The following is a 57671-nucleotide window of genomic DNA, read 5'->3' on the forward strand; positions in this document are numbered from 1 at the left end:
AAAGCGCTCAATAGTGTTTTCTCGACAACAGCTTCCCGATGTTTTCCTGCATAAACCACTAAACTATGGACAGCATACCTTGCTTGGGTATCGTCCCCTGTTCCCAAGGGAACAATACGTTCATGGAACTTTTGAATCCCTTCGGTGCCCAGTTCCAATATTTCTTGCATTAGCTTGTCCGAATGCGCTAAATCCTTGGTTGGGAACTGCGCCAATATATCCACTACTTTGGTTTCCAAAGTCCGGTTGATCTGGCCTATGGAAATTTGTAGGGCAAAGAGTAAAAAGAGCGTCGTTATATGGTATTGTATTCTTTTCATTTTTTTGTGGTTTTTGACCAATGTGTACTTTCCTACTTCGATTTGATTTCGAAACGCAACATACACTCCATTGGTCTGTACTTTTTTTGTTCTATTTGGAAATTAAAGTGAATGATCAATCGGCCCAAGAGGTTCGCATGGGTTGATCCAATAACCTATTGGCCTCCGGGTCGTTTACAAATTCTTGTTTGACCGGATCAAAATCCAGGCTCCTACCTAGCCGTAAAGCCACTACCCCCATATTGACAATAGTTGCCGAACGATGTCCGTTCTCCTCATTCAATGCAAATTTTTGACGGGTTTTAACGGACTCCGAAAACGATGTGATTTGCTCTTCGGGATCGGGAAGGGTATTGATAAGCCCTTCGATATTAGGAATGGTGGATTTGAACCCGTTGAATATCTTGCCATCGGGCCCTTCTATATAGGCTGCATTCTTATCGCGGTTTTCACCATCCAATATAATTTGACATCCATCGGCATAGGTATACGTTATCCTTCTCCAAGTTCCGATGGCATCGTAATGCTGTTGCGGGGCATCCACCTCAACCTTGACAGGACTGGTATGGTCCTTTCCCAAAAAGTATTGAACGGGATCAATATAGTGCTGGCCCATATCGCCCAATCCACCGCCATCGTAATCCCAATAGCCCCTAAAGGTAGAATGGACTCGATGCGAATTGTACGGTTTTTCGGGAGCTGGTCCCAACCACATATTATAGTCCAACTGCTCTGGAACGGATTGTGGTGCCAAATTCTCCTTCCCAACCCAATAAAATTTCCAATTAAAGCCGGTCACCCCGCTTATGGTCACTTTTAATGGCCATCCGAGTGCACCGCTATCGACTACTTTTTTAAGCTTTTTAACGGGTGTACCCATTCCATAGAAGTTATCTTTGAATCGAAACCAAGTGTTGAGCCTGAACATTTTCCCATGGATCTTCATTGCCTCAACAACACGTTTCCCCTCGCCAATGGTCCTTGTCATTGGTTTTTCACACCAAACATCCTTACCTGCTTCTGCGGCCATAATGGACATAAGCCCATGCCAATGTGGAGGAGTGGCAATGTGAACAATATCAATGTCCGGTCTGTCCAATACTTCCCTAAAATCCCGATATCCCTTTACATCGGCACCAACTTTCTTAAGTGTATCCGCCAAGTGTTTTCCATCAGCATCACAAATGGCCAACAATTTGGTTCCTTCATAGGTTAGGTGGCCCTGGCCCATCCCACCAACACCTATTACCGCTTTGGTAAGTTGGTCACTGGGCGGAATAAAGTTTGGCCCTCCCAATACATGTCTTGGTATAATGCTTATCCCGGTAGCTGCTATCAAGGACTTTTTGACAAACCCCCTTCTGCTTTTCATTTCTTTTTTCATCTGGTATGCTTTGATTTGATTATTTACAACAAGCTCATTGAATAATGATGCCGCAAATAAAAAAGCACAGGCTTAAAAAAAGGGGTACCAAATGGGGTAATGGATTAAAAAAATGTGGTTTTTTTAGGATTTTATATCCAAAAGGCATGAATAAGCTATCATTGGGAGGCTATTATTTCTTCGAAAGAAACTTCGTAGGCTTCTCCGTAGAGTTTTTCATATTGCTTTTTAAAATTATGACAAGCTTGATGAGCCAAACTAAGCTTTCCTTGTTCAATGAGTACATTGAGTTTCATCTTCAAAGCATGTTCATTAAGGTCATCATATAGGTAAATGACCTCGGCTAAATCAAGCATTACGTCCGTATGAGTCTTAATCATCGGATTTTTGCTGATCTGGATAAATTGTTCCACAATCCGGTTGCTGAACTTTTCAATAAATGGATCCAGCCAAGGAGCACTTGTATTGGCAAACAACCTCCCTTTCTTAACAATGGGAATCAATTTTCGAAGTTCGGTTACAGCGCAATCTTCGCTCGCCAAGAATTCCAGATATTGCAGTGCCATGGAATAGTCCGAGTAACAGTTCTCACCTATATGCAAAAACCAATGTTTGTCCTTGAAGTTGACCTCAAGGTTTGGACATGTGCCCAACAACTGCCTCAAATTTTGAATTGTTGTGCCACGTGTGTTTTTTGCGTTTGCTACACTTTTACCTGGCCATAACAATTCGGTAAGACGTTTGGTATCTATGCCCTTTTTATCTCCTTGGCTATGTAAAAAGATAATCATGAACAGCTTTTTTTGAAGTGGGGACAGTTTTTTTGCAATGTCCAAACCCTGTACATCTATTATCTGTAAAGGACCGAAGCACAGTATTTGAGCGGAATGTCCATCATTTTCCTTTGGAATTTTTGGCAAGACAGTGCTTTGCGTTGTTTTTACCTCGTTCGTTTCCGATTTTCTTCTCCAATATTTGGACACACCATAACCGCCACCAAACAAGACTAGAAATATCACAACATACTTCAGGAAGGAAGTGTCCTTGTTCGAGGTTTTTGTTTGATTATAATGCGTCTTGATTTCCGAATCATTCAACTCGCGCTCCCATATTTTTATCTCCTGGATGTAGCCTTCAAAAAATTCTTCCCACAGATTACTCGCTATAAGTATGTTATAATCTGATGTTTCATATTCAGAAATCAGTTCTACGCTATCCGTCCGCTCGCCATTGATATAGAAAAAAAGCTTGTTTTCCATTTTGGAGTGCACCAAGGCCACATGGGACCATTCATTTAATGCTATCGGTGAAGAAGTGGATACATAATCCTTGATACCAGCCATTGTGAAGGTTAAGAAACCATCGTGAATCTTGAACACAAAATTATCCCCCTTCCCAAGGATGCTATTGTTCTGACCCAATTGGGTGGGTTTAACCCAAGCACTAATGGTAAAATTCCCCTTTAAAGCTGATTTACTGGATATTCCCACGTCAACATAGGCTCCATCTTCAAAATAACTAACCTTTCCAAATAGCGAATCCTTCCGTGCACCAACATCATTTGAAATTAGTCCCTTCGAATTTTCCGCCATTTTATCGGTAACCCCATCCTTAAATTCAAAATGATGGGAAAGTCCATATTCAGCATCCAAAGGGAAACCAACAAATTCTTTTTGGTTATTAAGGTTTTCCGGGCTTGTATAGATAATATCAGGTGAAAAATGAAATCCAGGTTTGTAGGGAACCAATATGGGTAGAGCCAAGGTATCTTGTACTGGATAGCTAAAATGTCCTCCTACCTGAGTATCTCCAAAATCCTTAAAGATGACCCCATCCAACAATCCTTTTTCCGTTTGTACAACCCCGAATATTTTTGGATTGGTGTTTAATTCGTGAACCAAATTTTCAAGATATTCAAAAGAGGTTTCGGCTTTGATGAAATTGGGCATTTTCCCTAGACTTTGCCAAATATCAAGAAGTTTTGAAAACGTAAGGTTGTTTCCGTGGCCTGCATATATGCTTAAAAGTTCCTTGTCGCTTGATTTTTTTTCCTGATCAATGTTCCCAATTGAATCGAGCTCCACCTTATCCATATCCAAATCAGCCACCCAGATCAGTGAAAGATCCTTTGGAACCTGTGTGAATGCCCCCACTTGTCCAATAATTACCAATTGGTTTCGATAATTGGAATATTGGTTAAAAAAAACTGAGTTCTTTTCCCTATTTCCTGAAGGAACTACGGCCCATGGAACATTATCGGACAATGTCTGGAACATCAACGAATCCAAGCTTGTCTCCTTAAGATCAATTAAGATATGGGAGGTTGTGCGAAGCTGGTGCTTTTCACGTTCAGAAAGTGATGTATATTTTTGGGAGAACGCGGAATCAACCCCAATAAAAAGCATCCAAAACCAATAAATGCACCAAATGGGGATATGTTTCGATTGACTTGGAAAATTGTACGCTATAAAGCTCTTGGCCATAACAGCACAATATATAATTATAGTTGATTCTTAGTTTTTCAATACTTGAACAATATTAATCATAAAAAACCATTTACACTACCACTGGTAATTCCGTTTGACTTTGATTTCAATTCATCAACGTCCAACCTTAATCCATGGTTTCGACCTCCTGTAATCCTTGATTTCTCCAGTATTCTTCAATTTCCTCAAGGGTTTTCCCTTTGGTCTCGGGTATCATTTTATGGAAGAAAACCGTTGCCATCAAACAAAACCCTGCAAAAACAAAGAACCCTGCATTCATTCCAATGACCGAAACAAACCAAGGGAACAAAAACGCAGTTCCAAAATTAGCTCCCCAATTGGCAAAAGTTACTACGGACATGGCACGCCCCCTGATTCGGGTTGGGTAAAGTTCACCCAACAAAACCCATATGACAGCATTGATGGAAAATGCCAAGCTTGCCATATAGACACATAACATTACCACAATCCAAATACTAGGAATCGACGGTATCGAAAAGAGCACCCCTATTACAATCAAAGATATACAGACGGAGAGCATGCCCCATATCAACAATGGCCTACGTCCCCAACTATCTATTTTCCAAAGGGCCAAGGCCGTAAAAACGAGGTTGATAAGTCCAATGGCCACTTGAAACTTCAAAGCTCCGTCGAAGTTCAGGCCTGCATCCCTAAGTATGTCGGGGCCATAATAAACAATAATGTTCACGCCGGTAAACTGACCAAATATCGAAAGTCCCAATCCTGCGATCAAGGCTTTTTTGAAACCGGGCTTGGCCAGTTCTTTCAATGAGCCACCTTTTTTGGACAAGGCTGCCAGAATGTTTTTCAATTCGGTATTTGCCTTTGGTTTTCCATTTATCCTCTCCAAAATTCTCAAGGCTACATTGGTATTTCCTTCCTTGACCAACCATCTCGGACTTTCAGGAATTGTCCATAATAATAGGAAAAACAAGAGAGCGGGCACCATTTCAGTTCCGAACATGGCCCTCCAGACTTCCGATACCATGATCCTGTAGAAGATTCCAGAACCTCCAAAACCATCTGGATTGGCCTGGGCATAGTTCAACACTCCCCAATTGGAGAAGTAGGCCAATAATATGCCGATTACTATTGACATTTGGTACAAGGCCACTAAACGCCCACGTATATTAGCTGGAGAAAACTCGGAAATGTACAATGGTGCCAAGACCGAAGCAATCCCAATTCCGAAACCGCCAACGAGCCTTGCAGCTATCAACAAACTGAATGAAGATGGTAAAGCAGACCCCAGTGCAGAAAGAAAGAAAAGTACCGCGGAAACAATTAGTATGGACTTACGCCCATACCTGTCTCCAAGTGAACCAGCGATCATGGAGCCGATAATCGCTCCAATCAACGCAGAGCTTCCAAACCACCCCACTTCCATTTTATCCAACTCAAACTGGGCCTCGACCATACTTATGGTCCCTGAAATTACAGCAGTGTCAAAGCCAAACAACACGCCTCCCAGGGAGGCCACTACGCAGACCTGTGCAACTAAAAATGGACTGCCTGTTGGCGCTTCCTTTACTTTACTATTGAAATCAGTCATTTTCCGCAGTTGACTTAATAGTATTTTCCAATAATTCGTGACACCTGAAGAGTATCCTGGGGATATGGAAAAAGCCTTTCCATCCGTTGGCTTTTGTTGACCAAACTGGACTTCCATCGCGATTTAAATAGCCATACCACTCGCCATGCTCCCTATCTGGGAAATGGGCAAAGGTATATTGATGTACTTTTTGGTACCATGCTTTGATGTCTTCCCTGCCCGTATGAAGCCATGCCAGCAACAAAGCATACAATGCCTCTCCATGAGGCCACCATAGCTTCAAGTCCGCTTCCAGTTCATGGGTTGGGGTCCAATCGATATTGGTCAGGTAACGAATACCCCCATACTCTTTGTCCCACCCATGTTCCAATGATGCCAAAATAATCGCTACAGCTTCATTGATCCAGTTTTTTTCATTCCGTTCGATGCCAATTTCCATAATCATCCATGCACTCTCAATGGCATGCCCCGGATGGAAGAGTCGACCTTCTGGAATATCCAACATTTTAGAACCGTCCATTCCCACATTTTCCAATAAATACCCTTCATCCGACTTCCAATGTCTATTCAATATGGATTCGATGGATAAAGTAATGTCTTCATCAAATCGCTTTAAAGGCCAAATATCCTTGAATACCTTAGCCACGGTAATCCGACACATATCATGGGAATGCAAATGGAATTCCCTGTTGAGCGGATAGCCCAACATGGGTGTATCCGATGGTTGTCCCAATCTCGACAACAAGAAATCGTACATCTTGAATGCACGGTCCTTTAAACCTTCATTTTTGCTCAAAGCTGCATATTCGGCCAATGCAATTGCCCCAAAAACCTCGGTATACAAACTCAGTATAGAAGAAATAGGTTGTCCGACACTGTTCAATCTGAAATGCATTTTCCCATTTTCGCCAAATGCATTGGATAGCATAAAATCCATTCCATGTTTAGCAATATCCTTCCATTCTTCCCTTTTTTCAAACCTATTGTACAAATGACTGAACATCCATATCTGTCTACCGGTCATCCACATATCCTTGTCTTCGGAATAGGGTAAACCATCTTGTGCCAGACGGGTATAATACCCTCCATTCTTTCTATCAACGGAATGGGTTTCCCACCACGGTACAAGGTCATCAAAGAGTGCCGCACGATAGACCTCTTTCAATTGATGCAAGCTTTCTGATATGTCGTTTTTGCTTTCCAAGCCCATTCTTCTTTTGTTTGGTTGCTTTATCTATTGATGTTCGATTGGCAGCATTTCTTTCTTTAATGCATCGTAATGGTTGTTGATTTCAGAATTCTTGGTCAAGTCCCAAATAGATGTATCCAGCTCACGCAGGGACAGTATGGTCGTAATCCAACCTTGTGTCCATCCACTTTCTATGGCCCATGCACCCCAGCCGGCATCAGCATTGGACCCCCAATGTTCAAACCTTTCAAAATCGAAGGCCCTCATCCATCCTCCATGAAGCTCCGGATGTTCTGGTGATTTGACCTGTATACGACAGAGAAATTCCGATAATTGGTCAACCGATTCCTTGATACGTGGGTCCTTGAGTGTATACCAAGCCTCGTGCAGGCCTACCAGTGCAAAATTGGTGGTATAGAGCAAATCGCTGACGGGGTCTCCGTTCTTTGCAATTAAAGAGGCTTCGTGCAGACCATATTCGGCATTACTTTTAGAAGGTGGAAAAACTCCTTTTTCAATGCTTCCCAACTCTTCTCTTATGGCTCCGCTCTCATCCTGAAGCTCCAGTAATCCATCCAAGGCCGTATAGAGCATTTTTCTATTTTCATCCGTATTCTCAACACGTACCAACCACGCAAGCGGCAACAGGATCCTGGCCTTTTCCTGCGCCAGTCCGTTCATCCATTTCCATTCATGGGGATAGCCTTCCATAGTGGTCTTTATCGCCTTTTTGGTTCTTTCCAAAAAAATGGGGTCTCCTGTTTTGTCATAGGCCCAAAGAAAGCAAGCCCAGAGATAGGCTTCCATATGCGGAGATAGATTGACCACTTTGCCATTATAATAGTGTTGCCAATCATTTTGCTGCAATTGGGGCAAATCAATCCTGTCCCCTCTGAAACCATTTACACCTGTGGTCCGGTGTAATGCGAGTAGCATACGCATCAATGTATCATCCTGATTGGTATTTTCGGTAATCGCCGCGGTGATGATGGCTCCCAGAAACAAACGGGCATTGTCGTCCCCATAATTGGCCTTGTACCATGCATAACTGGAAATACCCCAAGGCACAAGTCCATAAGCTCCATGGCTCGGATTATCGTATTCCCCTTTCAGCGCAGATGATTCTTTCAGATAAAATTCCAAAAGGTTATTGGCTATTTCGTAGTTGTCATCCTTACCAAGCACCTTTCCCGATGCGGCAAATGCCCCGGCAACCTCCCCCGTACAATCGCCCCTGAGGACAACCCCGATGGGTTGATTTCCTTTTTCATCAATTCTGGAGAAAATACATTCGAATACGCCATTGGTGCCATCTCCATTGGGAATGGTATCATTCCAATTGATGAATTTGGTCTTTATTTCCTTGTTAGGGGCATTCCCAAGAATATCGTTATAATCTGTGGGCACGAGCATTTTGGCATTTTGAAACCATTCAACCCCTTTCTCAACACTTTTTTTCTGATAATCCGGAGGTAATTGCCCATTGCGAGCATAGGTGGTCTGTATCTTGGGCTTCCACTCCAATTTTTCAATTACAGTCTCATCTGCGAGTAAAAACTGAAGAATACCCTTCCATAGTCCCTGCCATTCAACTTGTGGGGCGTATCTTCCTTTAATGAAATTGCTCAGCCCTGTTGTCGATACCAATCCATCATAATCGTTCAATCTGAACAATAAAGGATTATTCTCTTTGGGAATTCCATAAATAGCACTATCCAGACCAGCAACCCTAGCCGCAACGATATGGGCATTGGAAACTTGGGTAGGAATGTAGGTCAGTCCATTAACGGACAAAATATCAAGGCTATCGGGAAGATTCCCAAAAAAAGAAGAGTTAACGACAGCACGTTCATACTCTGATACTTTATTTTTTGGTTGGGTCTCCACCCCTGGAAGTTTATCCATGAATTCGACATAAAATCGACTTTCCTTTTCTTTCAATAGATTGAAAATATGATTTGGAACCTCTAGACGTTCATTTGGATACGTATCGGTTAAAATAAGTGATGGTTCTCCCTTGCCAATTCCACGTATAAATTGATCTAGGCTATCGTAACGAACCACTTCCAAATGTTCCAACTTTTGGATTACTTGGAACAGATCATTGGTCTCATCAGAGTACACGTGTATTTTCTGAGGGGCCGAATACCATACCATTAGCATATAAACAATGACCAAAGGCCCTAGGAACATTAGTATTTTTTGAAATGATTTCATTTTAGGAGATTGTGTTTTGATGACATGGAGTGTAAACGGTGAAGACGGATATGACCACAAAATGCTCCATCATTTAGTATGCGGCCTTCCGCAAAAATTGGAAGGCCGCAACTAAACTGCATATAAAAATGCTATGGTTAGTATCCTGGGTTTTGTTTTAGGTTTGGGTTTAATGTGAGCTGGTCTACAGGTAAAGGTGCCAAGTAGTTTTTTGAAGGGTCAAATCCTACTTCCCCTTCGCCAAAGGTTTGTAGCAGAGGAGATATATAGCCATCAACATTTTCTACCCTAGGGGATACTTCATCCACATCATAGGCGGGCTCGAAGGGTCGGTCCCTCCATTGCTCCAATTTAGATCCAAGTCTGGGCGCTCGAATCAAATCCGTGGCCGCCCAACGATACAGATCATCTGTTCTAAATCCTTCGAAGGCCAGTTCCACTCTTCTTTCCCTTCTGATTTCATTCATCAAAGGTGATAGTTCGGGAAAATTCCAATTGGGATCGGTAAAACCAACTACTGCATTAAGATGGGGAACACCTGCTCTGTCCCTTAATAAATTGATGGTCCGATCCAACACTGCCTGGGTACAAGTTCCCAGTTCTTCATGTGCCTCGGCAGCTATCAACAATGCCTCTGCATATCTGAACAAAGGAACGGCATTGGAGGTATTGTTCCCAGAAGCATCTTCAGTCGCTATAAATGGACTGAGCCACTTGTAAATTTGATACCCCGTGGTATTGGGCCATGGATTCAAGGTTAGAAAGGGCAGTTCATACCTGTCCACTACCCCATTGGATATCTTGATAGGCATCCCTGGGGTCGATACGGTCATTTTCAAGCGAGGGTCTCTATTGGTCGTCACATCTTCCAATGTTTCATCTCCCATATACTCTGGGCTTACACTAATTGGTAATCCATCATCGCACAGGTAAGCATCCACCAAAGATTTTGAAATTCCTTGTCCATTGGGCCCTCCGGAGGTTCTAATTTGCTGACCCCAATAGATCAAATCCAAATCGGCACTGTACTCTCTTGCCAACAGCACTTCTGATATTCCTGAAATTTCTGAGCTTGGTGTTGAAAACAATCTCCAGTAACTGAAGCCATTGGGGATTTCGGGATGTGAAAAATCATTGTAAAGCGTATATCCACCTTCCATGACTTCTTCAGCGGCATCCCTTGCTTGGACAAAAAACCTGTTCACATCCCTACCATCACCTTCAAAGGGAGTTCCTGCATGGTACTTCTCCCAAGTACCTTCGTAAAGAGCCACCCTGGCTTTAAAAAGAAGAGCAACATCCCTGTGGATACGTCCTTCTTGGGTTTGTGTTTTTGTAGGCAGCTTTTCAATGGAACGATTTAATACGGAAAGTATGGAATCGGCAACCACCGATCTGGACAAACGTCCTTCGAACAGTTCTGGAGAGTCCACATCCAATGTAGTTGACAACCAAGGCAAATCGCCAAACCTTTTCATTAAATCAAAATAAAAGAAGGCCTTAAAAAATAGTATTTCCCCCATATACTTGTCTTGAGCGGATTGCGGCGCTTCGGAGACAGAAATATTGTCCAAGAAAAAATTGACATTGCGGATGTTCCCCCAATTCCAACCTCCACCTGAAGCGGGAATAGTCTGGGTTCCAAATGCCAATGGATATGATGTAAATGAAGCTGGAACATTATTATCAGATGCAGCATCGGATTCCCACGCCCATGCTGCCATGGTTCCCGGCAAAGATGTGTAAAACTGGTTGGCGTACATTTCCATCTCATTGGCCGAGAATGTAATACCTTGATCGGTAATAGTGTCCTTTGGAATAGTGGTCAATTCATCTTCGCATGATAGCATCGCAACAAGTAGTACGGCCATCATTGTGACTAGTGTATATTTTTTCATGATCTTATCCAATTTTAAAATTCAATGTTTACACCCATGGTAATTGTTCTAAACAATGGGTATGATTTACCCGGACCATAATATCCGTGAAGTCTTTCCGGGTCAAAGTTCTCATCAATGGGCGAAAAGGTCAGTAGGTTTTCTCCACTAACATAAACTCTAAGCCTACTAAAGCCTAAGGGATCCAAAACAGTACTCGGTATGGAGTAGCCCAACTGAAGGTTTTTCAACCGCATATAGGAAGCATCTTGCAAAAACCTTGTTTGCTGTTGTTGATTTTTCCTGATTTCGCCCGTTGCATACGGTCTCGCAAAATAGGCATCCGTATTTTCGGGTGTCCAATAGTCCAGTGTTGTTTCGAACACTTGTTGTGTCCAACTTCCCGTAAGACCATAAAACGGAATGTCGCCCAACGAAACTTCTCTTTTGGCAATCCCCTGCCAAAACATATTGAAATCGAATCCTTTCCAATCGAATCTGGTAGTGAATCCAAAGGCATAACGCGGTGTTGTATTTCCTATCCTTCTTAAGTCTCCTGGGTCTTCGATGGTATTTTCCCCTTGGGAGATTACACCATCTCCGTTCAAATCGGTATATTCAATATCTCCGAGGTTCCAGTTTCCGCCATAGATGTAAGTCGTCTGGTCAGCCATATTGTTCAATTGTTCATCACTTTGGATAATTCCCGCGGTGGTGTACCCCCATATTTCACCAATTTCCTTGCCTGGGTAATAGCCCCAAATATTGTTGGTTGTACTGTTGTATTTGGTAATCTTGGAAAAGTTATCCGATAAATTGAATTGTAGTGAGTAATGGAACTCTTCGTTAATGACATCGTTCCAACCCAAGGTCAATTCAAATCCTTTGGTCACCATATCTGCATTGTTGGTTACCGGGACACCCACTCCTAAAATGGAGGGCAAAGCTTCTGCTGGACCAACCATATCCAAAGTCTTTCTTTCAAACCAATCAAAACTCAGACTCAAACGATTCTTCAACATCGTTACATCCAAACCAAAATCCAAGGTGTTAGCTGTTGCCCAGGTTAAATTATTACTGACCAACCCTGGCGCAGAAATATAATTGGGCCGCTCACCATCAATTATATACCCCAGATTGGTACGAATGGGGACTTGTGCATAAAAGAGGTAATTTGAAATTTGCTGATTCCCGAGTTCTCCATAGGAGGCCCTTAGCTTAAGGGAGTTGATTTCCTCAACCTTGAAAAAGTTTTCCTTGGCAATGTTCCAACCTGCGGATACCGATGGAAAAAATCCCCATTGATTTCCCACAGGAAATTTTGACGTTCCATCATACCTAGCATTCGCCTCAAACAAATATTTGCCTTTGTAATTGTAGTTTACCCGGCCGAAAAAACCAATATTGACCCACTCATCAATTGAATCGGATGTTTGCCTAATACCTGTTCCCGTATTCAAGGACGGTATGGCGTCGGTCACCAAATTGGGAACATAACCCGATATTGCATTGCGGGTATAATCTTCTCTCTGGCCTCCGAGTAGCACGTTAAAATAGTGTCCGCCAATGGTTTTATCATAAGAAGAGAACAACTCTAAACTTTCATAATCCCTCGATGCATTTGTTTTGCTCACAGAATTGACGGACTGAATATCGTATGGATTCCCATTCGTATCATGCGCCTGTAAAACAGCCTGATGGGCGTTGACTTCTGTCATTAATTTGGAGTACGAGTACCGTGCAGTGGTTTTCCAATCTTTTATGGGCTCAAATACCATGGTTCCCATCAATTTTAATTCATCCTCCCTAATCTTACGTCTTGATCCTTCAAAATATTGGATTTCCGAGGTCCACAAAGGATATCCATTAGGATCGTACAGTGGCCAGTGTGGCTGTCTCGTATAGGTAATATGAAAAAGGTCACCTGTCTGTGCCGAATAATCATAAGGTTCGTTGGTAAAACCTCTATTGTACAGGGTTTGAAAGCTAAACTTGAGTTTCTCGTTCAAATCCGTATTAATATTGGCCAAAAGATTGTACCGTTTGTAGTTATCCTGTCCTATCTCATAAATCCCATCTTGGTCCAGGTAGCCCAAAGAGATACGATAATCTGTATTGTCTCCTCCTCCACTTACCGCAAAGTCGTGTTTCTGGCTTACCATGGAATCACTGTAGTACGCATCAAAATAATCCACATTTGCGTTACCCAGTCCATAACTCCAACGCGAAGGATCTCCGGGCTCGGGAACCGTGGTCGGAATACTCCCTGGATCGGAAAGGTATTGTCGTATTCTATCCATCTGGTCTGGACCAAAAATCGGGTTCATTCCCGAGTTGGCCGCAGCTGCATTCACTGTTTCTGCATAAAGCAGGGAATTTACTGTTTTTGGAAAAACAGTTTGTGCGTTGTTCGACACCGAACTGTTAATACTTACCGTGGTTTGCTTTCTGGAACCTTTTTTTGTGGTTACCAAAATGACCCCAAAAGTTGCTCGGGCCCCATAGATTGCAGCTGATGCTGCATCTTTCAACACCGAAATGCTCTCTATATCAACAGGATTGAGAAGGTTCAAATCCCCCTGCACACCATCTATAAGGACCAGCGGTGCCGCTCCTCCATTGATATCGCCAAGTCCCCTAATTTGAAAAGTGGAGCCCTGACCGATTCTTCCCGGTGAACCGGGATTCGTGGTTACACTAAGGTTGGCAACAGTTCCCTGCAAAGCTTGGCCCGCATTTTGAACTGCCCTGTTTTCAAGTACTACGCTAGAGGTCTCACCAACGGCGCCCGTCAAGTTTTCCTTCTTCTGTACACCATATCCAACAACAACAACCTCATCCAGCTTACTGGTATTTTCCTCCATGGTCACATCAATGACATCGTTGGTAACTTCAACACGCTGAGTGATCATCCCCATATAGGAAAACACAAGTACGTCCCCTTCATCCGCTTCTATCGAATAATTACCGTCAAAGTCAGTCTGCGTACCATTGGTTGTTCCATCCACCAAAACATTGACCCCTGGCAGTGGGTTTCCGTCAATGTCCTTGACAGACCCTGACACCATTTGCTGGTAATTGGTTCCCGTATTTTTTTCTGTTTTGGATTCATTCGTCTTTGCCAATGCACGCTTCAGTATGATCTGTTTTTTGAAAACCTCATAGGTTATGGGGGTTTTCGAAAACAGTTCTTCCAAGATTTTGGAAATGCGTTTGTTTTTTACACTGATCGAGACTTTCTTGGCATATTCAATTTCGTTATCGTTGTACAAAAACTTGAACTGTGTATTGGACTCGATTTCTCTCAACACTTTTTCTACACTGACATTCTCTAAATGCAAAGTGATTTTGGTATTCTGGGCATAAGAACTTGCCTGAACCTGAAAAAGGGAAATGATAAAAAGGTAGACTGTCAATTTCATTTTAAGGTCTAACTTCAAGTATAAGGGGGGCATGCCCCTTAACATCGAAAGGATTTTCATATCTTTGTTCTGTATTAAGATGATTTAACATTTGGTTTAAATCACTCTTTTATCCAATCGGGGAATGTGTCAGCATTTTCCGATTTTTTTCTTCTAGAGTGATGGTTATTTATATTCAAAAGTTCATTTCATTGGCAGATTTTTTTGGTTAATAAATATTGATTTTGTCGTTTTCAATATCATAGTCAAAGCCGTAATTTCTTTTGAACGACTCCAGTATATCTTCCATTGATTCAATTTTGATATCAAAGGTCGCCGTGAAGGTTTCTTCTCCAAGCTCTACGTTGTTGTTTGTGATTGACACATTGTAGCATCGCGCCAATTTCTTGATGATGTCCTCAAATTTCATGTGACTGAACACCATCCTTCCCTTAGTCCATGCGGTATAGATATCCGTATCCACTTCTGTGACAGCGATATTTTCCTCCTCTTTGTTCCATGCCCCCATGAACCCGGGCTCCAACATGGTATACCTTTCCTTGTCTTTTTTCTGAGAACCTTTGTTTTTATATAGCCCAACGGAGCCCTCAAGCAAAACCGTATTTATAAATGCATCCTCAGGGTAGGAAGAAATCACAAATTGGGTCCCCAGTACTTGGACGCCTAGGCTGCCCGAATTCACTATAAATGGTTGTTCCTTATTTTTTTGGACATCAAAAAAAGCCTCACCCTCCATAAAAACCTCCCTGTTCTTGTCTTTGATAAACCGCACAGGGTATTTCAAGGAAGTCCCTGCATTTAAATGCACCCGGGTTCCATCGGACAAGACAAGTTGAAACGTTTTACCATAAGGCACAGTTAGTTTATGATACCCCATTGGCTTCTTATCACTATCGGAACTGCTGGATCTTTCTTCTGCTTGGGTATAATCAAGTTGATCGAATTTTTGCATCCCCACGACGTTTCCTTTGCTGTTCTTAAACAGTCGATTATCGGATTTTGACAGTTTTTCAACAGCACCATTTTCAAGTTCCAGAGTAATCGATTCTTGTTCGGGCAATGCACCAGTCCCCTCCTCCGTAAAATTTCCACTTGAAAAAAAGTAGGTACAGACAGCAATACCGATAAAAATAGCGGCAACTTTGACCATTATTTTTAAATATCTAAGCTTTGAATCCGCAACTGTATTTGCTCTTAACCTTTCCCATTCCCTTGCGTGCGTTTCATCCACCTCCTTTTTCAAACGACTTCTCTCAAGCCAATGACTGGGTTCTGCCAATTTTTGCATGATATAATCCCGCTCGTCTTGATTCAGCTCCTCTGAGGTATCCACCTCATCAATCCTTTCTCGAAGTAGGATTGTTCTAGCCAGTTTTTTAGCCAGTTCGATTAGTTTGCCGAAATCCCTTAACATATGGTAGTAATTGTTGCTTTCTTTAGTTTAAAGACGATGTTACATGCAAATGGGGTTAAACATTTTTCTTTTTTATGGCAAAAAGATGTGGGCCACTAAGGCAATGTGTTCCCGAAGTTGGAAACGGAGCTTACGATAGGCTATTTTTTTCTGGGCCTTTACAGTGTTCAAGGTTATCTCCAATTCATTGGCGATTTCACCATTTTTATAGCCCAATAAACTTAGTTTTATGATTTTCTTACATCTCAATGGCAAGGTATCCACAGCATGGTCCACCAATCGTGCCGTTTCTTGCAATACGAGCTCAGTTGAAAAAAAAGAATCGGTTTCCATACTTTGAATGGCCTCGACAGATAAGTCGCATTTCGATTTATACCTTTTGCTTTTCAGCACATCCAACGCTCTATTCTTTACTGCTGTATACAAATAGGATTTAACAGTATTCTGGCTTTTAAAAACCGTTTTTTGGTTCCAAACTTTTATGAAAATCTCCTGTACGACATCCCTTGCCATCTCGATATCGTTCAAATAACGATTGCAAAACAAACAAAGTGAAACGTGGTGGGTATCAAAAAGAACCTTGTATTCTTTGGTAGTTAGGCGGTATGTTTTATTGGCTTTCAGTTTTAAGGGGTTATTTATACTGTACACTATTAAACTCCGCCGTTTATGCCACAAAAAATAGGGCAATCCAAGACTGCCCTATTTCAAACTAACTAAACGACTTAACAATTATGTAAATATTTACGATGCTAGGTAACTTTAGTATACCATTATGTTTGTTTCCTCTCATAACACTACTAAGACGACCATAAGTTGAAATAGGGTTAAAAATTTTTAAATAATTTATGTTCCAGCACGTCACCACGTGTTTATCCATTTCAGAATCCATTTTGGAAAATAGTCCTGTACATGCAATTAAACCCATTATGGGCTGAACTCCCTGCCCAGACACATCATCATTTAAGGCACATTGAAAACCATCTTTTTTCTTGGACAAAAGCAAATGCTCGATATGGTTTGGACCCAACGAGCATAAAATGTACAAACAAGGCTCAATAAAAGAGAATGGAGGTCGGGGGCTGAACATATAGTAAAATCAATGTTTTCAAACACAAGATAACTTACCATACCTTCAATAAAAATACGTACACCAGTACGATTTTTACGTAGGGGTACGTATTTCTGGCTTATGATTATAGTGACAATATTAAATCCTTATACTTGGAAATCCAGGAAGCCCATTGGTCTCCGCCACCCAATTCCAATTTTTGGATGATATTGCTTCTATGCTTCTGAACGGTCCGCAAAGATATCAACAATTCCTCGGCAATTTCCTTGGACGTCTTTGACTGCGCCACCATTCGAAGAATAGTGCGTTCTGAAGAAGACAGTAGTTTTAGTTTTTTTAGCTGTGGATTAATGGTTGTTTCCACCATTTGTTCAAAGGTCTTGCTAAAGTACGTTTCCCCTGCGCTCACCTTTAGGATACACCTTTCCATTTCCAAAAAAGGTTCTTCTTTAAGCAAATAACCACTGATTCCCAGTTGTTTGGCCCTATAAACAAGCCCTTCCTCCTTATGGGAAGTAAGTAGGATAAAACGGGTAGTACAGCCTGCATCCGTTGCCTTTGTTATCACTTCTATTCCAGAAAGCATGGGCATTTGAATATCCAAAATAGCAATATCGGGTCTTAGGTCCAATAGTTGTTCCAAGGCCTCTAAGCCATTGGTTGACTGAGCAATCACATTATATCCTTTGGATTCAAGCTCATCAACCAATCCTTTCAACAACAAAGGATGGTCATCGGCCACCAATATGGTATGTGCATTATGCATTTGTAATGGGGATATGGGCATTAATAGATGTTCCTCTATTCTTTGTGGTCCGGATTTGAACATTACCACACATCATCTGGATTCTTTTTTCCATGGTTTTGAGACCTAGGCCTTGACCCTTATGTTCTTCATTATAGTCAAAACCTATTCCATTGTCCGTAATCAGTAATTTGACACAATCTGTCTTCTTAATAATCTCAATCAATACTTCGGTCGCTTGTGAATGTTTTACCAAATTGGTCATGGCCTCTTGTACAAATCTGTAAAAATTAACATTTTGCTGTTTTTCAAAGCAATCGTCTATCGCATCCATTTCCAAGGTAAAAATAATATTGTACTTCTCATCAAAAGTATAGATTAGCTGCTGTATGGCTCCGGTTATTCCCAAGTTTGCCAATGCAGGGGGAAGAAGCCCTTTTGCTACCATTCTGACTTCTTCCAAGGTATCTTGGGACAGTTTCAACAGTTCTTTTTGTCTGGTATCCCTTGCTTTTTTTGACATCAAGGTCAGTTGTTGCCCAACGCCGTCGTGCAATTCTCTTGCGATATATTCCTTCTCCCTTTCCTGTTGCCATAACAAATCTTGTGAATATTTTTCGGTAAGTTCTTGCTCCTTTTTGGCAAACCGCCGATTTCTGTACAACCATAAAAAACCAGATCCCCCAACAAGCATCACACCACCAAAGATCATCCAATAGGTCTTTTCCTTATTTTGTGCATCGAGAATTTTAATATCCTGCTTTTGACGTGCAATCTCCATATCCTTCTTTTCCGCTTCAAGTTCGGCTTGAATAAAAGCGAATCTCCTCCTAGCGGTTACATTGTTGACAGAGTCTTTCATCCTTACATAATTTTTAAAGTGCCGCAGGGATTGTGGCAAATTGTTCATTTTCTCATAGATATTGGACAACAACAACTCAGAGCGCATAATATTTTGGGCTTCCAAAGTTCCCTTTACACCTTCATGGGCTTTTTGGGCGTACCTTTCTGCTTGAGTAAGTTGGTTGTTGGCCAATGCATTCCAACTCATGGCCAAATGATAGTATGTTTCTAAAAAAGGATTGTTAATATGAGGACCTATCTTGGAAACAAGCTCCCGTTTATATAAGTCCGAAGTATCCCGTATCCCGTTCCTGGCATAAGTGGAAACGGCATAGGAAAGGGTCAATATATTCACTATGCCCTGTATATCTGATTTATGGCTCCGCTCTTTAAGTGCCAATCGTATTTGATGAAGCTCTTCGGCCATGTCATTTTTACGGTTGGCCTCATTACAGGCAGCCAAACGTGCCATGGTAACCACTTGATACTCTTTTATGGCCGTTCCTCTTTCAAATACCTCTTGACGGGCTTTCTCTGCCCTATCATATAATCCATTTTTACCGTAGAGCTGTGCCAAACCATTCTGCGCCCACAAATACATCAATGTATCCTTTTGATGGGCAAATATTTTCTTGGCCTTTTCAAAATAGCCCACACTCTGGGAAATCTTGTTCACCTTGTCACTATTTTCACCAGCTTTTAAATAAGCGTAACCGAATTCATATAAGGAGGAATCCTTTTGCTTTTCCATGAACTGGATTCCCTCATCCAATATGTCCAAGGATCTTTTATAATATTGCATAAATGTTGCCGCCTCGGCATAAGTAATGTAAAACAATGATATTTGCTTTTCATCACTGCTATGTTGGACATAAGGCTGATAGTTCTCCAATATCCCGAATGCCTTGGTATGGTTAATGGATTCGTAAATATAATAGCCCCCTAATGCATTTGTGAACAACAAGGCTTCATTCCATTGTTCTTGTACCAATGATGAATCTCGATACTGAAGAAAAATATTGGCAATCCCATCGTTGTTCAACCGTCCATCATCAAGTAATTCCCGTAAATGATTCACTTTTGTTTCAAATGTTGCCATTGAATCCAAAATGACCGACACATTATCACGGTCTTCCCTTGTTTGGGAACTACATATTTCGGAAACCAAACAAAAAACTATGATCAGTATGGGTATGGGGAATTTATACACAAGCATAAAAATACCACTAATACATAAACTTTTATGAGCGTAAACTCAAATATCTTTTGCTGCTTATCCTGATGGTTTTGACGCACTCATCCAGTATACCCATCGGATGCATCATGGGCTTAATTTATATTTGAAATAAAATCATATCTCAAAAAAAATTCATGCGTACCACCAGTATAAGGGCGGATTCCCGATACCGGGACTTCGTAAGCATACCCCAACATCAACTTTTTCCCTATCATAAAGCTTCCCAAGCCACCAACGGCATCATAACTATTAAAACGATAGTTGGCCCCTATCATAAATCGGTCATGAAAACTGACATTGGCCCCGGCATCGATGGAAACCGGTGCAGCATCCGTCAAAATCACCATGGACCTTGGCTTCAATGTGATGGAATTGGCAAGTGGAAAATCGTATCCTGCCGTAACATATAAATTGGGTCTGTCCGAAACCCTGAAGGATGTGTCGGTGTCCACTATATAATCCACATTGAACATTTGAGGTACGGATACTGCCACATACCAGCGTTTTCCATATAAAAAACTTCCCACCCCCACGTTTGGCGACCAACTGTCCGAATAATAATTAAAATAGGGATCCGATTGCACATCAGGTCTGTTCAATAGTTCCGGACTCAAGGAATAATGGGTAAAGCCTGCCTTGATTCCAAAAGCTAGGCGAGTAGTCCTACCTACTTGCAGCGTATAAGAGAAATCGCCATAGAGGTAATCAAACTTTTCTTCGCCCAAAGCATCGCTCACAAGCGAAAGCCCCAGCCCTACCTTTTCATTGCGCAAAGGGGTATGTGCCGAAAACATTTGTGTGGATGGTGCTCCCTCGAAACCACTCCATTGTGAACGGTGCATCAAAATGGCCGAAAAGCCTTTTGTACTTCCTGCAAATGCAGGGTTGATACTAACGGGGTTGTACAAGTATTGTGTGAACTGTGGTGCCTGTTGGGCTATGGCATGGTGATGGCACACAACCACAACGACCATCAATAATATAAACTTCTTCATCTTAATCTTTTATTTTGTACCTATATAGATACTACCCCTAATGGGTTCCTTCTTGGAGTCCAACACCTGTATCACGTAGAAATAGGTTCCTGAAAACAATTTTCCTTGGGTATTGCCCTGTGTGGCACCCCAATCGTTTTGATAATCATCCGACTGATATACTTGCTGCCCCCAACGATCAAAAACCATCAGTGAGATGTTATTTCCATGAGTATCGGGACCATCGACAATAAAATAATCGTTGTGTCCATCTTCGTTCGGTGTAAGTACCTTGGAAACCTCTATCCTAGCTTCTCTGTCCGGATTACAACCTTCTTCCACGCTTACTTCAACAACCACCTGATTGGCACACATTCCTACCTGTTCGGTATAGGTAAAGGTGTACGTACCCATCGACAAGGTTGATGGATTGATTACCGAGCCATCTAAATTGATATTTTCGTTTTGGGATTCCCAGGTTCCACTCCCTGCTTCACCTTCAATTTTTTGGTAGAGGTCCAAATGGGTTTTGGTAATGCATACCGAAATATTTTCATCGGTACTTATCTGTGTTGGAAGTACTGTGATATGTTGCTCAACACGCTTTTCGTTTCCATTGGAATCGGAGGCTATCCAGTAACGTTCAATTTGATACCCTTCTCCTAAAATGGTCTCATTTTGACCATATTCAATTTGAACCTCTATATCACAATTATCCTCAAAAACCAGATTTGGGATTTCTGGCACTTGATTGCAATACACCGTAAGATCCGTATCCAATGCTGAAATCAACTCAGGAGCCATGGTATCCTCAACGATCACGTGCTGTGTTTGTGTACTGGTGTTCCCAGCTTCGTCTTCGTAGGTCCATGTGACCACCGTGGTTCCTTGCTGTGTGATGGGCAAAACAGCGTCGTGCGAAACTGTTACCGCACTACTGCAATTGTCCGTGGCCGTTGGGGCCGTTAGACTGCTTATCTTACATTCATCGGCAATATCCGCTAAACTCGCCTGGTCGGGAACTGGTGCCTCCGTATCTGCAATGATTACATGCTGTGTTTGCGTACTGGTGTTCCCGGCTACATCTTCGTAGGTCCATGTGACCACCGTGGTGCCCTGCTGTGTGATGGGCAAAACAGCATCGTGCGAAACTGTTACCGAACCGTTGCAATTATCCGTGGCCGTTGGGGCCGTTAGACTGCTGACCTCACATTCATCAATAACATCGTTTAAACTCGCCTGATCGGGAACCGGTGCCTCCGTATCTGCAATGATCACATACTGTGTTTGCGTACTGGTGTTCCCGGCTGCATCTTCGTAGGTCCACGTTACCACCGTGGTACCTTTGGCCGTAATCGGCAAAGTTGCATCATGGGTTGCTGTTAGCAAACCGTTGCAATTATCCGTTGCCGTTGGGGCCGTTAGACTGATTACCTCACATTCAGATGTGATATCCGATAAGCTCACTTGATTGGGAACTGGTGCATGGGTATCCTCTATAATCACGTTCTGTATTTGGGTACTGGTATTTCCAGCTGCATCTTCGTAGGTCCATGTGACCACCGTAGTACCTTGGGATGTTATCGGCAAAATAGCATCGTGGGTTGCCGTTACCAAACCGCTGCAATTATCCGTGGCCGTTGGGGGTGTGAGATTGCTTAGCTCGCATTCTGCATTTACATCTGGCAGACTTGTCAAATCAGGAACTGGAGCCAAGGTATCCTCCACGGTAACAGTTGCCGTACATTGGACACTTACCCCATTATTGGCCGTTACGGTTAGTATTACTTCATTCGTTCCTAGGTTTGAACAATCAAATTCTGTAACATCGAGGGTAAGCGTTATTCCATTATCCTCATCATAAGAGCCGTTATCTATTTCTTCAGCGCCTATAATCACCCTACCGTTTGCATCTAGCGCTACTATAATATCCTGGCAAATGGCCACGGGTGCCCTGTCTTGTAACTCATAGGCGCCCATATCAACAGTACCACCATTGGCATAGTCGTAAATGCGCTTATTTCCAGCCAAATCGACTGCCGCTTCGGGTGCCCCTAACGATACCACAAAATTATTGTTCCCAGCATTTATGGCAGGACTGGTCGCTTTTACCCTAAAATCATATTGGGCTGCATCCACAAACTCAGGGGCTGAAATCAAATTACGGGCCTGCGTCACACTGCCTGAAACAACTCCATTAAAAGTCAATGAATTATACATCCGTCCGAATCCACCAACCAGGTTGATTTGGCCATTGGTACCAGTATTATTGGAAAGAATGGAGTTCGCAACCAACAATGCCCCATCGCTTAAATGGACACCTCCTCCCATGTTCGCCGTATTATTGGCCAGCGTAGAATTCATAATTTCAACTTCACCGGATTCACATGAAACAGCACCTCCAGCAGTGGAGGCAACATTATCATACAGCAAGCAACTTATCAATTTGGTATCACCGGTAAAACTGATTACCGCGCCTCCCACACCATTGATGCCATCACTAAAGGCAATATTATCGTGCAGTATGCTATTCTTTAAAAGAAAGCTGGCATTTTGGTTTATATAAAGCCCTCCCCCGGTTCGGCCAATGGCCACTTGACTATTGTCCGTAGGATCATCCGCATAGGAATACGCAATGATAAGTCCATCCAAAGTCACATTAGGAGTTGTCACTGTCACAATGGTATGGCTGTCCCCGGCATCTGCCACCGCATTTCCATTGAGATCCCCACTTAGGATGGTCGGCGCCGCTTTCCAATTCCGTTCGGCCGGTGAAGTTTCATTTCCGGTAAAGCCTCCCAAAAGGGTCACCCCTTCGGGAATGACAAAAGAATCATATTCGGATGTTCCCGGTTTGTAGGTGCCCTGGGCCACCCATATTTCCGTTAACCCACAATTCGCAGACAGGGCAAGTGCATCCTGTAAATCGGTATATGCATCGTTCCACGAGGTTCCATTGTTTGATCCCGTCGCGTTCTCATCCACATAAATGATACCCGAACTGCGATCATAGGGGTCTTCCACGGTGACTGTAGCTGTGGCCGAAGCCGAGTTGTAGCCGTCATTTACCGTTAAAGTAACCGTATGCGTTCCCGCATCGGCACAGGTAAAATTGGTTTTGCTCAATGTTCTGGTAAAGGTGGTGTAACAGCCATTGGCATCTATACTGTTATCGTCTATATCCTCTGGCCTTAGGATGGCGCCCCCATTACCATCCAGATAAATGGTAGCCGGTTTCGTTTTCACTACCGGAGGCGTATTTTTGCTTATTTGGTACACCTTATTATAGGTAGCCTTATTCCCATATTGGTCGGTCACCTCAATGGGCACCAAAACATTGGTGCCTATATCGGCACAGGTTGCGGTACGCGTACTGGCCACAGCGGTATAGCTACCACAATTTTCAGAAACATCGAAGGGACCTTCCGGTTTTAACTCTATAGAGGTATTATGCCCCAATTCAATAAAATTGGTCTCCAAAAGCATATAGGGCGGGGTAGTATCCACTACGGTCACATTGGCCGTACAGATAGCCCCATTGCCCCTTGCATCAAGAACCGTTAAGGTAACTGGAACAGTACCAACGTCATCACAGCTAAAAGTTGTTTGTGATAGGGACATGGATGCGACATAAGCATTATCATAAGATCCTGCATCAATATCGGCAGCCGTTATGGTAACGGTACCATCGGCCAATAAGGGATTTTCCGGATCAAGGGACACTGTAATATCGTTACATACTGCCACAGGGGGCTGTTCATCATAAATGACCCTGTATTGTATATAACCAGTAACAGGAGCATTAGTCGTTCCTCCTTCTGTCTCCACTAGATCTTGTACCATACTAAGGTTGCCATACGATTGTCCGCCACCGCCGCCACGTTCCAAATCACCGCCACCACCACCAAAGTAACCGCCACCGCCACCGCCTGCTGCTCCTTTTCCTAAAACCTGATTTGAGCACTCCGTTTCTATGTTAAGATGTGGATAAAATATCGACCCTGCACCTCCACCGGCCCAGCCCGCACCACCTCGATTGACATCCCTAATTGTTATTTTTACACATCTAGGATCAAATAACCCTCCCGAACAATCTCCAGTATATAAATCAGTAGGTGGATGATATCCTCCTGCACCTCCTTGACTTGGCGGATTTCCCATAATTTCTCTTTCGAAAGGGAGACCAGGCTCAAAAGCATTATCGCGACTACCTCCACCTCCTGAAAACACATAATAAGTACCCTCTTCTATACTATTAACACGACCAACTATTCCTCTACCTCCTGCTCCATAATTAAATGTTAGAACTCTTGAACCGGCCTGCCCACAAGAATTTTTCCCATCTCTGGAAGTCCCGCCTCCATACCCATGGGAAACCATAGCTTCAATGGCCGCTCCCCCACCGCCGCCGGCAGCAACTGCAATGGGATTTGTAACTTGGTTGTAAGGGGTTATGGCAGTAGCCCCGCCACCGCCACCGCTGGCGGCAACATCATGAGCATCGGATTCCCCACGAGATCCAATAAAAAAATGGAGTCGGTCTCCTGCATTTTCACTGGTGATGGGCAAGGTAAACCTAACCGTGCCACCTTCCCCGCCCTGTCCTATTTTCTGCGCCACCAAACCTTGCCAGGTGGCACGTCCCCCATCGCCTCCTTTAAGAATGAACTCCACGGCTACCACCCCGTCTTCCAATGTTGGCAAATAACCATCCATGGTGGCCCGGGTACGTGAATGACCTCCCCCTTCGTAGGGCAATGGAGTCCATTCGCTATTGGTCAAGTCTCCTACTTGTGTATGGGGTCGATTTACGGTTTGTCCAAACAGACTCGTTGAACATAAAACAAATAAGATTAGTGAAACTGATCGTGATTGAAGTGATGATTTGGGCATGTGAAAAAGTCTTTATGCTTTCGCGCCGCAAGTTATACCCGTATAAAATCAATTAAAATACGCACCCATGTACAAAATTTACGTAGGGGTACGTAGGCCACAAGGTGTTCCGTAAAAAATATTTATGAATAATTGATAGTCAAAATATGATTTTACAGAAATGGTATTCTTCTTAAGGTAAGGCTATCAATTATGCTATAATGGATGAGCCAGATGGTTGAGGCCACCAAAAACAGAAAATTTGAGCCATCCAATACTTCACTGTAGTGATTTGAAATTCAGATTTTTGTGTCGTATTGGTGGGGGCTCATTTTTATCCGGCCAAGGTGGTATACTATGTCCGGCGTTTCCAGGATAGTGTTTCCCTATAAAATTTGTATCTTAAAAAGGAAACTCACGACAATATCTACCATTAGCAGGGTTTAAAACCTATTTCGTATAACATAAAACAATCCAATGAAACCATTGAACGTCACCCAAAAGTTGATACAATCCCATTTAGTGCAAGGAGAAATGAAACCTGGAACTGAAATTGGTATCACCATTGACCAGGCACTTCTTCAAGATGCTACCGGAACCTTGGTACAACTGGAGTTGGAAGCCATGGGGCTCGATAGGGCAAAGACCGAAGTGGCCGTACAATATGTGGATCACAACCTCTTGCAAACCGATTTTAAAAATGCCGATGACCATCTTTTTTTGTACTCCGCCGCCCAAAAATTCGGACTGTGGTTCAGCAGACCGGGCAACGGGGTAAGCCATCCGGTACACATGGAACGTTTTGGCATTCCGGGAAAGACCTTGGTGGGTTCGGACAGCCATAGTTGCGCTGCGGGATCTTTGGGTATGTTGGCCATAGGCACGGGAGGACTGGATGTGGCTACCGCTATTGTAGGCCAGCCTTATTATGTGAAGATGCCCAAGATCATGGGCGTTAAGCTGACAGGAAAACTGCCCGATTGGGTGAGTGCCAAAGACGTTGTCCTCGAAATGCTTCGCCGGTACGATGTAAAGGGTGGAGTGGGAAAGATTATTGAATACCATGGTGAGGGATTACAATATTTAAGCGCCATGGACCGTCACGTAATTGCCAACATGAGTGCGGAAATGGGGGCAACCACCACGGTTTTTCCGAGTGATGGGGAAACGAGACGGTTTTTAAAATCGCAAGACCGAGAAAAGGACTGGACGGAAATTTTGGCGGACAAAGATTGCACCTACGACCTAGAGGACGAAATTGTTTTGGACACCCTTGTTCCCTTGATTGCATTGCCCACAAGTCCCGGGAATGTAGTTCCCGTGTCAGAAGTTGAGGGGAGAAAGATAAGTCAGGTGGTAATCGGTTCTTCGGCCAATCCCGGATTGCGTGATTTTTGGATGGCAGGCGCGATTGTAAAGGACAAAACCATACATCCCGAAGTATCGTTCGACATTAACCCGACCTCTCGGCAAATCATCCAAAATATGATCGAAAACAGAGCCTTTGCTAATTTGATAAAGGCCGGGGGCCGCTTTCACCAGTCGGGGTGCATGGGCTGCATTGGGATGGGACAGGCTCCTGCAAGCGATTCCATAAGCTTGCGCACCATGCCCCGTAATTTTCCAGACCGCTCGGGGACCAAGGACGATCAGGTGTACCTGTGCAGTCCTGAAACGGGCGCAGCTTCCGCCTTAACGGGCAAAATTACGGATCCTAGAACCCTTGAAAAGACACATGGTATGGCCTACCCGACATACGAGCCCCCAGAATTGGAAATAATCAATAAAGATATGTTGGTGCCACCCACCAAGCACAAAACAGAGATAAAGCTCAAAAAAGGGCCCAATATCAAATCGCTTCCCCATATGGAGGAGCTAAAATCGGAATATGAAGTTCCGATACTTTTAAAAATGGGTGACAACATTTCCACGGATGAGATCATGAAGGCCGGTGCCGAGGTACTTCCCTTTCGAAGCAATATTCCCGAAATCAGTAAATTTTCCTATACGGTCATCGATGACACTTTTTATGAAAGGGCCTTAAAAGCCAAGGAAAAATACGGGGGACACATTGTTGTGGCCGGTGAGAACTATGCCCAGGGAAGCAGCAGGGAACATGCGGCAATCGCCCCTAAATATTTGGGTCAAGTAGCGGTCATTGCAAAAGATTATGCCCGAATTGCTTGGCAGAACCTTGTAAATTTTGGTATTCTGGCCTTAGAGTTCGAGAATCCGGATGATTATGATATTTTGGAACAGGGGGCAATGGTAAGTTTCAAAAATTTAAGAAGGGATGTTGCCGAGCGTAATCCCATACGGGTAGTGGTAAAGAACAGGAATGACATACGAGAGGTCATATTGCGGCATAGTCTCAGTGATCGGCAGATAGAATTATTGATGAAGGGTGGTACCATTAACGATTTCAAGGAAAAGCTGGTCTCTTAGCATAGGTTTATTGGTCAGTACTACAAAAAATGGAAAGCCATTCTGATATTTAACAGAATGGCTTTCGCTTTATTGAGAACCGATAATTAAGCAGGTTGCCAATAGTAATCAATGGAGGTTTTAGTTCCAGCCACCTCCCAAGGAGCGGTACATATTTACTTGGGCCAGCATCTGGTCTTTTTTGGTCTCCACCAGCTCCATTTTGGATTCCAAGGCCTCACGCTGCGCCAAAAGCACTTCGATATATTCCACCCTTGCGGATTGGAACAAACGTGTGGACAGGTCTATGGATTCCGTTAGAGCCTGTATTTGGCCCTCTTTCAATTCATAGCTCTTTTTGAGGTTGTCGATGTTGGACAACTGGTTGGCCACCTCGATATAGGCATTCAAAATAGACTTCTCATATTCGTACACCGCCTGCAACTGTCGGGCCGTAGCATTCTTGTACTGAGCTTTGATTGCATTTCTGTTAATCAAAGGAGCTACCATATCCCCAATCGCCGAATACAATACGGATTCTGGTGTTGTGGTGAGGTATTTTGTATCAAAAGCCTCCAGACCTAATCCCGCTTTAATTGTAAACTGTGGGTAAAAATTGGCCCTCGCCGCTTTGGTATCCAATTTGGCTGCTGCCAGTTCAAACTCGGCGCTACGCACATCGGGGCGGTTCTGTAACAATTGCGAAGGTATCCCTGCATAAATGGAATCGATAGGTCTATCTATGAAATTATCGGACTCCCTTTGTATATGCTGTGGTGATCGACCAATCAAAAAATTCAATCGGTTCTCCGCTTCCACGATTTCCTGCTGAATTTCATATTTATGACTTTGATTTTTCAAAACTTCCGCCTGAAAACGCTTTACCGCCAATTCCGTGGCCCGTGCAGCTTGCTTTTGTAACTTAACCATGCGCAACGCATTCTGCTGAATCTCCAAGTTTTGGTCTATGATGGCCATTTGATTGTCCAACGCCATTAATTCGTAGTACGAATCGGCTATCTCCGCCACCAAATTGGTCACCATAAAATTTTTCCCCTCCACACTGGAAAGGTATTCGTAGACCGCTGCTTTTTTCTCGTTACGGAGCTTCTTCCATACATCCAGCTCCCAAGTGGCGAAGGCTCCGACCATATAATTGGTCAGGGGTTCGGGGAACTCTTCGTCTTCCTTCACCTCGAGGTTTTTTTCCACAGCTCCATTACGGGTATATTCACCAACTTTTTCCACTTCGGCACCTGCCTGAAGGTTTACAAAGGGTAAGTACTCCCCTTTTTTGGCTTGAATTCTGTTTTTGGCCATATCCACTTGCTGCAACATAATGTTCAGCTCTTGGTTTTTTGCCAAAGCGGAATCAATCAACGCAATAAGATTGGGATCCTTGAAAAAAGTTCTCCATTCCACCAATCCTGTATTTACGGTATCGGTGGATTGATTCTGATAATTCTCGGGAACCGCTACATTCTCGTCCCTAACCTCACGAGTGGGCACACAAGAATAAAGGGCCATCATTGCTATCATTACAACTAAAAGTGATTTTCTATGCTTCATTTTGGTCACCGTTTTTCTTATTCTTTCCATTTCTTGTGGTCATTTTTTTCAAAAGTTTATTCACTTCTTTCAAACGAGTTCGCAATTTGCTCTCGTTGTCATTATTCTTGAAGAGCTCTTCAGAAATCGGCTCATCGTGTTCATCCCTAATAAGACTCTTACCATCTGCCATTTTAGCAAATACATAGTATAACCCAGGTATCAACAACACCCCGAAAATGGTACCGATAAGCATACCTCCCAAGGCTGAACCACCAATGGTTCGATTACCTATGGCTCCTGCACCTGTGGCCACTACCAAGGGAATTAAACCAGCAATAAAGGCAAAAGATGTCATCAAAATTGGCCTAAAACGTTGCTTGGAACCTTCAATAGCAGCTTCGAGTATCGTAGCACCCTGTCGGTGTTTCTGGACGGCAAATTCCACAATCAATACTGCATTCTTACCTAAGAGCCCTACCAACATGATCATACCAATTTGGGCATACACATCGTTGGACAATCCCATTAACTTCAACAGGAAGAATGAACCAAATACCCCGACCGGAAGTGATAGAATCACGGCCAATGGAAGTAAGAAACTCTCGTATTGGGCAGCCAATACCAAATACACGAATATGAGCACTACGATGAAAATGTAGATGGATTCATTTCCACGTTGGGCTTCATCATAAGAGAGACCTTCCCATGCAATGTCATATCCCCTTGGCAATTTTTGTTCGGCCACCTCTTTTATGGCGTCAATGGCATCCCCACTGGTATATCCTTTGGCGGGCAACCCACGAATGGCGGCAGAATTGTACAAATTGTAGCGGGTTACCTCATTTGGCCCGAGGCGTTTCTCCATGGTCATAAAAGATGAGTAGGGTACCATCTCCCCTTCTTCGTTTTTTACAAAGAGCTTTTCCAAATCGGAGGGCATGCCACGATATTCCGGAGCCGCTTGGGTATACACTTTAAAGAATCGGCCAAAACGGATAAACCCTTGTTCGTAGGTACTACCGATAAGAATGTTCAAATTTTCCATGGCTTTTCCTATGGAAACACCTTTCTGCATGGCCGCTTTATTATTGATCTTCAACTCATACTGTGGATAATTGGCGGCATAAAAGGTAAATAAGCCTGCCAATTCCTTACGTTCGCGCAAGGCATCCATAAAATCGTTGTTGATCCTTTCGAACTCATGATAATCCGTGCTATTGGTCTTGTCCAACAAACGCATGGCGAAACCACCTGACGAACCGAAACCTGGAACCGCCGGTGGCTCAAAGTATTCGATTACAGCTCCAAGGTCTTTGGTCTCTTCTTCCAGCTCCTCCATAATCTCATGAACGGAATGTTCCCGTTCTGACCATGGTTTTAAGTTAATAAGACAAGTTCCCGCATTGGAGCCTCGGCCTTCCGTCATAATCTCATACCCTGCCAAGGAGGAAACGGATTCAACACCTTCGGTCTCCTCACAAATGGCTTGGAGTTTTCTGGCTACCTCATTGGTTCTCTCCAAAGTAGCACCCGGAGGGGTCTGGATGATGGCATATATCATCCCTTGGTCTTCATTGGGGATAAATCCGGCTGGTAATACTTGGTTGGTAAAGAAAATACCTGCACAAAAAGCTAACAACAGTCCAAATGTGACAACCCTTCTGTTCACTATTTTGTTCAACACCCCAACGTAACGCCCAGTAAGTTTCTCAAACCTACCATTGAACCAATCTATAAATCGGTTTACAGGTGATTTCCGTTTTGTTTTACCATGGGTGTTTTTCAACATCATGGCACATAGAACCGGCGTTAAGGTAAGAGCCACTATGGCGGATATTACAATAGAGCCTGCCATGGTGATGGAAAACTGTCTATAGAAAACCCCTACAGGGCCTGTCATGAACGAAATAGGGATAAACACTGAGGTCATTACCAAGGTAATGGCGATAATGGCCCCACCGATTTCACCCAGTACTTCGTAGGATGCTTTGTAAGGCGTAAGGTTTTCTTCTTCCATCTTAACGTGGACGGCCTCTACGACCACAATAGCGTTATCTACCACAATACCAATGGCCAATACCAAGGCAAACAGGGTTATCAGGTTAATGGACAGCCCAAAGAGTTGCATTACGAAAAATGCCCCAATGAGCGATACCGGTACCGCAATAATTGGAATCAGGGTAGATCGCCAATCACCCAAGAACAGGAACACCACAATGGCCACCAAGATAAAGGCATCCCGAAGAGTATGCAGTACTTGATCTATAGAGGCATCCAAGAAATTGGATACGTCATAACTGATTTTGTAATCAATTCCAGGAGGCATTTCGGTCTCCAGTTCCGTCAATTTCTCTTTTACCGACTTGATGACATCGCTACCGTTACTCCCAAAAGTTTGTTTTAACACAATGGACGCGGACGGTTTTCCATCGAGATTGGAATAGATATCAAAGAACTCACTCCCAAGTTCCACATCGGCGACATCGCCAAGTTTTAAAATTTCTCCGTCTTCGTTGGCTTTAATAATGATATCCTTGTATTGTTGGGGTTCATTATACCTGTTCTGATAGACCAGAACATATTCCAACGATTGTGCTTTTTTACCGGAACTTCTTCCTAAACGTCCAGGCCTGGCCAAAATACTTTGTTCATCCATGGCCTCCAGTACTTCTTCTGCAGAGATGTTGTAGGCCCGCATTCGGTCTGGTTTAAGCCAAACCCGCATGGCAAACTTACGGCTACCCAAAATCTTGGCACTTGCAATACCATTTATCCGTTGAATTTCAGGGATCATTTTAGTGTATGCGTAGTTGTACAGGAATTTTTCATCGTTGTTCTTGGCTTCGCTGTACAGGTTCACATACATTAACATACTGGGCTGTACTGGCGTAATAACAACTCCTTCGCGCTGCACCAGCTCGGGCAGCAAAGGCATTACTTGGTCGACCCGCGTCTTTACTCGCACTACGGCTTGGTTAGGGTCGGTGCCCGGTTCAAAAATCACACGTAAGGTTCCTTCCCCAGCACTAGTGGCATCGGAAGCAATATACCGCATGCCCTGCACCCCGTTAATGGAGGTTTCCAAAGGAATCAAGGTAGAGTTTACCAATACATCGGCACTTGAACCCGGATAAGCAATAAATATATTTACCGTGGTGGGTGCGATTTGTGGGAACTGCGAAATGGGCAGTTGTTTTATGGCCAACAATCCCGTAAACACAATTATGACCGAAATCACAATGGCCAATACAGGTCTGTGTATAAATTTTTTAAACATTGTTCAAGATTATGGGATTGCTACTCAGAATACAACTCAAGATGGGACAGTACGGATTCGGGCTTTTCGAACTCGTAATGGATTTTCTCTCCGTTACGTACCATTCGGATGCCCTCCAAGAGTACTTTATCGTTTAACGACAGTCCTTTTTCAACCACAAATAGATGCGGTAGTTCTGCTCCAATCACAATTTCGCGTTGCTGTACGGTATCGTTCTCATCGAGTACAAACACAAATTTTTTGTCCAGCACCTCAAAAGTTGCCTTTTGTGGAATAAGCATGGCGTTGTCCAATGGAACTTTCATCAGGATGCTTCCAGTCTCACCATGTCTTAAAATTCCATCAGGGTTGGGAAAGGTGGCCCTAAAGGCAATATTCCCCGTTTCGTGGTTGAATTCCCCCTCGATAGTCTCCACAACACCCGGCTGATTGAATTTTTTGTTGTTGGCCATCAAAAGTTCCACGGCTTGCTTTTCATCCTTTTTGGTGCTGATAATATAATCGAGATACTCTGCTTCGGGCACATTGAAATACACCCACATTTTGGAGTTGTCGGAAAGTTTGGTCAGCAGTTCCCCTTCGTCCAAAAGACTGCCTTCCCTTACTTCCAAGAGGTCCATTATTCCATCGAATGGAGCACGGATGTCGGTAAATCCCAAATGGGTCTCTGCCAAACTGACTTCCGCTTTGGCTCTATCGTACTCTGCTTTCGCCATGGCCAATTCGTTAGCAGATACTACATTGCCATCTGCCAACAATTTGGTGTTCTTGTACTCAATTTCAGCGACCTCGGCTTCTGCTTTTGCTTTTTGCAGGTCGGCTTGGTATACATTGGGCATAATGTGGAACATTTGCTGTCCTTTTTTCACGTGTTGGCCTTCATCCACATAAATATGTTGTAGGTATCCTTTTTCCAAAGCTCTAAGTTCTATATGTCTTATCGAATGAATTTGACATACATAATCTTTAGTGATTGATGTGTCCATTTGGATGGGACTTGACACGAGGTATTTGGTTTCTTCCTTGTTTTCGTGTTTTTTGGATTCGCAGCTTGTGTAGCACATTACTGCAAACAAGCCGATGAAGATGGAAAATCTCCTCATAGTTTTATTGGTTTAAAAAATTGGTTTAGAAATGGTCAAGGGAAGTCCGAATCCACATAAAGGGACCTACCCTTGGTTAATGATTGTTACCCAAAGGGTTGTAAAGGTTTGCGCAACAAGCGGCTGCTTCGAACGCAAAAGGAAAATTCTAAATTCGGAATACCTGAAACCTAACGTGCTTCTTTATGGATGAAGCGGACTTGAGTATAGAAAACCCACAGTTTGTGTTAGATTCCAAAAACAATTGCCCCCAAGAGGCGGCAAAAAAATTGACAGTTAAAAAACTGCCATATTCTACAGAAAAATTATGTGATGTTGTTTCTTCCTCGCGCTCTTCTTGTTCTTCAATGTCGATTTCTACACAATGTCTTTTTTCAAGACCTGATTGCAATGCATTGAATAAAGCAGAGGAATGTTGGTTTTCTACATTTTGAAGATAGCAAGCATTATCCGTAACCGAAGTATCTTGCAAATTTGCTTGCAAGTTGATGAATCCTCCAAGTAACAGAATGCAGAAAGGAAACAAATATTTTGCAAATGCCTTTTTCATTTGGGGAACAAAACTAGGTCACATTATCATCACACACAAATAGAGGTTGTTAATATTATTTGAAATAAAAGTGCGATAAATAATTTTTATAAAAAACCGCAGTGCATTTTGAAAATATTGTGCTTAAAAACCGTCATTTCGAGTGTTTTTTTAAACCGAAGGTTAAAAAATTGTATCGAGAAAAGAATTTTTTTCATCAAAAGAAACAATGGGTTAAAAATAGTATTCTGATTTTCAGAAAAAATAAAATCACTCTCAAATAAGTGTATATATCACGTTTCTGGATAAATTTGAAAGTCTGATTATAACAAAATCACAACAAATACTTGAAAAACAAGACGCGGAGATTGAATTGATTTTTATACCTTTTCGGTTTTTAACTGAATCAAACCATAAAAATGTTGCGCACAAAACTGTTGGGCAAAATCGCCCTAGTTGGATTACTGACTATCGTTTCCTGTAAAAAAAAATCACCAAAACCTACTGAAACCCCTGTTACAATTGAGTTAGATTCCGCCTATCTCAATAAAAAAATCACTGAAGCCAAAAATATGGGTTCAGTTCAACTGGCGGATGGGCTTCAGCTAAGCCTTTGGGCGCCCGATACCCTTGCCCCCGACCCTATCGCCATGGATATCGATGCACAGGGCCGCATCTTTTTTACCCGTACCAATCGTCAAAAAAATTCAGAATTTGATATTCGGGGATATCGCCATTGGATGACCGCCTCCAACAGTTTTGAAACCGTAGCAGATAGAAAGGCTTTTTTACACGAAACCTTTGCTCCAGAAAAAAGTGAGGAAAACTCATGGTTGCCAGACCTCAATAACGATGGCAGTCATGATTGGAGGGACTTAGCGGTCGAAGAGGAAGAAGTGTGGCGATTGGAAGATGCGGACAATAATGGTATCGCTGAAAAGGCAACCCGAGTAGTCCATGATTTTCATTCTGAGGAAACCGATGTTGCCAACGCTTTGGCCGTTGATGGCGAAAACCTTTTTGTTGGGGTAGCTCCAGATATGTGGCGCATGGAAGATACCAACGGTGACGAAGTGTTTGATACCAAAACTTCATTGGCCACTGGTTTTGGCATCCATATCGGTTTTGGCGGACACGGTATGTCCGGTGCGATCATGGGACCCGATGGAAAACTTTATTGGGGAATCGGTGACATTGGAGCCAATGTTACCGATAAAGAGGGCAATCGCCATCCATACCCCAATCAAGGGGTTATTGTTCGAAGCAATCCAGATGGTTCCGATTTTGAGGTTTTTGCCCATGGTCTTCGCAATACCCATGAATTTGTTTTTGACAAGTATGGCAATATCATTTCTTCTGATAATGATGGAGATCACCAAGGTGAAAGTGAGCGATTGGTGCATGTCGTCGAAGGTTCTGATGCGGGATGGCGCTCCAACTGGCAATATGGCAAATACACCGACCCAAAAAACAATGGGTATAAAGTCTGGATGGATGAAAAGCTCTTTTTGCCCAGATGGGAAGGGCAAGCTGCTCACATCATCCCTCCTATCATGAACTATCACAACGGCCCTACAGGAATGCTCTTTAATCCTGGTACGGCTTTGGGTTCGGATTGGGTGGACAAATTCTTTTTGGTCGAATTTGTGGGCGACCCTGCCCTATCACATATTTGGTCGTTCGATTTAAAACCGAAGGGGGCTTCGTTCGAGCTCAATTCAGAAGTGGATATGCTGAGCGGCATTTTACCAACCGCCATCAAGTTTGGGCCAGATGGTGCTCTTTACCTTGCCGATTGGATCAATGGTTGGAATACAAAAAATTCAGGCCGAGTATGGAAGCTGGACGTAACCGATTCGGAAAACGATTTGGCCGAACAACGTGTAGAAACCCAAAAATGGATGACTACAGACTTTTCTGAATTGAACAATGACGAATTGGTCGAATTATTGCGCTATCCCGATATGCGAATTCGGCAAAAAGCGCAATTTGAATTGGCAAAAAGCACCTTTTGGGGATATAGAAAGTTAAAACAAGTTGCTCAAGAAGATGACCATCAATTAGCGCGAATACATGCCATTTGGGGTATTGGTCAAATAGCTTCGGATGATACCGACAAAGCTGATATACTGGTTGAATTTTTGAATGATGATGACCCAGAAATTATCGCTCAAAGTTTAAAAGTATTGGGAGATGTACGTCATGCAGAAGGAAGAGAGAAAATGATAATGTTGTTGAAGTCCAAAGAACCTAGGGTCCAATTCTTTGCCGCTCAGGCATTGGGCCGAATCAAAGCTGAAAATGCTGTACAACCCCTATTGGATATGTTGGCAGAAAATGCTGATGAAGATGTTTATCTGCGTCATGCCGGTGTATTGGCGTTATCAAGAATTGGGAAGTATGAGCCTTTGGTCAATTTAGCCAATAGCGATAACCGTTCCTTGAAAATTGCAGCGGTTTTGGCTTTGCGAAGAATGAAAAGACCGGAAGTGGCTGCTTTTTTGAAAGACTCCGATGAATTTATTGTTACCGAAGCAGCTCGTGCCATCAATGATGATAAGGGTATTGAAAAAGCGCTTGCAGATTTGGCCGCACTTTTGGAAAACCCAAAATACAGTTCCGAACCGCTAATGCGCCGTGTAATCAACGTCGCGCTTCGAGTGGGTGGCGAAAATCAACTGGATAATTTGATTGCATATGCCAAAAACGAAAATGCCCCTTCGGAATTACGCGGTGAGGCCTTGGCCGCACTGAGTACATGGTCCTCTCCATCGGTAATGGACCGTGTGGACGGGTATCATTTGGGAGCAAAAGAAAGACCTTTGAGGCCCATTCAAAATAAAGTAACGGGAAGTATGTCAGATTTTTTGTCTGATGAAAACCCAGAGGTATTGGTCGGAGCACTAAAACTATTGTCCGCCTTGCAACTAAAAGGACATGAAGACCGATTGGTTCAGCTCCTACGCACCCACACTTCGCCTGAAGCTAGGGCTGAAGCTTTAACCGCATTGGGCAATACAGGGTATGAACAATTGGCACGAGTAATGCGTATGGGCATGAGTGATGAAAACACACAGGTGAGACGAACCGCCGTGACTTTGATAGGTGAGCTTTCGTTGACAAAAGAAGAATTGCCAAGCATCGTAAACCCCATATTCAGCAAAGGTGGTGTTGGCGAACAACAAGCACTGTTAGAAGTCTTGGCAGAGATGCCCATAGAAAAAAGCGAAGTGGTACTTTCCGACTTGTTGAATCAGGCTGCTCGTGGGGGTATTGATGAAGCCGTTATGCTCGATTTGATAGAAGCCGCCTCCGACAACAACTCCGAGATGCTTAAAAATGAACTTGCCTCATTAAAAAGTCAAGGCTATGGCACCGATGCCTACGTAGAAACCTTATATGGTGGCAATTGGTGGGCTGGTCGAAATGTTTTTATAAGTAACCCAACTGCCCAATGTGTACGCTGTCATGCAGTGAAAGGCTCAGGCGGCCAAGTAGGCCCTCCCATGGACGATATTGGCAACAGATTGACCCGTGAGCAAATCTTGGAAGCTTTGATCGAGCCTTCCAAGCGAATTGCTCCAGGTTACGGAAGCGTAGTGTTGACCTTGACCAACGGACAAGAGGTTACAGGACTATTGGTAGAAGAGAACGAGGAGGGATTGGTTCTCCGCACTTCTGATGCCGAACCTTTAGAAGTGGCCCACTCTCGAATTCAAAAGAGAAGAAATTTGCCGTCAGGCATGCCTGCCATGGGCAAGATGATCAGCAAACGTGAACTACGCGATTTAATAGAATATTTAAGCAATTTGAAAGCAGGGGATTAATATACCCGAAAAACAATAAAAAGGTCTACTACGACGAAAATCGACATAGTAGACCTCGTTTGTTTAGGCCAGTAAAATCTACAGCCATGTATTGCTGTTCATTTTTTAAAAAACACTGCCCAATGCATTACTCATTTTTGCCCAGCTAGAAGCGTTTTTGCGCAGTTTTGGTTTAGCTTGTTCAATATGGATAAATCTCCCTGTTGTACTGCTAGCTGAAGTGCTACATGGGTCAGGGGAACTATTGATAAACCTTCCTTGCGTATTGGTAAAGCCCCTTAATCGGGTCCAATCCGTATCAATATGGGCAATTTTAAAAGTCAATGTATTATCCTCATCCAAAAGAGCGTCTTTGATCAAGGAGGCATAATCTGTGTCTGGGGTTTCCGTAGTTCCATTGCTCATTATAACATCGGGGTCTCCATCATCCTTACCAAAACCATGCAATTGTACAAATATGGTATTTGGCAAAGTTGTAGCTAAAACCTCTGTTGTTTTTTGAAAGGCGGAATTGGTATTGTGCGCCATGTCAGAAATACGGTATGCCCCATTTGACCCACAGGAGGAAGTTGTTCCGGAACATTCCGACCTATCGGTGCTATTGCATCTATGCGTACCGCTTAAAAGTAGTGCTTTGGCCACATTATTTCTAAAGGAATACACTGCCTCAAAACCCGTATTGGTATCATACTTAATGTGGGGAGCCATCAATACCAAATCTTCTTTTTGGGGTGTTTTGCTGAAAACATAGATGCCCCAATAATTGGATTGCGAACTGTATTCGGCCAACACATAGAACACTTGGTTTGGTGATAAATTGGTATCTGTAAACTCTGTAATTTGATAGTTGAAATCAACAGCTTTGGAAACGGCATCTGAAATATTGTTGCTCAACAAATCGTCAATAACCTGGTTCCACAGTTCCAAATCATCATTGGTAGGTATTATATAATTGTTTTCACCGCTACCAGGCACATTGTTTATCAAATTTCGCAAATACGCATCAATATTCCCTGAAGCATATTGTAGTTCGGCCTCAATTGCACTAACCGTTGTTACTTTTAAAACTTCACTCAACGTAGATTCGTTACCAGCGGCATCGGTTGCCCGTACTTGGTATTCATAAACCTTACCAGGCTCCAAATCACTCAACACATAAGATGTTTGACCGGAACTTGCCAAATAACTGCCATTTTGGTAAAGGGAATAATTTTGAATTCCCACATTATCGGAAGCAGCACCCCAATTCAATTCCACTGAGGTTTGTGTTATATTATCGGCCGTTAAGCCTGTAGGAGACGATGGAGCTTGTATATCCGTTTCTGCTGAGGTATCGTCGCTATTACTCTCACTTGAAGAGCATGCTACAAACAACATCAAAACCATGATGATAATTTCCTTTCCGAAGGAAAGAGCTGTTATAAAATTTATAGTTTTCATTTTTGTTTCTTTTTGGAAGTACCCATTGATTTTTTACCAATGAATTTTTGATTTCCTTGGCTACTTCTTCAATATCCTTCCGTTTAGTTTTTCTGTAAATTCACCTTCTTCTATGGATAATTTTCCATTTATGATGCTATAAATCAACCCTTCTGAAAATTGAAACGCATCCAAATAGTTTGCTTTATCCATAAAAGCATTTGGATCAAATATTATAATATCGGCGTAGTTTCCTTCTTGAAGAATCCCTCGTTTTGAAAGTTTAAGGATTTTGGCTGTTTTTGAACTACTCTGGTTAATAAAAAAGGCTAAATCCAGGACATTCTTTTCTTTAACAAACTCGCGATATTTATAAGGAAAGGTCCCATACTTTCTGGGATGTCCCGATCCACCGTCCGAACCTGTTACCACCCACGGTTGAACCATAAAGTTTTCAATATCGTACGGGTTCATGTTGAACGAGGCTATTTTAATGTAACCCTGTTTTAAAATATCGAAAACAGCTTCTTCAGGCTTCTTTTTCAAATCTTGAGCTATTTCTAACAGATTTTTCCCCTGTAGCAAAGTGTCCGGTGCTTGTATGATCAGTAATTTCTCCGGTCCTCCCCTTCTTGCTATATTGGTTTGTGTCTGTTCCAGAATCTGTTCTCTCAGCTCAGCATCTTGAAAACGTATGAACAAGGAGTCTTTTCCCCCACTTTCTGCCCATCTTGGAACCACGGCGGCCTTTAAACTTGTGGCGGATGCATCATACGGGTATTGATTGGCTGTAACATGAATTCCTTTGCTCTGTGCTTCTTCAACAATTTTGATTATGGAATCGCTTTGTTTCCAAACATCTACCCCCAAACATTTGATATGGGAAATGTGTACGGGAATATTTGCTCTTTCCCCTATTTTGATGGTTTCCTGCACTGCTGGTATCAACCCAATAGAATAGGTACTTTCATCTCTCATGTGAGTATCATAAACACCATTGTTCTTGGCTACAACCTCTGCCAATGCCACAACTTCGTCTGTTGTTGCATAGCTTCCTGGTGCATAAAACAATCCAGTGGACATACCAAATGCTCCCGCATCCAATTCTTGCTGCATAAGTTGCTGCATTTTAACGAGTTCTTCTTTAGAAGCTTCGCGATCACTCTCTCCCATTATTTGTTTTCTGATGGTTCCGTGGCCTACCAGGGCGACTACATTGGTGCCCACACCAATTTCTTGGCACTTATCTCGGTATTCTGCCAAAGGATAGGGGCTACTTCCGTCGTTACCCACGGTTACTGTGGTTACACCTTGAAAAAGAAAAGGTTTGTTATGTGACTGTTCCGAATCGTCCAAGTCGTTAGTCGCATGCGTGTGTGGATCAATAAAGCCGGGAGACACGTTAAGCCCTTTCGCATCAATAGTTTTGGTGGCAATCACCTCTTTATCGTTTTTATCACCAATCCAAACAATCTTATCGTCCTTTACAGCAATGGAAACCTGTTGGGGCATTGTCTCGACTCCGTCGAAAACATTACCGTTTACAATCAAAATATCCGCTTCTATTTTGTTCTTGCCGTTACATGCCACCATAAGGGCAACAAGTGCAAACAATCCTATTATTTTTCTTTCCATAACTGATACTTTAAATCTTTATTGAATGTCAACCCCAAAAAAATGGGGCTGACATTTTCAATTCACTTGAGAACAAATATCCTCAATAATTCAATCAAAAAGCTGTACTAATCTTCAGACTCGTATATAATCACATTGTCAATATCAAAAGATTCCGGGGTTGCCCCAGATTGTATTTGAATGACCAACTGATACGAACTGACCCCTTTTAGATAACCGCTATTGATTTCATACCACTGACCTGCTACAGCTTCAACATCATCACTAAAGATGCTAGCCAATTCAAGAACTTCTGTACCCGAATCTGTGACAATATTGGCATAGGCATGTAAGCCATCCAATTCTTCCCAGCTGGAATCTCCAAAAAACACCTGAAAAGAAACCCCGGAGTTCTCTTGTCCTTCTGGAACCTCAACGGTATCAAAAGTGATACGTATTGCACCATCTGCATCTTCTAAATGGAATCCTTGCGTTCCATCTGGGTAGGCTTCATAGTCTTCAAACAAAGAGAAAACTCCGATACGCTCGGCCGAAAAGCCCAAACTACTGCTACTTATATCGGTAATGGCAATATATTCCGAATCAAAACCGATTTCATCATCCACGCCATTGCCTACGGCTGTGTAATCCACATAGGGTGGCATATCCCCATTGATCAAATCCAAGGTTTCATCATTGTTTCCATTTCGGTTGTAAGTATCATCTTCTGCACCAATTGATACTTCCTCAAAAGAGGTTCCCCTAATCTTTTTTCCTGGTGGCTGAAAAAAGGATATGGAAAATTCCATTGCTTGATTCGGAAAGTATAGTTTGGACCTGTCGGTAGTGTCTCCTCCTTCGTTCTCATTGTTGGCATTTAAGTCTGGAGATGCTCCACTATAAGTTCCGTTAGGGCTTGTTACTGTTCCCACAAAGGACATTGTTGACCCCAACTCTATATCTTCCTCGGTAAGGCCCAAAGCTTCAATAACTTGGCTAATGGGCAGTTCCAAATTATAAGGAAATTCCGTAACGGTAACAATATTCTCCACTGTAACGTCCCCATAGGTAACCGAGAGGGAATAACTTATTGCGTTCCCATTGGAATCTACCAGTTGGGCGGTTATTACATCGGAATCCAAACTGAGTACGCTATAGCTGAGCTCCGGAGTTTCGTTGAACGATACAAACCCTCCTCGATCGGTAATGTCCTCAAACGTATTGTTATCATTGGAACAGCCTATCAACAATAGCAGTCCCAATAAAAATTTTATGCTTTTACTACTTTTCATAATAGATTTTTTTTGCTGATTATTTAATGAAACCATCAGGATTGGTATCCCAGAATACTTTATCGTAATTGTTCTTCTGCGTAAGGGACAAGTTCCTTTCCACTTCCAACCTAGAATACGGGAAGCTCCGCGGAAATACAGGGTCATCATCATCTATGGGTACTTGAATATTTGATGGATACCCGGTTCTCCTATAAAAATTATAGGATTCCACAGAATTTCCGAAAGCCGCCAAATAGTACTCGGTCATAATGATATCCAGCCTTTCTTCGTCTGTGGCTGCATTGGAGTAGTTGAGCATCACCTCATCTACATAAGCATCCACATCTGCACTTGTGGCAGCATAACTGGAACTTACGCCACCAAAGTTCAATACTTTTTCCATAGAGGCTCTGATTCCTGTTTCCAACAATTCCGCTGGATTTCCATTTGTACCCAGTGTAATGGTTGCTTCGGCCTTCAAAAAACTTACATAAGATGAGGTAAGCAATGGCAAAATACCTGCTCCTCCCAGATTATTGGTTGTGCTTGGAGCGTCTTCAAATTGGTTTTCATCAAAAGTTCCGCCGCCAGGGTAAATACCGTAAACTGTTCTTAAGAGATTATCTCCCCTACCTACACGGCTTTCCCCGTGGTCATACCCCCAATACTGGTCTCCTATATAGCAATAATCTACATCGGGGTCACCTTGACATGGCAAGTATGGAGGCCCGCTGAATGGGTCCTCGTCGGATTGACGGTACAAGTAATAACGAATCCGAGGGTCTGGGTTACTTTTTGATTCTTTGAGCATATACATAAAATAGTTGCCAATGTATTCATCAAAACCACTTACATAAGCTCTTTGAAAATATAGGTGTCTGCTTTCCGGTTCCTGCACTGTGCTGTATGAATACTGAAAGTCCTCTTCTGGGGTATCAATCAGATTTTTGGACAGTAGGGCATTGATTTCACCCTGAATATTCGACACTCCTATATCTTCACTCGCCAGCCTTGCCTGTACGAGCATTCTCAGCTTTAAGGAATTTGCAAAGGCTATCCAATTATCTTTATCACTGCCATAGAGCAAGTCCGTGGAAAAATCAAAATTGGCTGCTTTGATTTCTGCAATGGCCTCATCAATATCATTCAATACCTTTTGATACAGTGCCGCACCACCATCAACCTCTGGATTTGGATATTCTACGTTGTTTACTGCTTGTGAGTAAGGTATTGCCCCAAGATAATCAACCATGGTAACGGTCATGTATCCCATTAAAAGTTTGGCAATACCACTATGGAAGAGCAAGGTTTCATCCTCTTCTGCCAGTGTTACAATGGTTCTTACATTGTTCAATGCTTCGTAGTAGGTATCCCATTCTTTACTTGTACCCCCATCCAATACGTTTGTTGAAACAACATCTCCGTAGGTGTCCGTCATAGCTTCGTAACGCATAACATCATCTGTGTTGATAATCATCCACGTCATATAGTGTTGAAAAAGGTACTGTACCTCATTGAGCATATATTCAGGGTTCGCACTATCCGGTGTTAGATAGTTGGGATTTTCCTGTAGGTCAAAATCTGAGACTTCACAACCCAAAAAGAGTAGTAAAGCCAGCGTGCTTATACTAAAGTATTTTAATATTTTTTGCATTTTGTTTCTTATTAGGTAGGATTAAAATGTTGCCGATACTCCTAAAGCTATTCTTCTTGTTGAAGGAACTGTACTGTCTCCTTCAAGGCCATCGCTTTCTGGGTCGTAATTGGTATACTTAGGAAAATTCGGTGCCTTGTACCATAGGTTTCTTCCCGAAAGGGTAAAATCAATTCTTTGAAATGGTAGGGCCTGCCCCTTTTTCTTTTTTAGAGTATACCCCAAGGAAACTTCACGTATCCGAAAAATGGAAGTGTCCCACATGGCCAGGTCGTTAGCATTGTAGTAATTGGAGTAAGAAATTCTACCAGGGTTCATTTGGAATGTATTTGGTATTTGGTCGCCATTGGAATCCAATAGGGGCTCTCCCGTGGCGTCATCTGCCAAGTATCCCGGTATTACAAAAGCTCCGTCCCTATCCTCAGTATCTTTTGTTGTCCCTCGCTGCAACATGTTCCTTACGGCTGTTGAATATATTTCGCCTCCATGTCTGTACTCAATTTGGGCAGACAGCCTAAAGCCTTTGTAGCTAAAGGAATTTATGTTGGTGAGTCGCCAATCTGCATTGGGGTCGCCAATAACCTTATCGTCAAAACCTACATCGGTACTAGTAATTACTTCACCAACTCTGGTACTGGAACCATTCCCACTAATCAAAAGGTTTCCGTTTTCATCTCTAAGAGCATAATCACCCATGATAACTCCAAAGGGCTGACCCTCCACGGCGTATCTGTCTTCCGTAAGGTTAATGTTTGCTCCCGTATCGGTTGTTTTTACTACTATGGACTCGTCCGCAGTGAATATATTTCGGAAATTCCATTGGAAGTTTTCGTTCTTTATCAGGTCAATCCCCAAGTCTACTTCAATTCCTTTGTTATCAACCCTACCCAGGTTGATGTACTGTGTATCAAACCCTGATGAACCTGCCAAAGGAGAGGCTACAATTTGGTCTTCGGAGATTCTCTTATAAATAGAGGTTTCCAATGTCAATCTATTGTTGAACATGTTGGTTTCCAAGCCAATCTCAAACTCTTTATGAAGCTCCGGGGCCAAATCCGGGTTGGCATATCTGGTACTATATCTGTTAGTGACTGGATAGGAACCATCTGCCGCTGCAAACCTGAGGTTATCAATTATTAATGTGCTTCTGGTTCTATATGGGCTGGGATAACCGGAAGATGTTGCGTAGGCTCCCCTAATTTTTAGGTAGTTGATTACATTGCCACCAAAATCAAAGGCGGAAGTTGGCACAAAAGATACCGATGACCCTGGATAAAATAAGGACTGATTATCTTTTTCCACAGTGCTCCCCCAATCGTTTCTTCCAGAAAGTGTTGCATACAGATAGCGTTTGTACGCAAACTGAAACTGTCCGAACACACCGGCTATGTTTTCATCTTCACTAGCATAGTCCGACTCGGTCGTGGTATAGTTACTTGGCCTTAAAAAGCCATACACCACCTGTCCATCTGAATCCGATGATCTACTTTGGTATCGGGTAATTCTGGAGTTTGCCCCAATCTGAGCCTCTAAATTCAGGTCTTCGGTAATGTTTTTGTTAAAACCAAGAATCATGGTCTGGTTAACGTCCACGTCCCTGTTGCTATCCAAACGCAAGTATCCAATTTTAAAGGTATTGTCATCATACCCTCCCTTATTGGAATATTCAAAACCACTGAAATGCCTACTATCATAACCGGCCCTGTAGATCAGGTTAAAATCATCGTTCAATTTATAATTGGCATTGACCGTACCGTAGACGTGTTCGACTATATCATTGATTCCGGTATTGTGCAACATCCATAGCGGATTGGTATCATTTCTGTAATAAACCGATTCCCCGGTCAAGGGGTTTTGGTAAGGAAGTTCGGTCAAATCAATCCATCTAGGTTGATAATAAACTACGTTGAAGATACTTTCACCATAAACCCTATTTACTTTTCGTGAAGAATAATTGAGCGTGGCAGAAAGGTCTAACCTATCGGAAACCTGTGCCCGACCTCCAACGCTAATATTAAACCTTTTTAAGTCGTTGTGCTCAATAATACCTTTTTCATCCGTATACCCTGCCGAGATGTTAAATCCAACCTTTTCTTGTGAAGTGGCAACTGTAAGTGAGTGGGTTGTGCCAATTCCTGTTCTAAATATGTTTCTAACATTATTTGGTTTGGCAGCTATGTTCAGCGTAGCACCTTCATATTCCGGAAAAATATCGCTCAATGGGGCATACGGATGGTCTACTTCACCAATATCTGAAAAAGCCGGTCCCCAGTTGGAAAGATATGTAGGTTGGAACTCTCCCTCACCGCCGTTGGAATAGGTGTTCTGGAACTTAGGCAACTGGGATACAGTATTGGTATACACCGTGGTCGAATATGTGGCCTTGGTTTCGGCTTGACCCACTTTGGCAGAGCCACTTTTGGTCTGGATCAAGATAACCCCGTTTCTACCTTCACTACCATAAAGTACCGAAGCATTAAATCCTTTTAGGATACTCATACTTTCAATATCATTCGGGTTGATATCACGTAGCAATCCATTGAAAGGAACATCGTTTACAACAATCAGGGGATTATTGGAGCCGGTGATAGATACATTTCCACGTATTCTGATAGGTGAGTCCGAACCGGTTTGGCCATCGGCGGGAGTAATTACAACACCGGCAATCTTTCCCTGTAAGGTTCGTGCCAAATCCGCCTCTGGACGTTGCTCTACTTCTTCGGACTTTACTTGGGAAATAGCATACCCCAAGGCTTTCTTGGATTTTTTTATACCCTGTGCCGTAATAACTACTTCATCTAGTGTCTGTGCAGTCTCTTTTAGCACAACATCTATAGTGGTCTGATTACCTACTTTAATTTCTTGGGTCTCAAACCCCATGTGGGTAAACTGAAGCACGTTCTCCGAGTAAGGTACCGTTATACTATAATTACCATCAAAATCGGTCGTGGTCCCTTTATTGGTGCCCTTTATCAAGATTACCGCATTCACTAAAGGAAAACCCTCCCCATCATTTACCGTACCCGAAACCTCAATTTGGGATTGTCGGTTTCTAGGAGAACTTTTTTTGACCATTATGGTGTTGTCCGTGGTCAAAACAACATTTAAGTTTCCGGGCTCCAAGCTTTTTTTGAGCAGTCTATTGGTACTTATCCTTCCCTTTTTTACGGGAATGGTGGGGTAATCATCGAACATGCCCACCTCGTAGATAAAGCTGTAATCGGTCTGACTCATTATAAGATCAAAGACTTCATCTACCGTCATGGACTTATCAAACTCTATTTTAATGCTAGAGTTCTGCGAAGCGAGGTCGTTTGGAGTGAAGCTAAATACCGTAAGACAACATAAAAAAATAAATGTTCTCATAAGTAATAATAGAAGTCGGTTCCTGATCAGGAATCCAACCTTTGTTAGTTTAGTTTTCATAAATTTGATTGTTATTAGTTAGTTTCTAAACAATTAATTAATAATGGCATAAAGGGGATGGTGTTATTTAACTTTGGCGAGTATAGCCCATCCCCACTTTTTAGGTTTTTCTCTTCATTGGCATACTTTGATTATTCGGTTGCTTTTTTTGAGTTTTCATTTACATTTTATTTTAGTATGACGGTTTTGTTCTTTATTTCATAGCTATCCAAAGAGCTGGACATGATTACGGACAACACATCTTCAATACTTTGATTTTTTCTCAATACCCCTTTGAACTTTTTGTTTTCCAAGGACTTATTTTCAAAAACCACTTCCATATCATACCATCTGGAGAGGGTTCGCATTATATCCCTCAATGGTTTTTTCTTGAAGCTAAAAACACCCCTTTTCCAAGATGTCTCGGAAAAAACATCTATATCCGATACGGCAATAGCTCCAGTTTTTGTATTGAGCCTCGATTGCTCTCCAGGCTCAATTTCCAAGGTTTGCCCCTCATGTTTTACCGATACTTTCCCTTCCACCAAGGTGGTAAGCACGTCCAGCTCGTCCTTATAAGCCTTTATGTTGAATTGTGTCCCTAAAACTTGTATTTCCTGTTTTTTATGGTACACTTTAAAATCCATTCCTTGGTGTTCTGTACTCGATGAAACATCAAAATAGGCCTCTCCATAAACCAAATAAACCGCTCGGCTCTTTCCTTCCACGAAATTGACCGGGTACTTTAATTTGGATTCAGAGTTCAACCAAACAACGGTTCCATCCGAGAGTGTAAGTGAAAATTGCCCTCCTCTTGGAACAGTTAGATAATTGTATTCAACTGCTTTTATGCTGTTTTCTTTAGGGGAGTAGACTATCTGGTCTTCTTTAGCGCTTAGATTCTGTGTTTTGTAATCAGCCCCTTTGCCCAGGGCAACACTATCTCCATCTTCCAAAGTAAGAACAGCAGTGTTTTTACCCGGTTGTATTTCATTGTTTACAATAGTTGGGGCAACAGGAGTGGAGGGTTCCTCCAAAGTTATTATCTTGTCCTTAAAAACAAATGTTGCCACAGCCAAACCAACAATCACGGCCGCATATTTTAATACCTTATTGTAATTGCGCTTACTTCTTGTATTCTTGATCTGATCAAACAGTTCATCTTTACGCCTAAATGATTTTTTAGCATTTATATAATGGTTGATTTCAACAAATTCATTGAAATAATCAAGATTTTCCTCAGACTTTAACCAATCCAACAATTCTTTGGACTCCGCCTCGGAAATTCTATTTTCAACTAATTTTAGAAGTAATTTATCAACCTTAGTTTGATTCATATTTAATAATTATTTAATCTTATGACGTGGGAAGCTTTTGATACCCCCCTTCAAAAACCAAAAAGTTTTATTTTTTTATCACTTTTTTAAAAAATCCCTCTTTTTGAAGCATAAAAATGAAATATTCATAATAAATTCCTTAAAAAGCGGAGATAAAAAAATCTTTGAGCGCCTCTATTCGGATTACTACCAGAAACTATGTGTTTTCCTGCTCAACCATTGTCAAAATCGAGCAATTATTGAAGATGTAGTGCAAGATGTGTTCTTAAATCTTTGGATGAAACGTAAGGACATTCACATAAAAACATCCTTAAATGCATTTTTGTACAGGGCAGCATATAATAGATTAATGGACAAATACAGACACTTGAAACTCAAGAACAACATGCTATCCTCTTACTACCATACTGCCGTAATGCTTGCTGCCGATGTCGACTCTGAAACATCCAAAAAAAGGGCAAAACTGTTGGAGAATTGTATGGAGGAACTGCCAGAAAGATGCAAAGAAGTTTTTCATGGAAGTAAAATTCAAGGCTTGAACTACAAAGAACTTTCAGAACGGTTCCAAATCTCCATAAAAACGGTCGAAGGGCATATATCCAGAGCATATAGAATCTTAAAGGAGTGCATGCAATTGGAAAAATTTAAATAAGAAAACACTCCCTAAAACCTTCTTTGATTTTTAAGATAATTTAATACAAACGCTTCTCCTTTTCCCAAGAACCATTACTATCTTTAAGATTGTTAAGTTTTTAACCTTAAAATACTTGAAATATGAAAAAAATTCTTTTCCTAACAGGCGATTTTGCTGAAGACTATGAAACTATGGTCCCTTTTCAAATGCTCTTGATGGTGGGCTACGAAGTACATGCCGTATGCCCCGACAAGAAAAAGGGCGACACCATTAAAACCGCCATCCACGATTTTGAAGGCGACCAGACCTATACCGAAAAACCTGGTCATAATTTTGCACTCAACTACAGTTTTTCTGATGTTGACCCATCGGATTATGCCGGATTGGTCATTGCAGGTGGCCGTGCTCCAGAGTATCTTCGCTTGAACCAGAAAGTATTGGACATCACAAAGCACTTTTTTGATGAAAACAAACCTGTAGCCGCTGTTTGCCATGGCATACAAATACTTACCGCAGCAGGAGTGGTTAAAGGTCGAAAACTTACCGCCTACCCAGCAGTCGGTCCAGAAGTAACCATTGCAGGCGGCGAATACCAAGATATTCCAGTTGACGGAGCTTATGTGGACGGTAACTTGGTAACTTCCCCTGCATGGCCTGCGCACCCAGCCTTTATTCGTGAATTTTTAAAGGTAATGGGGGCTAAAATCTCAATCTAAAACCTAAGATAATCCCAAAGGGATTAAATCAAGGATGCATTGCCCAAGCTTAATTCTTAGGTGATGTCGTCCTTTCTTTTTTTAAAACACGTTTTAGAAAGTAAGTACTCCTTGAACGGTTTCTAAACTTTGTTTGCAGAACTTGGCCTAAATGAAAAGGAACAACTTACATCAGTTTAAAATTTAACCTAAAATTATGTTCCAAGGTTTGACATTTCACTTCATTTTCCCCGTAATTCACCCCAAAATGGCAGAATTACCGTCACTTTTACCAAGTCCGTGTTTTCTTTGCCTACAAATAGATTAATTGAACTGCCTAAGGCAATCAATTCATACATCATTAAAACAGATTTAAAATCATTAGTCATCAATCAACTATGAAGAACAAAATGCTAACCTACTTACTCCTCTCGCTTGGTTTTACGGTTATGGCACAGGAAAAACACACCCTCCGCGGCACCGTAAAAGACAACGAGAATGGAGAAACGCTTATTGGAGCCTCCGTTTATTTGCAGGGTACGGAATACGGGACTATAACCAACGAATACGGATTTTACTCACTCACCGCTCCAGCAGGCACCTACACCTTGTCCATTACTTATATTGGCTATGGGGAAACCACGCAACAAATCACATTAAATAGTGACCGAACTGTAGATTTGGAACTCTCCCCAAATGCAACCGCCTTGGATGAGATTGTTGTGTCGGCTGACGATATCGAAAAAATAAACCTGAAAACACCCCAAATGGGCGTGGCCCAACTAAAAACCCAGACCATTAAGGAAATACCTGCCGTATTGGGCGAGGTGGATGTGATCAAATCCATACAAATGCTTCCCGGCGTGTCCAATAACGGCGAAGGCAGTACAGGTTTCCATGTTCGGGGCGGAGCTGCTGATCAAAATTTGGTGCTGTTGGATGAGGCTATTATCTACAACACTTCCCACTTTTTTGGTTTTTTCTCGGTGTTCAATGCAGATGCCATCAAAGATGTAAAACTGTACAAGGGTGATATTCCTGCCGAATTTGGTGGTAGGGTCTCTTCTGTGCTGGATGTGCGCCAAAAAGACGGTAACAGTAAAAACTTTGCCCTTAGTGGTGGTATTGGCATAGTTTCGAGCAGGTTAACGGCAGAAACGCCAATTTTCAAGAATAAAGGATCGATTCTTGTTGCGGGAAGAACATCTTACGCGCACTTATTTATGAAGTTTATAGATGATTTGAAAGATGATAAACTAGCCTTTTACGATCTTAACCTTAAAGCCAATTACGAAATCAATCAAAACAACAGAATCTATCTTTCGGGATACTTTGGAAGGGATGAATTTATTTTGGCCAACCTAATAACAAACAACTATGGGAACGCGACCGGAAATCTTAGATGGAACCATATTTTCAATGATCGACTCTTTGCCAACCTCTCCCTGATCTACAGCCAATATGATTATAGGATAGTTTTGGATTTTATTGGTCTGGATTGGGTCGCCGATATCGAAAATTACAACCTAAAATATGGACTTAACTACTATGTAAACAACAAGTTCAAGCTCAACTTTGGAATCAGCAGTATTCTCTACGATCTAAACCCTGGCGAAGTAACACCCTCCAACGAGACTTCATCCATCAACTATTTAAAGTTAGATCAAAAAAGGGCGTTGGAATCTGCCGTGTACATTGGTGCCGAAAACGAAGTTACCGACAAACTTACCGTACAATACGGCCTGCGACTCAGTCATTTTTCAAGGCTAGGCGGTCAAAGCATCAATCAATATGCAAACGACCTGCCCGTGGTCTATAATGAGGAGCTCGGCATTTACGAAGCTGGCGAAGTGGTCGGGGAAACATCTTACGGTAAAAACGAGAGCATTAAAACCTATGCGCAGCTCGAACCCCGTTTGACACTCTCCTATCAACTTAACGATATTTCATCCGTAAAAGCTGGTTATACCCGATCTGCACAATACCTTCACCTATTGTCCAATACAACTGCAGTAACCCCTTTGGATGTTTGGACACCAAGTGGCACTTTTATAAAACCACAACTGTCCAACCAATACTCGATGGGCTATTACAGGACTTTTAACGACCAAAAGTACAGTCTTGAAATAGAAGCGTATTACAAAAACATTGACAATCGTATTGACTATATCGATGGCTCCAATCTGATTGGAAACAATACCATTGAAACTGAAATCCTTAACGGTGAGGCCCGTTCCTACGGAATGGAGCTGTTGTTGCGAAAAAACACGGGCAAACTAACAGGTTGGTTGGGTTACACCTTATCCAAATCCGAGCAGCTCACTACAGGTGGACGTGCAGGTGGTTTGGGCATCAACGACGGGAATTGGTACAACGCCCCCTATGATCGTACCCACGATATTTCCTTGACCGCAACCTATAAATTCAATGAAAAGTGGAAATTCAGTTCCAATTTTGTGTTCCAAACAGGGCGTCCCGTTACCTACCCCAACGGGCAATATGAATATGAAGACTTGTCCATAGCAAGCTATTCCAATAGAAATGCAGACAGATTGCCCGCCTATCACCGATTGGATGTGTCGGCCATATACACGCCCAACAGAAGACCCGATAAAAAATGGAAAGGTGAATGGGTTTTTGGTATTTACAACGCCTACAACCGCAGAAATGCTGCATCCATTTCCTTTGGACAAAATTGGCAAACAGGTCAAAATGAAGCAACCCGAACCGCCATTTTCGGAATAATGCCAGCGATTTCCTATAACTTCAAATTTTAATACAATGAAAAATTATATATCACTCATAATCATAACATTGTTAGCAGTCACTTCTTGTACAGATGTAGTAGAGGTTGATGTTCCAACAGCAGAAACACGATTGGTGGTCGAAGCTTCGTTGGATTGGGAAAAAGGTACCGCTGGAAATGTACAGTCAATCGAGCTGAGCACCTCTACCCCCTATTTTGATTTGGATTCCGATGCCGCCGTGGATGGAGCCCAGGTAAACGTGACCGATTTGGACTCTGGAGATGAGTTTTTGTTTGAAGGACAAGGAAATGGCCTGTATACAACCTCTAATTTTATTCCAGTTTTGTACCATCAGTATCAACTAGAGATCATTTATGACAATGAAACCTATTTGGCCACGGAGACGTTGTACCCCGTTAGTGACATTAAAGCCCTAACCCAATCTACCGAAGGTGGTTTTGATGATGAGTTTCTGGAACTAAACCTTTATTTTGACGACCCCGAGGAAGAAGAAAACTTTTATCTGATCAGGTACCAAGAAGAAGGCGACCCGTTTCCCGATTTAGAAGACCAATCTGATGAATTTACCAACGGCAACGAGCAGCACGACTTTTACGAAAAAGACGATGATGAAGACAATAACGAACAACCTTTTGAGCCTGGTGATACCGTTTTTGTTGATCTTTATGGAATTTCGGAGCAATATTACAACTACATCCGCCTGCTGATAGAGCAATATTATAGCGCAGGGGATCCATTTGGTGCCGTACCCGCACCCATAAAAGGGAATTGTATCAACCAGGACAACCCAGCTAATTTTGCTTACGGATATTTTAGGGTAACGCAGGTTTCCAGAGGCTCCTACACATTTCAATAAAGCTCAAAACAATGCAGTATTATTTAATAGTTTTACGTAAAACACCCTTTTTTTGAGGCAAAAACCACTAATTTTAAGAGATGGGAACATCAAAAGAACTAAAACTACGATGCTGGATAGATATTGACGGGAAAAAGTTTTTTGGCTCTGGGCGAGCGCAACTTTTGATGATGATCGATAAGAATGGTTCATTGTCCAAAGCGGCCAAGGAAATGGGCATGTCCTACCGAAAAGCATGGTCCATGGTGGAGGATATGAATTTAAGAGGGCAACAACCTTATGTAGAATTGCACAAAGGAGGCACAACAGGTGGCGGGGCCGAGTTAACGGAAACAGGCAGAAAAGTACTTTCCACCTTCCTTGCTATGAATACTAAAATCACCGCAACCGTTCAGCAACATACTGAGGAAATGTTAGGGTTGATTTAAATCTGAATGCCAAAACCGTGCATTAGAATCAATCGAAAGCCCACGTAAACCACCAAAATACTGGTCAGCACCCCCAAAAACTTCAAATTGAACTTTTTGTTGGACAGATAAGAACCGATACTCCCGCCAATCACAACAGCAACAATAAGTTGTAGCATCAATTCATTGTTCAACTTGAAGGTTCCTGCCACATTTAGGCCAATCAAGCCCGAAATGGAATTCACCAAAATAAAAACAGAAGCCAATGAAGCGATAGTTCTAGGATTGGCCCATTTTAAAAGATTTAGCACAGGTGACAAGAAAATCCCCCCTCCGATGCCAGATACTCCCGAAAGCAAACCAATACTTCCGCCCAGCAGTAGCTTTTTGGTATTAGAGAACTCGTAGGTATCCATTTTTTTTTTCACAAAACGCAATAGCATAAAAATACCAGCCAAGACAAGGGATATTCCCAATACCATAAAAAAAGAGGTTTTGGAAAGTCGCAACAGCGCTCCGAGATATGCCAATGGGATGCTTGCCACTAAAAAGGGCCAAAACTTTTTTAAAGTAAACACTCGATTCTTTATAAAAAATAGCGTCCCAATCGTAACGACACAAATATTTAAAATGAGTGCAGTGGAGCGTATCTCGTAAAAATCGGTCAGGAAAAGACTTAAAATGGCCAAATAACTCGACCCACCTCCAAATCCGACAGAGCTATAAAAGAGCGCAATCAAAAAGAAGACAATGGGTAGATATTCAACGCTCATCCATCAAGAAATTAGCTTGCATTTTATGTAGTCTCCTTCTTTGAGTTGCTCCCCATCATCTATAAAAGCGAGGGCATTCCCCTTGGCCATGGATTGAATCATAGAGGATCCTTGACCATCCAAAATCTCTACTCTTCCATCCAAAATATGGGCTTTTAGAAAGGACGGACGCCCAAAACGGTTTTCGTAAGCATGTTTTATAGGAAACTGATAGATAGGCAAACCTGTGGTTTCGTAACCCGATAATTTTTGGAGCAACGGAAGTACATACACATAAAAACAAGTAAGTGATGATGCTGGATTCCCTGGTAGGGCAAATACAAATTGATTGTCCTTTCGTCCAAAATATAGCGGCTTGCCAGGTTTTTGAAACACCTTGTAAAACAATTCGTTAACTCCATTTTCTTCGAGGGATTGTTTTACAAAATCATAATCGCCCACTGATATTCCTCCCGAGACAATCAGCACATCACAAGACTCCAATGCAGTTTTAATGCCTGCTTTGGTCGCCTCAAAATCATCTTGTATCTGTGTTTTTTTATGGTGCTTAAACCCAAATTGCTGCAGTGCACCCGAAATCGCATAGCTGTTGGATTCATATATCTGTCCCTCGGTCTTAGGTTGCCCTGGTTTAACCAATTCATTTCCCGTAGTGATGATATTGACTTGAGGTTTTGAATAAACTTCCAATTTTTCCAATCCCAAACTTCCCATTAAAGCCAAAGATGGTGGATTCAAAATATGTCCTTTTTCAAATACTTCTTGACCCTCCGTTAACTGCCCACCTTTTTTACGGATGTTTTGTCCAGTTTTAGGCATTTCATCCAAGAAAAGCGTGCTCTCCTTTACCGAGGTTTTCTCCTGCATCATTACAGCCGAAGTATTTTTAGGCACTTTTGCTCCTGTAAAAATCCGAACGGCTTCACCATCACCAATCAATACTTCTTTGGAATCACCAGCGGCGACCTCCCCTACCAACTTATATTCTTGATAAAGTCCACACAAGGCATAGCCGTCCATCGCGGAATTATCAAATTCGGGCACATCAAAAGGCGATACCGTATTTTTTGAAAGTGCATAACCAAGTGCCCCTTCAAGGGGCTTTGTTTCACTTTTTAAACTGATGTTTTGGTCTTCAATAATGCGAAGTGCTTCTTCAATCGTAACCATTAGCCCCCTATTGAAATCATTGAACGGTTTTGCTCGTAGTGTTCGGCATCCATCTTAACATCCATACCATCTCGGGAATGTTTCTTGGATTTTATGGCTTCCAAAATAATTTTATCAATATTCTCCCCATTGCGAAGCGGTGTCAACAAATCCGTTTCCGATGTGGCAAACAAACAATTTTTCATCTTGCCATCAGCAGTTAGGCGAATACGGTTGCATTCATCACAAAAAGGATTGGTAATTGTACTGACAATTCCAAAACTTCCTTTGTGTCCCTTCACCCTAAAATTGGTGGATGTGCTATGTTTTGGATTTTTCAAGGTCTCGATTTCCCCAAACTTGTCTCCGACCGTCTTTAAAATTTCATCCTTGGAAACTCCTTTGCTCCAGTCCCATTTATTGCCTTTAAAAGGCATAAATTCAATGAACTTGGGCGTAATCTTTTTATCCTTGGTCAAGGCGATAAAATCATTGATTTCTTTATCGTTTACCCCCTTTATCAATACAATGTTGAGTTTGATGTCCATATCCATATCGAGTGCCATCTCCAAGTTGCGCATAATGCGCTCGTAATAATCACGCTTGGTTATGAATATCGATTTGGCCTTGTCCAGCGTATCCAGACTAAAGTTGATTTTGCGCAGTCCAATCTTATCGAACAGATCCAAATATTTATCCAGAATAATTCCGTTCGTGGTCAATTTTAGGGTCACACCCAATTTGGCGAGCTCTTCGACCAAAAAGCCAAAATTCTTCCGAACCAAAGGTTCGCCGCCTGTCAAACGTACCGTATCCACTCCCAAATCCCTGAAAGTCCTCGTCATTTCAATGATTTCCTCCAAAGTCATAATGCTGGGCTTTTCCATTAACTCAATGCCTTCTTCGGGCATACAATAAAAGCACCGAAGGTTGCATCTGTCCGTCAACGAAATGCGGAGATAGGTATGTGGCCTACCGAAATTGTCTATTATTTGTGGTTTCTTTTCAATCATGTCTTTTTCCTTCTATCACTTTAAATGCGTGCAGCACGTGCGGAAAAATCGCATCCATGGATTCCGCCGCTCCTTTGGTGGAGCCAGGCAACGCCAGAATGAGTTTACCGTCTTTGATGCCCGCGATGGAACGCGAGAACATCGCATAAGGCATTCGTTCCTGCCCGTAGCTTCGCATTTGTTCTTCTACTCCTTTTAGTTTGATGTCCAACAAAGGTTCCAAGGTCTGTGGGGTGACATCTCGTGGCCCCACGCCCGTACCTCCCGTAAAAATCACCAAGTCTGCGGTGGTACTTCCCATTATTTTGATGATTTCCTCAGCTTCATCAGGTATAAT

At 42.4% G+C, this 57671-nt stretch carries 35 protein-coding genes (2 of these 35 cut by a window edge); 7 read left to right on the forward strand and 28 right to left on the reverse strand.

Annotated features, from left to right (window positions below):
- The 14 genes from MURRU_RS16560 to MURRU_RS16630 all read right to left on the reverse strand — a co-directional run.
- Positions 1 to 320, reverse strand: partial view of a 3-keto-alpha-glucoside-1,2-lyase-like domain-containing protein gene (locus MURRU_RS16560; RefSeq protein ID WP_014034631.1) — the start only. The gene continues 3073 nt to the left of window position 1, outside the view; the window shows 320 of its 3393 coding nt (coding positions 1-320); it begins with the start codon at positions 318 to 320; its stop codon lies beyond the left edge, outside the window.
- A gap of 115 nt (positions 321 to 435) precedes the next feature.
- Positions 436 to 1704: a Gfo/Idh/MocA family oxidoreductase gene (locus MURRU_RS16565; protein WP_041801649.1), complete on the reverse strand. Its 1269-nt coding sequence runs from the start codon at positions 1702 to 1704 to the stop codon at positions 436 to 438.
- 158 nt (positions 1705 to 1862) lie between these two features.
- Positions 1863 to 4187, reverse strand: a complete 2325-nt coding sequence (locus MURRU_RS16570; protein WP_014034633.1) for a LamG domain-containing protein — start codon at positions 4185 to 4187, stop codon at positions 1863 to 1865.
- Positions 4188 to 4317: 130 nt separating this feature from the next.
- On the reverse strand, positions 4318 to 5763 hold the full coding sequence (locus tag MURRU_RS16575) for a sugar porter family MFS transporter (protein WP_014034634.1): 1446 nt from the start codon (positions 5761 to 5763) through the stop codon (positions 4318 to 4320).
- A complete protein-coding gene (locus MURRU_RS16580) occupies positions 5756 to 6973 on the reverse strand; it encodes an AGE family epimerase/isomerase (RefSeq protein ID WP_014034635.1) in 1218 nt (405 codons plus the stop codon). The genes MURRU_RS16575 and MURRU_RS16580 overlap by 8 nt, the downstream gene beginning before the upstream one ends.
- Positions 6974 to 6997: 24 nt before the next feature.
- A complete protein-coding gene (locus tag MURRU_RS16585; RefSeq protein WP_148261535.1) occupies positions 6998 to 9169 on the reverse strand; it encodes a hypothetical protein in 2172 nt (723 codons plus the stop codon).
- Between the two features lie 137 nt (positions 9170 to 9306).
- Complete coding sequence (locus MURRU_RS16590; protein ID WP_014034637.1) at positions 9307 to 11067, reverse strand: RagB/SusD family nutrient uptake outer membrane protein; 1761 nt, start codon at positions 11065 to 11067, stop codon at positions 9307 to 9309.
- A gap of 14 nt (positions 11068 to 11081) precedes the next feature.
- On the reverse strand, positions 11082 to 14468 hold the full coding sequence (locus MURRU_RS16595) for a TonB-dependent receptor (protein ID WP_049789134.1): 3387 nt from the start codon (positions 14466 to 14468) through the stop codon (positions 11082 to 11084).
- Between the two features lie 208 nt (positions 14469 to 14676).
- The gene (locus MURRU_RS16600) at positions 14677 to 15882 is read right to left on the reverse strand and encodes a FecR family protein (protein WP_014034639.1); all 1206 of its coding nucleotides are present in this window, start codon (positions 15880 to 15882) and stop codon (positions 14677 to 14679) included.
- A gap of 72 nt (positions 15883 to 15954) precedes the next feature.
- Positions 15955 to 16533 (reverse strand): RNA polymerase sigma-70 factor, encoded by a 579-nt coding sequence (locus MURRU_RS16605; protein WP_014034640.1) that lies wholly within the window; start codon positions 16531 to 16533, stop codon positions 15955 to 15957.
- A gap of 545 nt (positions 16534 to 17078) precedes the next feature.
- Positions 17079 to 17720: a response regulator transcription factor gene (locus MURRU_RS16615; RefSeq protein ID WP_014034642.1), complete on the reverse strand. Its 642-nt coding sequence runs from the start codon at positions 17718 to 17720 to the stop codon at positions 17079 to 17081.
- Positions 17713 to 19641: a tetratricopeptide repeat-containing sensor histidine kinase gene (locus MURRU_RS16620; RefSeq protein ID WP_187289865.1), complete on the reverse strand. Its 1929-nt coding sequence runs from the start codon at positions 19639 to 19641 to the stop codon at positions 17713 to 17715. Before MURRU_RS16620 ends, MURRU_RS16615 begins: the two co-directional genes overlap by 8 nt.
- 230 nt (positions 19642 to 19871) lie before the next feature.
- Positions 19872 to 20774, reverse strand: coding sequence for a PorP/SprF family type IX secretion system membrane protein (locus MURRU_RS16625; protein WP_014034644.1), 903 nt, complete (start codon positions 20772 to 20774; stop codon positions 19872 to 19874).
- A gap of 9 nt (positions 20775 to 20783) precedes the next feature.
- Positions 20784 to 25535 carry an HYR-like domain-containing protein gene (locus tag MURRU_RS16630; protein ID WP_187289866.1) on the reverse strand — a complete coding sequence of 1584 codons (4752 nt, stop codon included), beginning with the start codon at positions 25533 to 25535 and terminating at the stop codon, positions 20784 to 20786.
- Positions 25536 to 26102: 567 nt separating this feature from the next.
- Between MURRU_RS16630 and MURRU_RS16635 the strand changes: the two genes are divergently transcribed.
- The gene (locus tag MURRU_RS16635) at positions 26103 to 28070 is read left to right on the forward strand and encodes an aconitate hydratase (protein ID WP_014034646.1); all 1968 of its coding nucleotides are present in this window, start codon (positions 26103 to 26105) and stop codon (positions 28068 to 28070) included.
- Between the two features lie 120 nt (positions 28071 to 28190).
- Here the strand turns inward: MURRU_RS16635 and MURRU_RS16640 are convergent, their stop codons facing one another.
- The 4 genes from MURRU_RS16640 to MURRU_RS16655 all read right to left on the reverse strand — a co-directional run bounded on the left by MURRU_RS16640 (position 28191) and on the right by MURRU_RS16655 (position 34530).
- Entirely contained in the window at positions 28191 to 29648 is a 1458-nt protein-coding gene (locus tag MURRU_RS16640; protein ID WP_014034647.1) for a TolC family protein, read from the reverse strand.
- Entirely contained in the window at positions 29608 to 32877 is a 3270-nt protein-coding gene (locus tag MURRU_RS16645) for an efflux RND transporter permease subunit (protein WP_014034648.1), read from the reverse strand. Before MURRU_RS16645 ends, MURRU_RS16640 begins: the two co-directional genes overlap by 41 nt.
- Before the next feature lie 20 nt (positions 32878 to 32897).
- A complete protein-coding gene (locus MURRU_RS16650) occupies positions 32898 to 33980 on the reverse strand; it encodes an efflux RND transporter periplasmic adaptor subunit (RefSeq protein ID WP_014034649.1) in 1083 nt (360 codons plus the stop codon).
- A 148-nt stretch (positions 33981 to 34128) separates the two neighbouring features.
- Positions 34129 to 34530 carry a hypothetical protein gene (locus MURRU_RS16655; RefSeq protein WP_014034650.1) on the reverse strand — a complete coding sequence of 134 codons (402 nt, stop codon included), beginning with the start codon at positions 34528 to 34530 and terminating at the stop codon, positions 34129 to 34131.
- 398 nt (positions 34531 to 34928) lie between these two features.
- Here MURRU_RS16655 and MURRU_RS16660 point away from each other — a divergent pair, with 398 nt between their 5' ends.
- Positions 34929 to 38336: a PVC-type heme-binding CxxCH protein gene (locus MURRU_RS16660; protein ID WP_014034651.1), complete on the forward strand. Its 3408-nt coding sequence runs from the start codon at positions 34929 to 34931 to the stop codon at positions 38334 to 38336.
- Positions 38337 to 38441: 105 nt separating this feature from the next.
- On the opposite strand, the gene MURRU_RS16665 is transcribed toward MURRU_RS16660, so the two are convergent.
- The 6 genes from MURRU_RS16665 to MURRU_RS16690 form a co-directional block, all read right to left on the reverse strand.
- On the reverse strand, positions 38442 to 39776 hold the full coding sequence (locus tag MURRU_RS16665; protein WP_014034652.1) for a fibronectin type III domain-containing protein: 1335 nt from the start codon (positions 39774 to 39776) through the stop codon (positions 38442 to 38444).
- 60 nt (positions 39777 to 39836) lie between these two features.
- A complete protein-coding gene (locus tag MURRU_RS16670) occupies positions 39837 to 41390 on the reverse strand; it encodes an N-acyl-D-amino-acid deacylase family protein (RefSeq protein ID WP_014034653.1) in 1554 nt (517 codons plus the stop codon).
- Between the two features lie 107 nt (positions 41391 to 41497).
- Entirely contained in the window at positions 41498 to 42661 is a 1164-nt protein-coding gene (locus MURRU_RS16675; RefSeq protein ID WP_014034654.1) for a hypothetical protein, read from the reverse strand.
- A gap of 19 nt (positions 42662 to 42680) precedes the next feature.
- Positions 42681 to 44297 carry a SusD/RagB family nutrient-binding outer membrane lipoprotein gene (locus MURRU_RS16680; protein WP_014034655.1) on the reverse strand — a complete coding sequence of 539 codons (1617 nt, stop codon included), beginning with the start codon at positions 44295 to 44297 and terminating at the stop codon, positions 42681 to 42683.
- Positions 44298 to 44318: 21 nt separating this feature from the next.
- The gene (locus MURRU_RS16685; protein ID WP_041801662.1) at positions 44319 to 47663 is read right to left on the reverse strand and encodes a SusC/RagA family TonB-linked outer membrane protein; all 3345 of its coding nucleotides are present in this window, start codon (positions 47661 to 47663) and stop codon (positions 44319 to 44321) included.
- Positions 47664 to 47890: 227 nt separating this feature from the next.
- Positions 47891 to 49039 (reverse strand): FecR family protein, encoded by a 1149-nt coding sequence (locus MURRU_RS16690; protein ID WP_014034657.1) that lies wholly within the window; start codon positions 49037 to 49039, stop codon positions 47891 to 47893.
- 103 nt (positions 49040 to 49142) lie between these two features.
- Here MURRU_RS16690 and MURRU_RS16695 point away from each other — a divergent pair, with 103 nt between their 5' ends.
- The 5 genes from MURRU_RS16695 to MURRU_RS16715 all read left to right on the forward strand — a co-directional run bounded on the left by MURRU_RS16695 (position 49143) and on the right by MURRU_RS16715 (position 54420).
- Complete coding sequence (locus tag MURRU_RS16695; RefSeq protein WP_014034658.1) at positions 49143 to 49691, forward strand: RNA polymerase sigma factor; 549 nt, start codon at positions 49143 to 49145, stop codon at positions 49689 to 49691.
- Positions 49692 to 49813: 122 nt separating this feature from the next.
- Positions 49814 to 50389, forward strand: coding sequence for a DJ-1/PfpI family protein (locus tag MURRU_RS16700; protein WP_014034659.1), 576 nt, complete (start codon positions 49814 to 49816; stop codon positions 50387 to 50389).
- 377 nt (positions 50390 to 50766) lie between these two features.
- Complete coding sequence (locus tag MURRU_RS16705; protein WP_014034661.1) at positions 50767 to 53145, forward strand: TonB-dependent receptor; 2379 nt, start codon at positions 50767 to 50769, stop codon at positions 53143 to 53145.
- A gap of 4 nt (positions 53146 to 53149) precedes the next feature.
- Positions 53150 to 53992 (forward strand): DUF4249 domain-containing protein, encoded by an 843-nt coding sequence (locus MURRU_RS16710; protein ID WP_014034662.1) that lies wholly within the window; start codon positions 53150 to 53152, stop codon positions 53990 to 53992.
- An 80-nt stretch (positions 53993 to 54072) separates the two neighbouring features.
- Positions 54073 to 54420 (forward strand): winged helix-turn-helix domain-containing protein, encoded by a 348-nt coding sequence (locus MURRU_RS16715; RefSeq protein WP_014034663.1) that lies wholly within the window; start codon positions 54073 to 54075, stop codon positions 54418 to 54420.
- Here the strand turns inward: MURRU_RS16715 and MURRU_RS16720 are convergent.
- The 4 genes in view from MURRU_RS16720 to moaCB are tightly spaced (at most 3 nt apart) and all read right to left on the reverse strand, a layout consistent with a single transcriptional unit that may run on beyond the window.
- Entirely contained in the window at positions 54417 to 55172 is a 756-nt protein-coding gene (locus MURRU_RS16720; protein WP_014034664.1) for a sulfite exporter TauE/SafE family protein, read from the reverse strand. The two genes, MURRU_RS16715 and MURRU_RS16720, sit on opposite strands and share 4 nt — an antisense overlap.
- Positions 55173 to 55175: 3 nt before the next feature.
- Entirely contained in the window at positions 55176 to 56342 is a 1167-nt protein-coding gene (locus MURRU_RS16725) for a molybdopterin molybdotransferase MoeA (protein WP_014034665.1), read from the reverse strand.
- Positions 56342 to 57334, reverse strand: coding sequence for a GTP 3',8-cyclase MoaA (gene moaA / locus MURRU_RS16730; RefSeq protein ID WP_014034666.1), 993 nt, complete (start codon positions 57332 to 57334; stop codon positions 56342 to 56344). Before moaA ends, MURRU_RS16725 begins: the two co-directional genes overlap by 1 nt.
- On the reverse strand, positions 57327 to 57671 hold the 3' portion of the coding sequence (moaCB, locus tag MURRU_RS16735) for a bifunctional molybdenum cofactor biosynthesis protein MoaC/MoaB (protein WP_014034667.1). The gene runs 552 nt beyond the window's last position; the window shows 345 of its 897 coding nt (coding positions 553-897); the start codon falls outside the window, past its right edge; the stop codon is at positions 57327 to 57329. Before moaCB ends, moaA begins: the two co-directional genes overlap by 8 nt.

It is taken from the genome of Allomuricauda ruestringensis DSM 13258 (assembly GCF_000224085.1).
Lineage (GTDB): Bacteria > Bacteroidota > Bacteroidia > Flavobacteriales > Flavobacteriaceae > Flagellimonas > Flagellimonas ruestringensis.

Bases quoted from the DNA above. Each gene is read 5' to 3' on its own strand.
- MURRU_RS16565 (WP_041801649.1), bottom strand. From the start codon at position 1,704: ATGAAAAAAGAAATGAAAAGCAGAAGGGGGTTTGTCAAAAAGTCCTTG.
- MURRU_RS16570 (WP_014034633.1), bottom strand. From the start codon at position 4,187: ATGGCCAAGAGCTTTATAGCGTACAATTTTCCAAGTCAATCGAAACAT.
- MURRU_RS16575 (WP_014034634.1), bottom strand. From the start codon at position 5,763: ATGACTGATTTCAATAGTAAAGTAAAGGAAGCGCCAACAGGCAGTCCA.
- MURRU_RS16580 (WP_014034635.1), bottom strand. From the start codon at position 6,973: ATGGGCTTGGAAAGCAAAAACGACATATCAGAAAGCTTGCATCAATTG.
- MURRU_RS16585 (WP_148261535.1), bottom strand. From the start codon at position 9,169: ATGAAATCATTTCAAAAAATACTAATGTTCCTAGGGCCTTTGGTCATT.
- MURRU_RS16590 (WP_014034637.1), bottom strand. From the start codon at position 11,067: ATGAAAAAATATACACTAGTCACAATGATGGCCGTACTACTTGTTGCG.
- MURRU_RS16595 (WP_049789134.1), bottom strand. From the start codon at position 14,468: ATGAAATTGACAGTCTACCTTTTTATCATTTCCCTTTTTCAGGTTCAG.
- MURRU_RS16600 (WP_014034639.1), bottom strand. From the start codon at position 15,882: ATGTTAAGGGATTTCGGCAAACTAATCGAACTGGCTAAAAAACTGGCT.
- MURRU_RS16615 (WP_014034642.1), bottom strand. From the start codon at position 17,720: ATGCATAATGCACATACCATATTGGTGGCCGATGACCATCCTTTGTTG.
- MURRU_RS16620 (WP_187289865.1), bottom strand. From the start codon at position 19,641: ATGGCAACATTTGAAACAAAAGTGAATCATTTACGGGAATTACTTGAT.
- MURRU_RS16625 (WP_014034644.1), bottom strand. From the start codon at position 20,774: ATGAAGAAGTTTATATTATTGATGGTCGTTGTGGTTGTGTGCCATCAC.
- MURRU_RS16635 (WP_014034646.1), top strand. From the start codon at position 26,103: ATGAAACCATTGAACGTCACCCAAAAGTTGATACAATCCCATTTAGTG.
- MURRU_RS16640 (WP_014034647.1), bottom strand. From the start codon at position 29,648: ATGGAAAGAATAAGAAAAACGGTGACCAAAATGAAGCATAGAAAATCA.
- MURRU_RS16645 (WP_014034648.1), bottom strand. From the start codon at position 32,877: ATGTTTAAAAAATTTATACACAGACCTGTATTGGCCATTGTGATTTCG.
- MURRU_RS16650 (WP_014034649.1), bottom strand. From the start codon at position 33,980: ATGAGGAGATTTTCCATCTTCATCGGCTTGTTTGCAGTAATGTGCTAC.
- MURRU_RS16655 (WP_014034650.1), bottom strand. From the start codon at position 34,530: ATGAAAAAGGCATTTGCAAAATATTTGTTTCCTTTCTGCATTCTGTTA.
- MURRU_RS16660 (WP_014034651.1), top strand. From the start codon at position 34,929: ATGTTGCGCACAAAACTGTTGGGCAAAATCGCCCTAGTTGGATTACTG.
- MURRU_RS16665 (WP_014034652.1), bottom strand. From the start codon at position 39,776: ATGAAAACTATAAATTTTATAACAGCTCTTTCCTTCGGAAAGGAAATT.
- MURRU_RS16670 (WP_014034653.1), bottom strand. From the start codon at position 41,390: ATGGAAAGAAAAATAATAGGATTGTTTGCACTTGTTGCCCTTATGGTG.
- MURRU_RS16675 (WP_014034654.1), bottom strand. From the start codon at position 42,661: ATGAAAAGTAGTAAAAGCATAAAATTTTTATTGGGACTGCTATTGTTG.
- MURRU_RS16680 (WP_014034655.1), bottom strand. From the start codon at position 44,297: ATGCAAAAAATATTAAAATACTTTAGTATAAGCACGCTGGCTTTACTA.
- MURRU_RS16685 (WP_041801662.1), bottom strand. From the start codon at position 47,663: ATGAGAACATTTATTTTTTTATGTTGTCTTACGGTATTTAGCTTCACT.
- MURRU_RS16690 (WP_014034657.1), bottom strand. From the start codon at position 49,039: ATGAATCAAACTAAGGTTGATAAATTACTTCTAAAATTAGTTGAAAAT.
- MURRU_RS16700 (WP_014034659.1), top strand. From the start codon at position 49,814: ATGAAAAAAATTCTTTTCCTAACAGGCGATTTTGCTGAAGACTATGAA.
- MURRU_RS16705 (WP_014034661.1), top strand. From the start codon at position 50,767: ATGAAGAACAAAATGCTAACCTACTTACTCCTCTCGCTTGGTTTTACG.
- MURRU_RS16710 (WP_014034662.1), top strand. From the start codon at position 53,150: ATGAAAAATTATATATCACTCATAATCATAACATTGTTAGCAGTCACT.
- MURRU_RS16715 (WP_014034663.1), top strand. From the start codon at position 54,073: ATGGGAACATCAAAAGAACTAAAACTACGATGCTGGATAGATATTGAC.
- MURRU_RS16720 (WP_014034664.1), bottom strand. From the start codon at position 55,172: ATGAGCGTTGAATATCTACCCATTGTCTTCTTTTTGATTGCGCTCTTT.
- MURRU_RS16725 (WP_014034665.1), bottom strand. From the start codon at position 56,342: ATGGTTACGATTGAAGAAGCACTTCGCATTATTGAAGACCAAAACATC.
- moaA (WP_014034666.1), bottom strand. From the start codon at position 57,334: ATGATTGAAAAGAAACCACAAATAATAGACAATTTCGGTAGGCCACAT.